We start from the raw sequence: 57,671 nt of genomic DNA on the forward strand, positions 1-57,671 counted from the left end.
TTCAGGGTGATGCCGGAGGCGTGGGCCTGCTGGTCGAGCAGGATCGCGAAGTCCTCGGTCACCCGGCCGCTGCTCACGGTGGCCTGGACGGCGGCGGCCGTGGCGGCGCAGACCGGCATCGGCACGTCGAGATCGTGCGCGGCCTCGAAGCCGAGGTCGAAGTCCTTGCGCAGCAGGATCGGCGTGAACGTCGGGGTGTAGTCGAGGTTGACGAAGGCCGGCGTCTTGTAGCGCGTGAACACCGAGCCCATGACGGAGTTGTTGAGGAACTCCAGGAACGCCGCCCGCGGCATCCCGCCCTTCTCGGCCAGCACGGTGATCTCGGCCAGGCACTGGGTGACGACGCCGAGCATCAGGTTGTGGGCGATCTTGGCCAGGCGCGCGACGTCGCCCTCGCCGACGTACGTCGCTCCCTTGCCGAGGTGGTCGAGCAGGGGGGCCACGCGCTGGTAGGTCTCCTCGGGACCGGAGACGACCAGGCTCAGGCCGCCGGCCGTGACCACCTTGCCGTTGCCGCTGACGGGCGAGGCGAGGAAGGCCACGCCGCGCTCGGCGCAGGCCGCGCGCATCGCCGCGGAGGAGGCCACGTCGACGGTGGAGGTGTCGACGACGACGCCGGGCACGTGGTCGGGGTCGGCCAGCAGGCCGCCCTCGCCGACCAGCACCTGCTCGAGGTCGGCGGGCGTGGAGACCATGGTGAACACGACGTCGAGGCCGCGCAGGTCGGCGATGGTGTCGGCGACGTGGCAGCCCACGTCGGTGAGCGCCTCGGCCTTGGCCCGCGTGCGGTTCCACACCGTGACGTCCTCGCCGGCACGGGCCAGGCGGCTCGCCATGGCGGCGCCCATCCGGCCGGCGCCGATCCAGCCGATCTTGAGGGAGCCGGTCTCGGGTGCGGTGGTGGTGTCCATGTCAGCCTGCCTTCGTGGTGTGCGGTGCGGGTACGTCGTGCGGTGCGGCCGGTCCTGCGTTGAGTCGTGCGGCCAGCCAGTCGGCGGTGCGGGGCCGGTGCCACGGCGCGACGTTCGCGCAGCCGTGGTTGCCCTCCTCGAGCATCAGGAGCTCGACCGGTCCGGAGACGGCGTCGCGCAGCCGGACGGCGTTCTCCCAGGGGATCAGCCGGTCCTGGCGCCCGAAGACGATCAGGAGCGGGGCGACGATGTCGGCGGCGACGTCGGCCAGCCCCAGGGTGGTGGCGATCCGGCGCGCCTGATCGTCGTCCGACGCGCCGGACCGCAGCTGGAAGGTGGCGCGGGTGAGCTCGGGCAGCCCGTCCCAGTACTCACCGAAGTTGAAGGGGCCGGCGAGGGCCACGCAGGCGCGGACGCGCTCGCCGAGGGCGGCGGCGACGCGGGGCGCGTAGTAGCCACCGAGGCTGACGCCCCAGACGCCGAGCCGCGCGCGGTCGAGCGAGGTCTCACCGCCGACGAAGTCCCAGACCGCCTCGGCCACGGGCGACCAGTCGCCGCGGATCGGGAGGTCGTACTCCGCCTCGCCCTGACCGGGGCCGTCGAGGCTGAGCGTCGCCAGGCCGCGGGCGAGGAAGGTGTCCTCGGTGGAGCGCAGCTCCTCCTTGGCGGAGTCGAGGCCCGAGCACATCAGCACGACCGGGTGCGGGCCCTCGCCGTGCGGCAGGCGGAGGACGCCGACGAGGTGGGTGCCCTCGAAGGGCAGCTCGACGCGGCGGCCGGGCGGGTCGAGGTGGGGCAGGGCGGCGTCCAGGCAGGCGACGGCCCGCTCGTGGGCGGCGCGCATCTGCGCGACGTCCTGGACGAAGACGAACTTGGCGAAGTGGTGGTAGACCGCCGCCTGCGCCAGGTGCTCGCCGGCCGAGCGGTCGCGGCCCTCGGCCAGGGCGTCGCGCCCGAGCGCCTCGTGCTCGGCGCCCATCGCGACCCACGCGGAGCACCAGTCCGACCAGCTCTCGACGCCGGAGGTGACCCGCTCGAAGTCGGCGACGGTGACGCCGTTGACGGTGAACCGCGGACCCCAGTGCGCCACGGCGGAGCTCACGAGGGCGTCCATGGTCACTCCTTCGTCGGTGGGAGTCCGAGTAATGCAATCGAGTGCAGCCTTCAGGATGCAGGGACCGCTGTCAAGCCGCGGAGGGTCGCGTCCTGCCCGCTCGGACAGGCGGTCTACGATTGCTGCAATCGACTGCATGATCGACTACCGTGCTCATGTCCGCCATCGTTGAGGAGACCCCGTGCAGACCATCGTCGCCGGATCGTTCACCCCGTCGGTGCTGCTCGACGTGGCCGCCTCCACGGGCCGGCTGGAGGCCCACGGCCTGGCCGTCACCGAGGTGCCCGTGACGTCCTCCCCCGGTCAGTTCCGCTCGCTGCTCGACGGCGAGCTCGACATCGCGCTGACCAGTCCCGACAACGTCCTGGCCTACCGCTTCAGCCCCCACAACCCGCTCGGTGAGCTCGCCGACGTCCGCATCGTCGGGGCCGTCGACCGCGGCATGGGCCTGGGCCTCTACGCCCGGCCCGGGATGAGCGCGGAGGACCTGCGCGGCGCGTCGGTCGGCGTCGACGTGCCGACCTCCGGCTTCGCGCTCGCGATGTACGCGCTCGCCGAGTCGGTCGGCGTCGGGCGCGACGAGTACGAGCTGGTCGCCCTCGGCTCCACGCCGCGGCGCCTCGAGGCGCTGCTGGCCGGCACGTGCGCGGCCACCATGCTCAACGCCGGCAACGAGCTCGTCGGCGAGGCCGCCGGCTGCGAGCTGCTGGCCACCGCCAGCGACGTGTGCGCGCCCTACCTCGGGACCGTCGTGGCGATCGCCGGAGACACACACCTGACCAGCGCGCGGGCGCTCACCGCTGCGCTGACCGAGACGTCGGCGCAGCTCCTCGACGGCGGGCTCACCGAGGTCGCCGCCGAGGCTGCGGCCCGACGGCTCGACCTCGACGACACCCTCGCGCTGCGCTACGTCGAGCGGATGCGCAGCCCCAGCGACGGCCTGGTCCGCGACGGCGAGGTCGACCCGCAGGCGCTGGCGACGCTGGTGCGGCTGCGCACGACGTACCTGCCGGAGGTCGTCGACGGCGTGGACGTCCTCGAGGCGGCCCTGCTGCCGGAGTCGGGTCTTGTGCAGCGCTAGCGACCGGGCGTGACCGCCCCGGGCGGGACGACGCGTCCGATCCGGCTGCTCCAGGTCACGGCGTTCGTCAGCACGCTGGACCGCTTCGCCATGCCGCCGATGCTGGTGGCGATCGCGCACGACCTCGACGTCCCGCTGGGCGTGGTCGTCCAGGCGGCCGGCGCCTACTTCCTCGTCTACGGGCTCAGCCAGCCCGTCTGGGGCATGGTCTCCGACCGGCTCGGGCGGGTGCGCACCATGCGCCTGACCCTGCTGCTCGCCGGCCTGTGCGCCATCGGGTCGGCGCTGTCCCCCACCCTGCTCGTGCTGGCGCTCGCGCGCGGGCTGGCGGGCGGGTTCTTCGGGGCGGCGTACCCCTCGAGCCTGATCTACATCGGGGACACCGTGCCCGCGGCGGTCCGTCAGCGCGACATCGCGCGGCTCATGGTCGGCGTGGCCGTCGGCACGGCCCTGGCCTCCGTCGGCTCCGGCGTCCTGGCCCACCTGGTCTCGTGGCGCCTCGCCTTCGTCGTGACCGGCGGCTCCGCGGTGCTGCTCGCCTGGGCGCTGCGTCGTCTGCCGGAGCCCGACCTCGTCCCCCGGACGGGCTCGCTGCTCGCGCCGCTACGACGCATCGGGCGCTCCCAAGTCACCCTGCTGGTGCTGCTCTTCGCGTTCACCGAGGGCGTCGTCCTGCTCGGCGTCCTCACGCTGATGCCGCCCGCCGCCGAGCACACCGGCGCCACCGCGGCCGTGGCCGGCGCCGCCACCGGGGTCTACGGCATCTCGGTGGTCGTGTGCGCGCAGGTCGTCGGGCGGCTCTCGCAGCGCTGGCACCCCACGCGGCTGATCGCCCTGGGCGGCGCAGCCGCGGTGCTCACCTCGGCGCTGCTGGCCGTCTCGCAGGAGCCGGCCATGACCGTCGCCGGCGCCTGCGTGCTCGGGCTGGCCTGGACCGCCATGCACTCCTCGCTCCAGACCTGGGCCACGGAGGTGCTGCCCGGCGAGCGGGCCACGGTCGTGTCGTTCTTCGCCGGGTCGCTGTTCGTCGGCAGCGCGATCGCGGCGGTGCTCGTCGCCGGCCTGGCCGACGCGGGCCGCTACTCGGTGATCTTCGGCGCCGGCGCGGTCCTCGCCGTGCCGCTCGCGCTGGGGGCGGCGTACGCGCGCAGCCGCTGGCACCGTCCGACGGAGAGCGCCTGATGGCCGCGGGTCCCCACGGGACGCCCACCCTGCGCGACGTGGCCGAGGGCGCGGGTGTCCACGCGGCGACCGCCTCGCGAGCGCTCAACCCCGCCACCCGGGGGCTGGTCAACGCCGAGACCGCGCGGCGCGTGATGAAGGTGGCCGAGACCCTGGGCTACCGGCCCAACCCGATGGCGCGCGGGCTCAAGACCGCCAAGTCGGGCACCATCGGGCTGGTCATCCCCGACCTCACGAACCCGTTCTTCCCGCCCGTGGTGCGCGGCATCGAGGAGGTGCTCGAGCCCGCGGGCTACAGCGGCCTGATCGTCAACACCGACAACGACCTGCTCCGCGAGCGGACCCAGGTGGACCTGCTGCGCTCGCGGCAGGTGGAGGGCCTCATCGTGGCCACGGCCCTCGTCGACCACCCGCTGCTCGAGCAGCTGCACCGCGAGCGGGTGCCGATGGTGATGGTCAACCGACGCCCGCACGGCTTCGACGTACCGTCCACCGTGCCCGACGACGCCGCCGGCGTCGCGCTGGCGGTCGAGCACCTGGCGGGCCTCGGGCACACCCGGATCGCGCACCTCGCCGGCCCGACGACCACCTCGACCGGTGGGGTGCGGGCCCGCGCCTTCCGCAACGCCGTGCGCGACCTGGGGCTGGACGACGACCCGCGGCTCACAGTGGTCTGCCACCGGTGGAGCGAGGACGCCGGCGCGGAGGGGCTGCGCACGCTCCTCGACGGCGACGCGGAGTTCACCGCGGTCGTCGCGGCCAACGACCTGATCGCGCTGGGCTGCTACGACGTGCTGTCCGAGCGCGACATCTCGTGCCCCGACGACCTGTCGGTGGTGGGCTTCAACGGGATGCCCTTCCTCGACAAGCTCGGCCCGCCGCTGACGACGATCGCCATCCCCCACCAGCAGATCGGCGCCGAGGCCGCCCGCCTCCTCCTCGACGCCATCGCCGACCCGACCCGCTCCGCCCGCTCCGTCCTGCTCCCCGTGACCCTGGTCGTGCGCGAGTCGACCGCGCCGCCCCGGCGGTGTGCAGGGGCGGTCAGGTGACCTTCAGGACGAGGGGCTTGGTGGTCGCGGCCGCGACGGTCGCGGAGCCGGCGTAGGTGACCACGAGGCGGTGGGTGCCCTTGGCCAGCCGCGGCAGGACGACGGTGACGACGCCGTTGCGCAGCGTGCCTCGGCCGAGGACCTTGGCCCCCTCCTTGACGACCACGGCGCCGGTCGGCACCAAGCCCACGGCGACCGCGGTGACCTTGACCGACCCGCGGGCCTTGGCCTTGATCTTCGCCGAGGCGAGCTTGCCGGTCAGGGTGACCGGGGCTTTGGTGACGGTGAGCCGCCGCGACGGCGAGGCGGAGCCGGTGAGGCGCTCCGAGCCGACGTACGTCGCCGTCAGGGTGTGCGAGCCCACGGCCAGCGTCGCCGCGAGCGGGAGGCGGGCCGTGCCGCCCACCAGGTCGGCCGTCGCGAGCAGCGTGGCGCCGTCGTAGAGCTCGACCCGGCCGGTAGCGGGGCTCGGCCCGGCGACGGTGACGACGGCGGTGCTCGCGCGGCCGTAGGCCCGGGTCGCCGGAGTGAGGGTCAGGGCGGTGGTCGTGGCCTGCGCGACGACGGTGAACGTCGCCTGGACGGTGCGCGCCTCGGTCAGCTCCACCCGGCAGGGCTCGGTGCCGGAGCAGCCGGACCCGGACCAGCCGGTGAAGACCGAGCCGGCGTCGGGCGTCGCCGTGAGCGTCACGACGGCGTCGGAGGGCAGTGTCTGCACGCACGTCGTGCCGCAGCTGAGGCCGGCGGGGTCGCCGGTGACGGTGCCGGAGCCGCTGCCGGCGCGGGTCACCGTGAGCGCGTGCCGCGGCAGCGGGTCGAACGTCGCCGTGACCTCGCGGTCGCCGTCCATCGCGAGCTCGCAGGTCGTGCCGGTGACGTCGGCGCAGTCGCCGCCCCAGCCGGCGAATGCCGAGCCGGCGTCGGGGACGGCAGTGAGCGTCACCGTGGCGCCCTGGGCGAGGTCGCCGGCGCAGTCGCTGCCGCAGTCGATCCCGTCGGGCTCGGAGCGGACCACGCCGGAGCCGGCGCCGAGGCGCTCGACGCCGAGGTGTCGCGGCATCAGGTCGAAGGTCGCCGTCGTCGCGCGGGCGTCGTCCATCGTCAGCGTGCATGAGGTCGACGTGCCGGTGCAGGCGCCGTCCCAGCCGACGAACGTCGACCCGTCGCCCGCTGACGCGGTGAGGGTCACCAGGTCGCCGGCGCCGACCAGGGCCGAGCAGGTCTCCCCGCAGGCGATGCCACCCACGTCGGAGGTGACCGTGCCGGTGCCGGAGCCGGCCCGGGCGACGTCGAGCGCGTAGGGGTCGTGGCGGTAGACCGCCGTGAGCGTCTCGTCGCCGTCCACGGTGAAGGAGCAGCTCCTGCCCTGACCGGCGCAGGCGCCCTCCCAGCGGACGAAGTGGTGGTACGGCAGGGGGTTGGCTGCGATCCCGGCCACGGTCCCGTGCTCGAGGGACGCCGTGCAGGTCGCCTGCGAGCAGCGCAGCGGGGTGAGCGTGGAGGTGGTGGACCCGCCGCCGTCGTTGACGACGGTGACGTCGCGCCGTACGCCGCGGAAGCGGGCCGTGACGGTGGTGGCCGCGTTCATGGTCAGCGTGCAGACCGCGCCCTGACCGCTGCAGGCGCCCGCCCAGCTGTCGAAGGCGGTGTCGGGGCCGGGGGTGGCGACGACGGTCGCCTTCTCGCCCTGCCGGAAGGTGAACGGGCAGCTGCCCGACGCGCACGTCGCCCCGGTGGCCGGGACGGTGACGGAGCCCGTCGCTGTCCCGGTGCCGGCGCGCTGCACGACCGTGGTGAGGGTGCGCTGGATCGGCTCGAAGACGGCGACCGCCTGGTGGTCGCGCTCGAACATGCTCAGGTGGCAGTCCCCGGCGGCGACCTGGCCGGTGCACGTGGCCCAGCGGACGAACTGCATCCCGGTGTCGGCGCGGGGCGTGAGCGTGACGTTGTCGTCCGCGCGGTAGGGGAAGGACGCCACGCAGGTTCCGGCGCAGTCGAAGGCCGGCGTCGTCCCGAACCGCACGTAGCCGGAGCCGCTGCCGCCCTCCGTCGAGCCGGTCAGCGTGATCCGGTGGTAGGTGAACGACGCCTGGACGACCGTCGGCGCGAAGCCGACCAGCACCTCGCAGCGACCGGTCATGTCGGCGTCGGGGTTGGTGCACGACCCGGCGCTCCACTTGGTGAACGTGGAGGTGGCGGCGGGCGTGGCGGTGAGCGTGACCGTCGTACCGATCTCGAAGCTGGCCTCGCAGTCGAGGCAGTCGGTGATCCCGGCCGGGCTGCTCGCGACGGTGCCGTCGCCGGTGTCGTAGGCGTCCGAGCCGGCGTGGACGAGTCCGGTCTGGAGGCGGAACGTCGCCCGGGCCGTCGTGTCCTGGTCGAGCCGCACGCGGCACCGGTCGCCGGAGACGTCCAGGCAGGCGTCGCCGTCCCAGCCGTCGAACTCGGTGTGCGCGCCGGAGTGCGCCGTGAGCCAGACGAGGGTGCCGGAGCGCAGGGCCGCGGTGCAGGAGTCGCCGACGGCGCAGTCGATGCCGCCGACGTCGGAGGTCACCGAGCCGTGGCCGTCGCCGCGGGGCTCGACGGTGAGCGTGGGCCTGGGCAGGGCCGTGAACGTGGCCGTCACCTCGAGGGGGACGCCCGAGTCGTCCACGTCGCGCGTGGCGCCGAGCTGGCAGCTGTCCGGACCGGTGCAGTCGCCGGACCAGCCCGCGAAGGTGGAGTCCTCGTCGGGGGTGGCGCTCAGGCTGAGGTCCTCGTCGATCCCGACCTCGGTCTCGCAGACCGCGCCCGCGCAGGTCAGGCCGACAGGCGTCGACGCGACCGTGCCGCCGCCCGTCCCGGCCGAGGTGACCGTGACGGGCCGGGTGTGGCGGGTGAAGACCGCGCGCGCTGCGACGGCGTCGCCGGGCGTCAGCGTGCAGGCGGTGGCGGTGCCGGAGCAGGCGCCCTCCCAGTGGTCGAAGCGGACGCTGGCGTTGAAGGCGGCGTGCGCGTCGAGCCTGACGGACTCGCCCGGCGACAGGTCGCGGCTGCAGTCGCCGGAGCCCTCGGCCCCGCAGGAGATGCCGCCGCTGACGCCGTCGAAGACGCTCCCGCGGTCGGCGCCGGTGCCGGCCACCGTGACCGCCACCGAGGGGGTCGTGGTGAAGGAGGCGGCCACGGAGCGCTCGCCGCCGGCGACGACCGTGCACGGGCCGGTGCCGGCGTTGGCGCACGGCGCGGACCAGCCGGCGAAGGTGGAGCCGGCCTCCGGGGTGGCCGTGAGGACCACCGACGCGCCGGCCGGGTACGTCGCCGCACAGACCGCGCCGCAGTCGATCCCGGACGGGGCGCTGGTCACGACGCCGGCGCCGCCGCCGGTCGTCGCGACGCGGACGGTGTTGAGCTCGAAGTGCGCGGTGGCGGACGCGGCCTCGGAGAGCTGCACGGTGCAGACCGTCGCGGTGGTCTCGCAGGCGCCGGTCCAGCGCACGAACCGGGAGTCGGCCGCTCGCGGGACCGCCGTCAGCGCGACGCTGGTGAACCGGTCGTAGTCGGTGGCGCACACGTCGCCGCAGTCGAGGTCGGTCCCGTCGACGCCGGTGACGTCGCCGGTGACCACGCCGCCACCGGTGCCGGCGGTCGCCACCTCGAGGTGGCGGACGTTGCGGGTGAACTCCGCCGTGACGTGGCGGGCCTGGTCCATGGTGACGCGGCACTGGTCGGTGCCGGCGCAGGCGCCGCTCCACCCGGTGAACCGCGCGTTGCCGGCCGGGTCGGCCTGGACCAGCACGGACACGCCGTGCGGGAGGTCGGCCGCGCAGACGTCGCCGCAGTCGAGGGTGATGTCCTCGGGGAACGGCCCGACCTGCACGAGCTCGCTGGAGACCGTGCCACCACCCGTGCCGGTGCGGGCCAGGGTGAGCCGGTGGCGCTTCAGCATGAAGATCGGCGACACGGCCTGCGAGCGGTCCAGCGTGAGCGTGCAGGTGGCGCCGCTGCCGGCGCACGCGCCGGTCCAGCCGTCGAGGACCGAGGTGGACGCGTCCGGGGTCGCGGTGAGCGCGACCCGCGTGCCGTCGTAGACGTCGGTCTGGCAGAAGTCGGCGCAGTCCAGGCCCGGCAGGTCGGTGGTGACCCCGCCGGCGCCGGAGCCCTCGGAGCCGGGGACGGTCAGCCGGTGGCGAGGCACCAGCGTGAAGGTGGCCCGCACGGCGCGCGCCTCGTCGAGGGAGACGGTGCAGTCACCGGTGCCGGAGCAGGCGCCCGACCAGCCGGTGAAGGTGCTGTCGTGCGACGGCGTGCCGCTGAGGCCCGCGGCGTGCAGCGTCACGGTCGAGAACTGCTCGAGCGCGAACCAGCGGTCGACGCAGCCGTCGGCGCAGGCGATGCCCGGGGTGTCGCTGGTGACCAGGCCGCCGCCGGTGCCGTCCTTGGCGACGTCGAGGCGCCGGGAGCTCTTCGTGAAGCTGGCGATCACGGTGTGCGAGCCGTCCATGGTGATCGTGCAGGTCTCGGACGACTCGGTGCAGGGGTAGGTCCACCACTGGCCGGTCGAGCCGACGGCGGCGTGGCGGGTCAGGACGACCTCGGTGCCGTCGGGGTGCCGGCCCGAGCAGTCGGTGGTCGCGCAGGGCTTCCCGTCCACCGTGCCGGTGACGGTCCCGGCGCCGGCGCCGCGGGTGCCGACGGTCAGTACGTTGCGCCGGTAGCCGGCGTAGACGTGGACGGCCCGGTCGGTCAGCGTGACGGTGCAGAGGCCCAGGCCGGTGCAGGTGCCGCGGCCGTCGCGCCAGCCGCGGAAGACCGAGGAGGCGTCGGGGGTCTGGCGCAGCGTCACCGCGGTGCCGGTGTCGACGTCGGTGCAGCCGGGCCCGCAGGGGAAGCCGGCCGGGGAGGTCGTGATCTCGCCGCCGCCGTCGCCGTCGGTCGACCAGGTGAGGCGACGGAGCTGGTGGAAGGTCGCGGTGACGCTGTGCCGCTGGTCCATGGTGACCGCGCAGGTGAGTTCGAGGCCCGCGCAGGTGCCGCCGCGCCAGCCGGCGAAGCGCTGGTTCGCGCCCGGTACGGCGGTCAGGGTCACCGACGCGCCGGTGTCGTACGTCGCGACGCAGGTCGTCGCGGCGGTGCCGCAGTCGACCCGCCCGTCACCGCTAGTGACCCGGCCGGAGCCGGTGCCGTCGGTCGCCACGGTCAGGCGTCGGCTGGCCACGGGCGTGATGCTGAGGAACGGCGTGTAGCCCGAGGTGTTGACCGCGAGGCGGGGCGTGGTGCCGGCCGACGTACGGCCGGGCACGACGTAGCTGGAGCCGCCACCGCCGCCGCCGTAGGTGCCCAGGAAGGAGCCACCCTGTCCGCCGCCGAACCAGCCGCCGCCGCCGCCGCCGCCGAACTGGTCACCCTCGGAGACCGAGCCGCCGTTGCGGTAGAGCGCGCTGGCGCCGGTGCCGGTCGGGGCCCAGCCGAGGTAGGTGCCGCCGCCCGCTCCCGAGGCGCCGCCGGCGCCGCCACCGTGCAGGCCGCCGGCGCCGCCGCCGTTGCTGCCGGTCGAGCAGCCGCCGAAGATCGGGTAGCAGTGCCGCGTCGCGCCGCCAGGGCTGCCGGCGTCGCCGCCAGGGCCGCCGTTGCCGCCGGGGGACCTGGACCCGCCGCCACCACCGCCGCCGGCGACGGCCAGCACGGCGTCGCCGTTGACCGCCGTGCCGGAGCTGCCGCAGCTGGCGTTGTCGGTGGACAGCCAGGTCGCGCCGCCGCCCCCGCCGCCGTAGTCGATCGCGTTGAACTGGCCGTAGCCCTTGTGGGAGTCGCCGCCGGCGCCGCCGCGGTGCCGGGCGCCGCCGCCGACCTGCTCGCGGCCGGTCCCGCCGGCCGCGCCGGGCACGACCACGTAGAGGTACTCCCCCGGTTGGACGTCCAGGCGCGCGGTGACGTCGCCGCCTCGGCCACCGGAGTTGCCGGTGCCGCCTCCGGCGAACCCGGCGCCGCCGACGAGCTGGACGTCGATCTGGCCGACCTGGTCCGGGACGACGTAGACCTGGCAGGTGTCCGCGGGGCCGAACTCGGTGGCAGCGGGGGCTGCGGCGGTGGCCGCGGCTGCCGGTGCCGTCACCGGTGCGGCCTGGGCGGGGGCAGCCGTCACGGAGAGGACCGACCCGGCGAGCGCGACGACGGCGAGCGTCGCCAGGCGACGACCCCCGCGCCGGTAGAGCGTGCGTCGTCCCATGACCGTGCCCCCATGTCTGCGACCCGGACGGGCCGAGGAACGGTAACGCCGCGACCGGGCTCCCCGTGGGGTTTCGGCGGAATCGCCCCGTCGGTCAGGTGACCCAGCGGCCGCGGTGGAGGACCCGCTGGACGTCCGGTGCCCAGGTCGGCACCCACCTCTGCGATTCCGAACGCGAAGTCGCCGACCGGTACCGGCGTTCCCGCTCAGCAGCCTCAGAGGCCTCGAGCGAACCAGCGAGCTCGTCGAGGGACTTCTGCCGGCTCAGTGCAGCCGAGCGAGGTCGCGCCGGACGTAGCGCAGGTGGGCCCACTCCTCCTCCAGGATCACCCGGACGCAGTCGCCGACGCTGGGGTGCCAGTCACCGCCGCCCCACGGGTTGTCGCGCTCCTCCGCGAGCAGCTCCGGCGTCGCCGTGGCCAGGAAGTCCGTCACCAGCTGCTGTCGCTCGGCGCGCACGGCGAGGACCTCCTCGTAGGCCGGCGGCTTGACGCGGAAGATCGACATGTCGAAGCCCATCTCGCCGGCACCGGTGAAGATCTGGCCGACCTCGTGGAACGGCTGCGGCACCCGCAGGACGGCGCCGCGGAGCCAGGCGTCCGTCGCCAGGATGAGGTGGCGCAGGGTCTGAGCCAGGGACCACTCGTCCTCGACGTGGGCGTCCACCAGCGCGGACGGCGTGCTCGCCACCGTCTCCTGCCACGCGGCCTGCACCGCGACCCACCCCTCGCGCAAGCCCTCGGGCGTCTGCGCCTTCTGCAGCTCGCGGCCCGGGAACCGCCGGTTGAGCTCGGCGTCCACGAGTGGCACCACGTCCACCCCATTGACGAAGAGGCTGCCGAAGAACAGGTCATGACTGTCGATGTCGAGCCCGCCCACGTCCACGCTGCGCATCGTCACGCCGCTGACGTCGGAGAACCTCAGGGTGGCGCCCTTGAAGCTGGTCCTGACGAAGGTCGCGCCTTCGAACTCGTCGGTGCCTGAGTACGTCGTCATCGCTCCATCATCACCGGAGGCGGGGACACACCTACGCAGAAAGCAGAGCGCGGAACCGCTCTGCGTCGTCGGTGCGGGGCAGGTTGTTGAACATGACGTACGGCGACGGCCGGCCGTCGACCAGGTCCCGGAGCCGGCGCAGCTCGTCGTCGGTGTGGACGTGCCGCGAGCCCGTGGTGCCGTGCAGCCGGTAGTAGGTCCGGTCCGGCGTGACCGTCTCGGTCTGCATGGGGTCGACCACGTGGACCAGGTCCAGCTCGGCGCAGAGCTCGGTGAGCAGCTGCGTGGGCCATGCACCACGGGGCTCCCACAGGAGCCGCCCGGCCGGCCGCTCCACCTCCGAGACGAAGGTACGCAGCCGCCCGATGTTCTCAGCCGTCGGGCGAAAGCTCTTCGGGCACTGCAGCAGCACCGCGGTCGCCCGGAGGAGGCGAGCGCACTCGAGGGTCCGCCGCCAGCCCGCCAGCACCGGAGGCGTCGTGCGGAACGCCCCGACCTGTCCACGGTCGGCCTCCGGGAGAGGTCGCTTCATGCGCCGGTACGTGGGGCTGTTGGACTCGTGGGTGACGACCTGCCACGCCTTGATGGTGAACTCGAAGTCGGCCGGCACCTGCGCACGCCAGCGCGCCAGCACCGCGTCGGCGGGCGGCTCGTAGAACGTGTGCTGCACCTCGACCAGCGGGAAGCGCCGCACGTACGACGCCTGCGAGACCGTCCAGCCGCACAGCCCTACGCGAACATCCACGTGTTCAGCCATGACGCCGAGTCTCGCTGACGGAAGGGACGCGGAGAAGTCGCCCATCGGGCGTGCGGGTCACGTGACCCAGCGGCCGCGGTGGAGGACGCGCTGGACGTCGAGGTGCTCGTCGAGGACGACGAGGTCGGCGCGGTGGCCGGGGACGAGGGAGCCGACTCCCTCGAGGCCGAGCATCTCGGCGGGGGTCGACGTCGCGGCGCGGACGGCGTCGACGAGCGGCAGGCCGGTGACCTGCACGGCGTACCGGACGGCTGCGGCGAGGGTGAGCGTCGAGCCGGCGATCGCGCCGCCCTCGGCCAGCCGGGCCACGCCGTCGCGGACGGTGACCGTCATCCGGCCGAGGCGGTAGTCGCCGTCGGCCGCCGCGGCGGCGGCCATCGCGTCGGTCACCAGCACGATCCGCTCGGGCTTCGCCTCCGCGGCGAGCCGCAGCGCGGCGGGATGGACGTGGACGCCGTCGGCGATCAGCTCGACGCAGGCGTCCGGCCGCTCCAGCAGCGCCGCGATCGGACCGGGTTCGCGGTGGTGGAGCGGCCGCATCGCGTTGAAGAGGTGGGTGCCGACCCGGGCGCCGGCGTCGAGCGCCGCCCGCGCCTGGTCGTACGTCGCCTCGGTGTGGCCGATCGCCGCCACGACTCCGGCCGCCGCCAGCCGGCGCACCGCGTCCAGGCCGCCGGGCAGCTCGGGGGCGAGCGTGACCATCCGGACCTGGCCGCGCCCGGCCTCGAGCAGCGCCTCCAGCAGCGCCGGGTCGGGCTCGGTGAGCAGGGCCGGGTCGTGGGCGCCGGCGCGCTTCGGGCTCAGCCACGGGCCCTCGAGGTGGATGCCGGCCACCACGCCGTCCGCGGCGGCCACGGCCAGCTCGGCCACGGACGCCAGCAGCCGCTCGGGCGTCGCCGTGACGAGGCTGGCCACCATCGTGGTCGTGCCGTGGGCGAGGTGCGCGCGCGTGACGGCCGCGGCGGCATCCGCCGTCCCGGTGTCGAAGGAGGCGCCCCCGCCGCCGTGCACGTGCACGTCCACGAAGCCCGGGACGAGCGTCGCGCCGGGCTGGTCGACCTCGGCCGGCCGACCGGGCGCGCCCTCGCCGACGGCGACGACGCGGTCGCCCTCGACGAAGACCCACCCCGGCGCGAGGACCCGGGTGGGGGTGACCACCCGGGCCGCCGCGATGAGCATGCTCAGACGCTAGCGTCCGCGGCCACGACGGACTCCTCGCCCTCGGCCTCGCGGCCGGGGGTGCGCAGGTTCCACCTGCGGATCACGAAGCGGAACAGGAAGTAGTACACGACGGCGTACCCGAGTCCGATGGGGATCAGCAGCAGTGGGTCGGTGGCGATGTTGAAGTTCAGCACGTAGTCGAACAGGCCCGCCGAGAACCCGAAGCCGTCCTTGATGCCGAGCGCGTTGACCAACGCCAGCGAGGTGCCGGTCAGCAGCGCGTGGATCACGTAGAGCGGCCAGGCCACGAACATGAACGCGAACTCGAGCGGCTCGGTGATGCCCGTCAGGAACGCCGTGAGGGCAGCCGACAGCATGATGCCGCCGACGACCTTCTTGTTCTCGGGCCGCGCCTCGTGCCAGATCGCGATGGCAGCGGCCGGAAGGGCGAACATCATGATCGGGAAGAAGCCGGTCATGAAGGCGCCGGCTGTGGGGTCACCCGCGAGGAAGCGCGGGATGTCGCCGTGGAAGACCTCGCCGCCGGACTCGTAGGTGCCGAAGACGAACCACGGCGGGTTGTTCAAGACGTGGTGCAGGCCGAGCGGGATCAGGAGCCGGTTGAGGGTGCCGTAGACGAACCCGCCCAGGACGTCGTTGTCGGTCACCCACTCCCCGAGGTTGGTGATCCCGGAGTCGAAGGCCTGGTAGACCAGGCTCATCAGGACGGAGATCACGATCGCGGCGACCGCGGTGATGATCGGCACGAAGCGGCGACCGCCGAAGAACGCGAGGTAGTCCGGGAGCTTGATGCGGTGGTAGCGCTGCCACAAGAACGCCGTCACCAGCCCCATGACGATGCCGCCCAGCACCCCGTAGTTGATGAGTGCCTGCTCCTCACCCTCGGGCGCGGCACCCAGCACGATGGGCGACATCGCGTCGCCGACGCCCTTGAAGACCATGTACCCGACCACCGCGGCGAGCGCCGTGGAGCCGTCCGCCTTGCGAGCCATGCCGATGGCCACGCCGACAGCGAAGAGCAGCGGCAGGTTGGCAAAGATGGCGTTGCCGGCTGCGCCGACCACCGTGGAGACGTTGTCCCAGCCCAGGCCGTCGGCCCCGAGCAGGTCCGGCTGGCCCAGCCGCAGCAGCAGCGCCGCCGCCGGCAGGGCCGCGATCGGGAGCATCAGGCTGCGCCCGAACTTCTGGAGCGGCCCCAGGTTGAGGCGCCTCTTCTCTGCTGCGCCCGCGGACGCGTCTGCTGTGCTCATCGATTCTTCCTCTCGGAGGTGGTGCGGCGGTGGTCCAGGTCGTCACGCCCCAGGGACATGTGGAGCTGGTAGCGGTCGCCCCGGTAGCGCGAGACGACGTGCTCGAGGGGTCGCCCGGCGCTGGACGACACCCGGCGGAAGACCAGGAGCGGGGTGTTGACGGGGGCGTCGAGGCGGCGCGCGGTGGCGGCGTCGGCCGTCTCGCCCCACAGGGTCTGCTCGGCGGCGTCGATGGGCGCGTCGAAGACGTCGGCGAACAGCTCGTAGAGCGAGCCGCCGAGGTCGTGACGGTCGAGTCCGGGCAGCAGCGCGCGGGGGTACCAGCCGTGCTCGAGCGCGATCGGCTCGCCGTCGGCGAGCCGGACCCGGTCGACGCGCCAGGCGGTGCCGTCGCCGTCCAGACCCAGCGCCCTGGCCACCTCGCTCGGCGGCTCGTCGAGCTCCACCGACAGCAGCCGCGTGGACGGCTCAAGCCCACGGCGGCGCATGTCCTGGCTGAACGACGCCAGGTGCAGCCGGCTCTCGAGGCGCGGCGTCGCCACGAACGTGCCCTTGCCGTGGACGCGGTGCAGCAGCCCGTCGGAGACGAGCACGTCGATCGCCTTGCGCACGGTCGCCCGGGAGACGCCGTACGTCGCCATCAGCTCGCGCTCGGAGGGGATCGCGGCCTCGGGGCCGAGCTCCTTGACCGCCAGCTCCGCGAGCGCGTCGCTGAGCTGGGCGTGCTTGGTGAGGGGCCCCCCGGTGCGGGTGCGGGCGGAGCGGTTGGTGGGCACTGCGACCTCTCGACGGCGTTCCGTGTCACTGGTACGGTCTGGTCCGTACCAGTTGGGAGTGTGGGCCCGGTGCCCGGCGACTGTCAAGGACCACGGAGGACCAGATGAGCACCCAGATGGCGCGTGAGATCGCCGAGCAGCCCGACGCCGTACGGCGCACGCTCGCCGCCCTGCGTCCCCGGCGCGACGCGGTCCGGTCGCTCGTGGCGGGGCGTCGCGTGCTGTTCGCGGCCCGCGGCTCCTCCGACAACGCCGCGATCTACGGGCGCTACCTGCTGGAGACGCGGGCCGGCGTGGCGGGCGGGCTGGTCTCGCCGAGCGTCGCGACCCACTACCGCTCGCGCCTCGACCTGTCCGACGCGGTCGTGGTGAGCGTGTCGCAGTCGGGCGCGACCGAGGAGATCGTGGCGACGCAGGCGTGGGCGCGCGAGTGCGGCGCCGCCACCCTGGCCGTCGCCAACGTGGCCGACTCACCCCTGGTGGACGCCGCCGACCTCGCGCTGGTGACGCAGGCCGGGCCGGAGGTCGCGGTGCCGGCCACCAAGACCTACCTGACCCAGATGGTCGCCATGGCCGTGCTCGCCGGCGCCCTGCTGGACGACCCCGAGGAGCTCGACGCCGAGCTCGACCGGGTGCCGGGCGAGATCGAGCGGCTGCTCGAGGTCGACGTCGCCGCGGCGGTCGAGGTCCTGCAGGGCGCCGACTACGCGGTCGTGTCGGGCCGCGGCCTGATGATGGGCACCGCCCTGGAGACCGCCCTCAAGCTCGAGGAGACCTGCCTGCGCCCGGTGCGCGGCTACTCCTACGCCGACCTGCGCCACGGGCCGATCTCGGTGGTCACCGAGGGCATGGCCGCGCTCCTCGTGGCGGCGCCCGACGGCCCGCTGCTGGAGCCCCTGACCGACCTCGCCACCGACCTCGCCGGGCGCGGCGCGCGGGTCGTCGGCCTCGGCGGGGACGCGGCGTTCGCGCGGGCGTGCGCCGTCCACGTGCCGGGCCCGGACCTCACCGAGGCGGTCGCCCCGCTCGGCGCGATCGTCCCCGGCCAGCGGATCGTCGAGGGGCTCACCCTCGCCCTCGGCCTGGACCCCGACAACCCTCGGGGCCTGGCCAAGGTCACCTCCACCGACCCACACTCGTGACCACACGACCGAGGACCCCACCGAAGGAGCACAGATGAGCACCAAGGCCGAGCAGATCCTCGCCGGGCTGGGCGGCGCCGACAACATCGTCGAGATCGAGCCCTGCATCACCCGGCTGCGCACGGAGGTCAAGGACGGCGGCCTCGTCGACGAGAAGGCGCTGCGTGCCGCCGGCGCCCACGGCGTCATGAAGTCGGGCACGGTCGTGCAGGTCGTCGTCGGCCCCGAGGCCGACAACCTCGCCGACGACATCGAGGACCTGATGTGACCGAGGTCCTCGCGCCGCTGCCGGGGCGGGTCGTGGCGATGAGCGACGTGCCGGACCCCGTCTTCTCCTCGGAGATGGTCGGCCCGGGGGTCGCCATCGAGCCCGACCCCGGCGAGGTCACCGTCGTCTCCCCCGTGGCCGGCAAGGTGCTCAAGGTGCACCCGCACGCGTTCATCGTCCTGGCGCCCGACGGCGTGGGCGTCCTGGTGCACCTCGGCATCGACACGGTGAAGCTCGACGGCCGTGGCTTCGAGGTGCTCGTCACCCAGGGCAGCACCGTCGAGGCCGGAACCCCGATGGTGCGGTGGGACCCCGCGACGCTCGAGGAGGGGATGTCGCCCCTGGTGCCGGTGGTGGCGATGGACCGGCCCAAGGGCTCGGTGCCCGACCCCGCCGGCGACGCCCGCGCCGCCGCGGGCGACCTGCTCTTCACCGTGGCCCCGTGAGCCCCGCCGCGCTGCTGCTCGACCTGGACGGCACGCTCGTGGACTCCGAGCCCCTCCACCGAGCCGCCTACGAGGCCTACTTCGCCAGCCGTGGCTGGGACGTCCCCGACCTCAGCGTCTTCACCGGCCGCCGGGCCGCCGACGTCTTCGCCTCCACGCCCGGCCCGTGGGGCGACGAGGACCCGCAGGCCGTGTCGCAGGCGGTCGTCTCCCAGATCCCCGCGGACCTCGACCCCGAGGAGGTCGCCGGCGCGCGCGACCTCGTCCTCGCGGCGGTCGCCGCGGGCACCCGGGTCGCGATCGTCACCTCGGCCGCGGCCGACTGGGTGACCCGGTCGCTGGGCCCCCTGGGCGTCCTGGACCACCTCGACGTCGTCGTCACGTCCGCCGACGTGGAGGACGGCAAGCCGCACCCCGCCGGCTACCTGCTCGCCGCCGAGCGGCTCGGGATCGCCCCCGCCGACTGCCTGGCCGCGGAGGACTCGCCCGCCGGCGTACGCGCGGCGGTGGTTGCGGGCGTCGGCGAGGTCGTCGGCGTCACCACCACCCACGACGGCGCGCTGCTGCTCGACGCCGGCGCGACGTCGGTCAGCCCGGACCTGCGGGAGCTGGCGGCGCGGCTGCGCCGGTGACGTTTCACCAAGGTATGCAGGGAAGATGACACTTCCCTCGGGTTGTACACCGAGGGAAGTGACGCTTCACCTGCATACCTTGGGGAAACCGCCCACGGTCAGGCCGCGGCAGCCACCTTCGCGCGACGCGCCTGCTGGGTGAGGCGGGCCTGGGCGGCGCGGCGGACCTTGGGGCCCTTGGTGGTCATCGCGAACAGGACCTTGAGCTGGCTGGGCAGGTTCTTGGCGGTGGTGGTCGCCAGGAAGTCGTTGGGCAGCGAGAGCCGCACGACCTTGTGCCAGGCGCTCGCGACCTGCTGCGGCAGCGGGGCCATGTGGTAGCTCAGGCCGTAGCGCTGGAAGACGTCCTGCACCTGCGGGGCGATCTCGGCGTAGCGGTTGCTCGGCAGGTCGGGGAACAGGTGGTGCTCGATCTGGTGCGACAGGTTGCCGGTCATGAAGTGCATGGCCTTGCTGCCGGAGATGTTGGCCGAGCCGAGCATCTGGCGCAGGTACCACTCGCCGCGGGTCTCGCCCTCGATCGAGGTGCGCTCGAAGGTCTCGACGCCCTCGGGGAAGTGGCCGCACATGATGACCGAGTGCGTCCACAGGTTGCGGACCAGGTTGGCCGTGAAGTTGGCGGCCAGGGTCGGCACGAACGAGCCGGTCGGCAGCGACATCAGCGGGTGCACGACGTAGTCCTTGCGGACCTGGTTGCGGATCTTCTTCAGGGTCTGCTTGGCGCGGGCCTTGAACTCCGGGGCCTGGCGGCGCTTCTCACTGGAGAGGTTCTTGCCGAGCTCGAGGTCGTAGGCCGCGATGCCGTACTCGAAGAAGCAGGCGTTGATGAAGTTCCACAGCGGCTGGGCGAGGTAGAGCGGGTACCAGCGCTGGTCCTCGTCGACGCGCATGATGCCGTAGCCGAGGTCGTTGTCCTTGCCGACGACGTTCGTGTAGGTGTGGTGCAGCTCGTTGTGCGAGTGCTTCCACTGGTCCGACGGCGAGGCGTTGTCCCACTCCCAGGTGGTGGAGTGGATCTTCGGGTCACGCATCCAGTCCCACTGGCCGTGCATGACGTTGTGGCCGATCTCCATGTTCTCGATGATCTTGGCGACGCTGAGGCCGGCGGTGCCGACGACCCAGGCCGGCGGGAAGGCGCTGGCGAGCAGGACCGCGCGGCTGGCGAGCTCGAGCTTGCGCTGCGCATCGATGACCTTGCGGATGTACGCCGAGTCGCGCTCGCCGCGGCTGTCGAGGATCGACTGGCGGATGGCGTCGAGCTCGACGCCGAGGCGCTCGATCTCCTCGTCGCTGAGGTGCGCGATGGGGTTCGTGGTCTCGGTCTTCTTCTGAAGGACGGTCATGTCGATCTCCTCTGGTGGTCGATCGGGGGTGTCAGTGGTCGATGTCGCAGGGGCCGGCGGCCGCGTTGATGCAGGTCTGGATGATCACGCCGTCGCCCGGGGCGGCCACGGTGAGCTCGCCGTTGCGCAGGTCGCGCACGGCGCCCGAGCGCAGCGGCAGCACGCAGCCGAAGCAGACGCCCATGCGGCAGCCGCTGGGCATCAGGACGCCGCCGGACTCGCCGACGTCGAGGATCGGGGTGGAGCCGTCGCCGTCGACGACGATGCCGCTGCGCCCGAAGGTCACGGTGCCGCCCTCGCCGTCGCTCGCGACGACCGCCGTGCGGAAGCGCTCGAGGTGCAGCGGCAGGTCGCGGGCGGTGTGGTGCTCCTCGAGCGCGTCGAGCAGGCCGACCGGCCCGCAGGCGTACGTCGTGCGCTCGGCCAGGTCGGGGACGATGGTGTCGAGGTCGTGCACGTCGAGCATCCCGTGGACGTCGGTGTGCATCTCGACGAGCCGGACCCGGCCCTCGGCGGCGTAGGCGCGCAGCTCGCGGCCGAAGATGACCTCGGAGCGCGAGAGCGCGGAGTGCAGCAGCACGATGTCGGCCTGCAGCGGCTCGGCGCGCGAGAAGAGGTTGCGCAGCATGCCGATGACCGGGGTGACGCCGGAGCCGGCGGTCACGAGCAGCAGCTTCTCGGGCCGCGGGTCGGGCAGGACGAAGTCGCCCTCGGCCTGACCGAGCTGGATCATCTGGCCGGGGCGGGCGCGGCGGACCAGGTGGTTGGAGACCAGGCCGTCGGGGATCGCCTTGACGGTGATGCTGATGTGGCCGTCGGCGCGCGGGCCGTGGGTCAGCGAGTAGGTGCGCCACAGGCGGACGCCGTCGACGTCGACGCCGATACGGACGTACTGACCCGGCTTGTGCCCGGCCCAGTCCTTGCCCGGCTTGAGCACGATCGTGGCGGCGTCGGCGGTCTCGGGGACGACCGAGACGATCCGGGCGCGCAGGTCGGCGCCGGAGCGCAGCGGGGAGAAGATGTCGAGGACGTCGGCCGGGACGAGCGGGGTCACGGCCGCCTCGGCGACGCGCATGAGCCGGTCCCGGAGCGCGAGCGAGCGCACGGCGGGCTCGCCGTTCGCGGTGCGCATCAGGCCTACGGAGGTCATACCTCTACTGTGCCCGCCGCTCGAGGTAAAGTCATGACCGGAGGACGTGAAGACCTACGTCACATTTGTTCGCAGGAGACAATAAATGCCCCCTCGCCCCCGTCGGACCGCCGCTGCGGGCCTGCTGATCCCCGTCGAGGCCGTCGCGGAGATCCGCGCGCACCTGCCCGCGGTGGCCGACGACGTGGTCGCGGCGATCATCGAGGAGGTGCCCAGCTACGCCGACGCCTTCGGCGGCAGGATGGGCGGGACCATCCGCAACGCCGTGCAGCTGGCGCTGGGCGGCTTCCTGTCGCTGGCCGGCGGGACCCCGGGCGCGGACCCGCGCACCCCGGCCGCCCCCGCGGTCGACGGCGCCTACCAGCTCGGGCGCGGCGAGGCGCGCAGCGGCCGCACGACCGACGCCCTGCTGGCGGCCTACCGCATCGGCGCGCGGGTCTCGTGGCGCGAGATGTCGATGTACGCCGTGGACGCGGGGCTGTCGGCGGAGACGCTGGTGTCGTTCGCGGAGCTGGTGTTCGCCTACATCGACGAGCTGTCCGCCGCCAGCGTCGCGGGGCACAACGACGAGCTCGCGACCACCGGACGGGTGCGGCAGCGGCTGCTGGAGCGGATCGCCCACCACCTGCTGGTCGGCTCGCCCGCCGAGACCGTGTCCAGCGCCGCCGAGCGCGCCGGGTGGGAGCAGCCGGAGACGCTGACCGCCGTGATCGTGCCGGAGTCGCAGGTGCGCCCGGTGCTGGCGGAGATCTCGCCGCAGACCCTGCAGACCGAGGTGCCCGACCTGGACGAGGTCGCGCTGCTGCTGGTGCCGGACGCCCACGGGCGGGCCCGGGCGGCACTGCTGCGGACGCTCGCGGACCGCGGCTGCGTCGCCGGACCGGCCCGGCCGTGGCTGGAGGTGCGCGCCTCCCTCGACCGCGCCCTGCGCGCGCGCACCGCCGGCCTGGACGGCGACACCGACCGGCACCTCGTGCAGCTGGTGCTGACCGCCGACGCCGCCGCGCTGGCCGACCTGCGCGCCGACGTACTGGCCCCGATGGCGCAGCTGCGCCCGGGCGTCGCCGACAAGCTCAGCGACACCCTGCGCGCCTGGCTGCTGCACCAGGGCCGACGCGACGACGTGGCGGAGGCGCTGTTCGTGCACCCCCAGACCGTGCGCTACCGCATGGGGCAGATCCGCGACCTCTACGGCGACCGGCTCGACGACCCGGACACGGTCCTGGCGCTCACGATCGCGCTCGGCGCCGGCTAGGGCGACCCGGCGACCACGGGCGGCCACCGCGTGGCTCGTACCGTGGGCGCATGTCGTCGTCCTGGGGTCCCCGCCGCGCCCGCCGCGCCCGTCTGCTCGTCGGCGTGGTCGCACCCACGCTCCTGCTGCTCGCCGCCTGCGGCTCCGACGACGACCCGCCGCTGGACACCACCCCGTCCACGGAATCGTCCTCGTCCGACGCGCCGTCGCCCTCGGCCCCGACGAGCGCCGCACCGTCGCCCGCCGGCGACGCCGGGACGTACGTCGCGCTCGGCGACTCGTTCGCATCCGCGCCGCTCGTGCCGGAGACCGACCCGGCCGACGGCTGCCAGCGCTCGACCGGCAACTACGCGCACCTGGTCGCGGCCGCGGCCGGCTACGAGCTCACCGACGTCACGTGCATCGCGGCCTCGACCACGTCCATGGTCGGCGTCCAGATCACCGGGGAGACGCAGAACCTGCCGCAGTTCGAGGCGCTGGACGCGGACGTCGACCTGGTGACCCTGACCGTCGGCGGCAACGACTTCGACCTGTTCTCCCAGCTGCTGCTGGCATGCCTGCCCACCGCCGGGGCCGAGGCCACGCCGTGCCGGCAGACGCTGGCGGCCAACGGCAAGGAGCGGCTGCTGCTCGACCAGGTCGACAAGATCCAGGACCGCATCGAGGCCACGACCCGCGGCATCTTCGACCGCGCCCCGAAGGCCCGCGTGATCGTCGCGAACTACCCCCAGCTGCTGCCCGCCCAGGGCTCCTGCCCCGACCTGGTCCCGCTCGCCGAGGGCGACTACGGGCTGGTCACCGAGCTCAACAAGGCCCTCTCCGACGCCGTCCGGCTCGGCGCCGAGGCCGGCGGCGCCGAGGTGGTCGACGTGTTCAAGGCGAGCAAGGGACACGACGTCTGCTCCGAGGACCCCTGGGTCAACGGCGTCCAGACCGACCCCGAGCGCGCGCTCGCGCTGCACCCGTTCGCCGAGGGCCAGCAGGGCGTCGCCGACCTGGTGCTGGCGAAGCTGCGCTGACGACTGGGTTTCGAGACAGGCGCTAGCGCGCCTTCCTCAACCCCCGGGGTTGAGGAGGTTGCGCAGCAACCGTCTCGAAACCCCTACAGCGCGCTGTGGACGACCCGGCCGGCGGCGACGGTGAGGGCGACGGGCATGGAGCGCAGCTGGCGGGCGGCGTCGGCGGCGTCCTCGCCGGGGGCGAGGGGGTCGCGGTCGAGGAGCACCAGGTCGGCGCGGGAGCCGACGCCGACGGTGGGCTGGCCGTCGACGGAGGCGGCCAGTGCCTCGTGGGCGGTCAACGCCTGCTCGGCGTGCCACGGGTCCTCGTCGTCGGCGCCCCGGTGGACGGCGGCCGCGATCGCGAGCCACGGGTCGAGCGGGGCGACGGGGGCGTCGGAGCCGAAGACCATCTCGATGCCGGCGTCGAGCATCCAGCGGAAGGCGAAGCAGCGCTCGCTGCGTCCGGGCCAGATCTGCTCGGTCAGCACCCGGTCGTCGATCAGGTGGGCCGGCTGGACGCTGGCGCGCACCGGCACCCCGGCCATGCGCCGTACGTCGTCGCGCGTGACGAGCTGCGCGTGCTCGATGGAGCCGCGGGCGCCGGTCTCGGCGTAGACCGACAGCGCGTGGGCCACCGCCGCGTCGCCGATCGCGTGGGTCGCGACCTCCAGGCCGCCGGCGTGCGCCCGCGCGAGCAGCGAGCGCAGCTCGGCGGCGCTCTGGTTGGCGGCGCCGACGCCGCCGTCGACGTAGGGCTCGCAGCACCACGCCGTGCGGGTGTTGAGCGAGCCGTCGCTGATGATCTTGAGCGGCCCCATGGTCAGCCGGTCGTCGCCGGCCACGAGCGGGTCGCCCGTGCGCAGGCCGGCGGCGAGCACCTCGTCGAGCCGCTCGGCGTACATCGCGACGCGCACGCGCAGCACGTCGCAGCCCTCGGCCCAGCGCTCCACCCAGTCCTGGGGACCGCCGCCGAACTCGTAGTCCACCAGCCCCACGACGCCCTTGGCGGCGGCGCGGTTGAGGGAGTTGAGGTAGCCGGCCGGCGAGATCCCGTCGTTGCCGACCAGGCCGGGGAGACCGGCGTACGCCGCGAACCACTCGTTCTCGTAGACGTTGTCGTCGCGCACCTCCAGCCCGAGGGCGCGCTGCGCCGACGTGCTGAGCCAGGCGTGGTGGGCGTCGCCGGCGATCAGGACCACGGGGGTCTCGCCCGCGACCGCGTCGAGCTCGGCCACGGTGGGCTGGCGCTCCCAGACCGCGGGCCGGTGCCCGAAGCCCACGAGCGGGCGACCCGGGTGCTCGGCCAGCCAGAAGCGGGCCAGGTCGAGGGCGTGCTCCGCGGAGTCGGCGGCGCTCAGGTCGAGGCGGGTGGAGGTGAGCGACCACTGCCCCAGGTGGGTGTGCTGGTCCCACAGGCCGGGCACCAGCCAGCGCCCGCCGGCGTCGATCTCCTCGACGCCCGCGGGCCGCGTCAGGCGGGGTCCCACCCGGGTCACCCGGCCGTCCTCGACCAGCACGTCCACCGGCTCGTCGGGCAGCCCCACGACGGGGGTCACGGGCACCAGACGGGCGTCGCGGACGATCACGGGCGCAACGCTAGTGACACCTCACGGGTGGGCCCCGACCGCCTCCCCCGCGGTGGCCGGGCCGTGCGGGTCGTCACCCGTCATCGGCCTCGGCCGCAGGAGGGAGCCGCCCACGACCGCCGCCAGCAGCGCGAAGGCGGCACCCACCGCGAACGCCGCCTGGTAGCCGCCGTTGAGGGCCGCGACCTGCGAGGACCCGCCGTCGAGCAGGTGGTCGGAGCGGGCCGTGGAGATGCTCACCAGGACCGCCAGCCCGAGCGCGCCACCCATCATGAAGCTGGTGTTGACGACCCCGGACGCGAGCCCGGCCTCGTGAGGCTCCACGTCGCCCATGGCGGCGAGCAGCACCGGGTTGAAGGCGATCCCCGCCCCGACGCCGAGCAGCAGCATCGAGGGCAGGACGTCGGTCAGGAACCGCCCGTCGACCGGCGCGCGGGAGAAGAGCGCGAGGCTGACGGCCGCGAGGGTGAGGCCGACCCCCAGCGGCGGCCGGATGCCGAAGCGCATCACCAGCCGGTCGCTGACCCGCAGCGAGCAGTAGGCCATGACCACGCTGGTCGGGACGAACGCGAGCCCGACCTCCAGGGCGTCGTAGGCCAGGACCTGCTGGAGGTAGAGGGCGGCGAGGAAGAACCACGCGAACATCGCGGCCGCCCACAGCACCCCGACGACCTGCGAGACGGTGACGTTGCGCAGGCCGAAGAGCCGCAGGGGCACGAGCGGGTTGGCCGCGGTGGCCTCGCGGGCCACGAACGCCGCCAGCAGCAGCACGCCGAGGCCGAGCAGGAGCAGGGTGCGGGCGCTGGTCCAGGCGGCGTCGTTGCCGCCGACGATCGCGTAGACGGTCGTCATCAGGGCGACCGTGACCAGCCCGGCGCCCACGACGTCCAGGCGGGAGGCCCGCGGGACCGGCTCGTCGGCCGGCAGCACCCTCCTCGCGGCGAGCCAGACGGCCACTCCGATGGGCACGTTGACGAGGAAGACCCAGTGCCAGGAGAACAGCCCGGTGAGCACGCCGCCCATCAGGACGCCCACGGCGCCGCCGCCGGACATGACGAACCCGAAGAAGCCCATGGCCTTGGCGCGCTCCGCCGGCTCGGAGAACAGGCCCATGATCAGCGCGAGCGCCACGGCCGACACCGCGGCGCCGCCCAGGCCCTGGACCGCGCGGCCGACCACGAGCAGCTCCGAGGACGGCGCCAACCCGCAGGCGACCGACGCGACGGTGAACGACACCACCCCGCCCTGGAAGACCCGCTTGTCGCCGAGCAGGTCGCCGAGGCGGCCCGAGAGCAGCAGGAAGCCGCCGAAGGTCAGCAGGTAGGCGTTGACGACCCACGCGAGCGCCGACGGGGAGAACCCGAGGTCCGTCTGGATCGACGGCAGCGCGACGTTCACGATGCTGGAGTCCAGGACGATCATCAGGTCGCCCAGGCACAGCACGTAGAGCGCCAGCCAGCGGCTGCGGGTGGAGAGCTCGGTCATCGGGGGTTCCTCGGGTGGCAGGGACGGTCTCACGCTGTCCACGAACGCGGGTCCGTGGATACGACAGACCCAGCACACCGGACCGAGTCATCGGTGCGCCCGACCGCGGTTGCGCGATCCGGGCCGTGCGCCAACTACGGTGACGCCCATGGGCGGTCGGGCACTCGGGGCGGTAGCGGTGCTGCTCGCCGCGCTCGGGGTCGCCGGTGGGTACGCCGCCGTCACGATGTCGCAGGACGAGCCGGCCCCCATCAGCGCTGCCGCGCCGGTGCCGGGCCGGTCGCCGTCGTACCCCTCGGACCCGGTGGTCCGGGTGCTGCCCGACCCGGGCGCACCGGCCCTGCCGACCGGGCTGGAGCTGGAGCCGCGACGCCTCGGCACCGACCGGTTCGGGGTGTGGGTGTCGGTGCCGCGCGGGTGGGTCCGCAACGACAGCGACCTCACGGAGTCGAAGTGGGCCCCGGCCCAGGCGCCGCTCAACACCTACTTCCTGCGGGTCAAGTCGATCACCGGGCAGCGCCTGACGACCGGCCAGGCGCTCGCGCAGCGGCGCGACTCGCTCGAGCAGGTCGTCTCGGAGTTCGAGCTCGAGGTGGAGAACGACGACACCCTCGTGGCGACGTACGTGAACGACGGCTACCGCCGGCTGACGATGGAGCGCTTCGTCGAGCTCGACGGTGACGGCATCGCCGACGTCACGGTCGTCGTCATCGGCCGCCTCTCGGACCGCGACGGACTCCTGGACCTGCTCGAGGGCGTCAGCGCCAGCGCGGCGCGCCAGCGGACCTGACGGGCTCGCCCGTCGCTCGAGGGGCGTTGCCACACCGAACGAGCGCGGGATTCCTGGTGCGAATTCGACGCGGAGTGTCCTGGGCTCCTTCGTGGACTACTCCGCTCCAGGCGGGTTGCGTCGGTCAGGTCCACATCGCGGAGTACGGCAGGGCCCAGAGGCGGTCTCCGAACGGCAGCGGCTTTGTGCCGGTGTACAGGACGACCCCCATGGCGAATCTGCTCTGCAACTTGTCGCGGAGGAAAGTCAGGCCCTTGAAGTCGCTCTTCGAGACAGACCCGGCTGCCTTCATCTCCACGCCGGCGACCCGCCGGGCGTCGCTCTCGACGACGATGTCGACCTCGCGGCCGTCGCGATCACGGAAGTGGAACAGTCGCGCGGGCGTGTCGGCCCAGACGAGCTGGCGCCGCAGCTCGCCGGCCACGAACGACTCCATCAGTCCGCCTGCGGCGTCGGAGACCGCGCCGGGCGCCATCGCGGCGGGTGTGACGTGGTTGAGCCTGGCGGCGAGGCCGGTGTCGAGCAGCGCGACCTTCGACCGCCCGGCGACCCGCTTGGTGAGGTTGTCACCCCAGGCGGGCAGCACGTGGATGAGGTAGAGGGTCTCGAGCAGGTCGAGGTAGCCGGTGAGGCTGGTCTCGGGGATGCCGACGTCCTTGGCGACCCGGGACTTGACCAACTCCCCGGAGGTGTTCGCGGCGAGGAGGCGCAGCAGGTAAGGGAGCCGGTCGAGGTGGGCCAGCCGACTGAGGTCTTGAACGTCTCGGACCATGATGCGGTTGATGTAGTTGTCCACCCACGCGCCGCGGCGCCGTGGGGTACGCGTCAGCGGTTCGGGGTAGCTGCCGACGCAGACGGCGTCGAGGTACTGCTCGCGGGTCCAGGTGCCGGTCCGGGTGCGTAGCGCCTTCTCGTCGCCGGCGAGGAGGCGGTCGATGAAGTCCTCGCGGTGGCCGGCCAGCTCGCCCCGGCTGAACCCGTACAGGACGACGGTCTCGGCGCGTCCGGCCAGGCTTTCCTCAGCGCCGGGGACCCGCAGCAGGTCGGCGGAGCCGGTGACCAGGAACCGGCCGGGGCGGCGGTCCTCTTCCACGGCGTCCTTCATGGCGCGTACCAGCTCAGGCACCCGCTGGACCTCATCGATCACCAGGAGTCCGTCGGTTTGGCGGACGAACGCGTCGGGGTCGGCTCGCGCGGCGTTGTAGGCAGTGGTGGCGTCCAGGCTCACCACTGTCGCGTTGCGGTCGGCGACCACTTCGCGGACCAAGGTGCTCTTGCCGACTTGGCGGGCCCCCTGGATGACGGTGATGGGGGTGTCCGCGAGGGTCTCCTCGACCAGGTCCTGGGCGTGGCGTGTCCGGAATGGTGAAGGTCTCATAGTGGCCGCCATAGCCGCCACAATACGCTCTTGACCTGCGGGGTTGGCCCTTTAGTCGCGGATTCGCGGTCTTCGACTCGCGGATTCGCGGTACTCCGGTCGCGGATTTGCGGTATCCGCATCGCGCATTTGCGGTGCTGCCCTGGTCTCGTGGCACACAGTGGAGTCATCGCGCGGCTGGTCAGTCAGCGGCTCCCCGGTCGACCGGGTATCCCTGCACTCACAGCCCGTGCGTGTCCACGCTGTCGAGCACCCGGTTGGCGGTGGCGCGGTCGGCGCTGCGGACCTGCACCCACAGGAGCCGGTTGGCGGCGACCTGGACGACGCGCTCGACGGTGACGCCGCCGGGGCAGCCCGTGTGGACGACCGTGGTCGAGTCGTCGCCGCTCGCCTCGGAGACCGGGTCGTCGCTGGCGTCGCACTCGGGGTGCTGCGGCAGCTGCGAGGGCAGCGCGTCGCCCGGGAGGAGACCGAGGAAGACGCCCTCGGACCGGGAGCCGGCGTCGGTCCACGTCGACGAGGTGCCGACCGAGAGCGCCGGGTAGGTGCGCTCCGTGGCGTTGGGCGGCACCCAGCCGTCCGCGGCCACGGCCCGGTCCCAGTCGCCCGGCACCTGCGCGGTCAGGGAGCCCGTGTCGTCCATGACCTCGACCTCGGCGTCGCGCTGGACCAGCGCCAGTCCCACTCCCCCGAGGGCGCCGAGCACCAGCGCGGCGGCGGCGACCAGCACCGCGGTCCGCCGCCGGCGACCCGGCGGCGCCGCCGCCGGCCGGGTGCTGCCGACCCCCGGCGGGGGCGTCGGCCGGGGACCGGGCTGGGTCAGCTCGGGGTCGAGCGGCAGCCACGGCTCGGCGAGCTGTCCGGGGTCGCCGGCCTCGTCGCCGTAGGCCGCCGTCAGCGCCTCGGCGAAGTCCGTGACCGAGTCGTAGCGGTCCTCGCGGTCCAGCGACAGCGCGCGCGCCACGACGGCCTCGACCTCCGCCGGCACCGGGCGCCCCTCGGTGGCGAGCGGCGGCGGCGGGCCGGGCCTGGCCGCGGCGGTGAGGTCCGCGTGCCGGTACGGCGGTCGGGCGGCGAGCAGCAGGTAGGTGAGGACGCCGAGGGAGTACTGGTCGGCGCGCGCGTCGAGCGCCTCGGCCTGCGCCTGCTCGGGCGCGACGAAGGACGGGGTGCCGGCGACCATGGTGAGGCGCGAGGACACGTCCAGCGCCTTGCCCAGGCCGAGGTCGCCCACCATGGCGCGGATGTCGCGGTCGGCGGTGCGGAACAGCACGTTGGCCGGCTTCACGTCGCGGTGCAGGATGTCGCGGTCGTGCAGCGCCTGGAGCCCGCGCGCCACCTGGCGCACGACCTCGACCGCCTGCCGCGTGGTCAGCCCGTCGACCTCGAGCCGGTCGGCCAGCGTGCCCTGGTCGGCGTAGGTCATCACCAGGTAGGGGCGCCCGTCGTCCAGCTCGCCGGCGTCGTAGACCGTCACGACGTGCGGCGACTCCACCCGCCGCAGGTAGCGGCCTTCCTCGAGGAAGCGCTGGCGCACCTGGTGGTCCTCGGTCCAGTTGTCCGCGAGCACCTTGACCGCCACCGGGGAGTCGAGCTGCTCGTCGTAGGCCAGCCACACCGTCGCGAAGCCGCCGGCACCGATCCGCCGGGTGACGGCGTAGCGACCGATGCGGCTGGGTATGGACACGGCTGCATTATGTTCCAACGCAAAGGGGCAGGATGACAGGCATGACCGGCGAGGGGCTCACGCCCGACGAGACCGACGAGCTGGCGCGGCGTGCCCGCGACGGCGACCGAGACGCGCTCGAGGCACTGCTCGCGGCCGTCCGGCCCCGCGCCCTGAACGTCTGTCGCGGGGTGCTGCCCTACACCCCGGACGCCGAGGACGCCTGCCAGGAGGCGCTGCTCAAGATCGCGACGAAGATCCACACCTGGGGCGGCCGCGGCCGCTTCACCACGTGGATGCACGTCGTCGCGGTCAACTCCGCCCGCTCGACGTACCGCCGCATGCGCAGCCAGGCCGTCGCGGCCGAGACGCCGCCGCACCAGGAGGACGCCGACCCGCGCACCACCAGCGTCATCGCCGGCACCCGCCTGGACCTGCTGGAGGCCATGGAGATCATCGAGCGCGACCACCCGCAGTTCGTCGAGCCGCTACTGCTGCGCGACGTCTACGGCCTCTCCTACGAGGAGATCGCCCAGCAGGTCGGCGCGCCGCTGGGCACCGTCAAGGCCCAGATCCACCACGGCCGCAAGCTGGCCCGTCCCCTGCTGAGAGGCACCCCGTGACCCCTCGCCTCACCGCCGTGGCCTGCACGCTCGCGCTGGCCTCGGGCGTGCTCGCCGCCTGCAGCGACGACGACCCCGCGCCGTCCGGGGACGGGTCCGTCGAGTCCCGGTGGTGGGGTCCGGGGAAGGGCGCGAGCACCGCCGGCGACCCGTCCGACCCCGAGGGCGCCGCCGCCGCGGCCAGCGAGCCGCGCGAGGACTCCGTCTACCCCGAGGCCGGCGACCCCAGCGTGGACGCGCTGCACTACGACCTCACGCTCGACTGGGACCCCGACACCGACACCCTCACCGGCGAGGAGGTCCTGCGGTTCCGCTCCACGGCGACCGCCGGCCGCTTCCAGCTGGACTTCAGCGAGCCGATGACGGTCGAGACCGCGACCCTCGACGGCGAGGACGTGGAGTTCGAGGAGTCGGGGAAGGACCTGGTGGTGACCGCCGACGTCGCCGAGGACCAGGAGTACGAGCTCGTCCTCACCTACGCCGGCAAGCCCGGCCCGGTGCCGGTCCCCACCAAGCGCGGTGACTTCAGCGGCACCGGCTTCACCGTCACCGACACCCATGAGACCTGGACCATGCAGGAGCCGTTCGGCGCGTTCACCTGGTACGCCGTCAACGACCAGCCGGCCGACAAGGCCCTCTACGACTTCACCCTGTCGGTGCCCTCGCCGTGGGTGGGCGTCGCCAACGGCGAGCTCGAGTCGCGCACCGACGAGGACGGCACCACCACGACCCACTGGTCCCTGGCGGAGCCGGCGGCCTCCTACCTGACGACCCTGGCCTTCGGCGACTTCGAGATGACCGAGGACGAGTCGCAGTCCGGCACCCCGATCACCTACTGGGTCAACCGCTCCGCCGAGCCGGGGATCCTCGAGAGCCTCAAGACGACGCCCGCGGCCATGGCGTGGCTCGAGGACAAGCTCGGGCCCTACCCGTTCGACACCTTCGGCACCCTCGTCGTCGACTCCGAGAGCGGCATGGAGACCCAGACGATGGTCACGCTCGGCAACACCGAGTACACGACCTCGGAGGCCGTGATCGTCCACGAGCTCGCGCACCAGTGGTACGGCGACACGGTCACCCCGAACGACTGGCGCGACGTGTGGATGAACGAGGGCATGGCGATGTACCTCCAGGGCATGTGGGAGGCCGAGGACTCCGGACGCTCGATCGACGAGCAGATGGAGGAGTGGTCGTTCACCGAGTCCTACGAGCGCGAGTTCGCCGGGCCGCCGGCGGCGTACGACCGCGAGGCGTTCGGGTCCGGCAACATCTACTACGGCCCCGCGCTGATGTGGCACGAGCTGCGGCAGAAGATCGGCGACGAGAAGTTCTTCGCGATGATCCGCGCCTGGCCCGAGGAGCGCACCAACACCAGCACCGGCCGCGACGACTACTTCGCCTGGCTCGAGGAGCAGACCGGCGAGGAGCTCTCGTCGTTCCTCGACGACTGGCTGCTCGGCAAGAAGACCCCACCCCGCGACTGACCCCCGCCGCGCCGATCTGCCCTCAGCGGATCCGGTTGCGGTCCGCCGGAGCGTGGCGCAGGGTCGGGGCATGCGGATCCTGGTGCTCGGCGGCACGGTCTTCCTGTCCGAGGCGACCGCGGCGGAGGCCGTCGCGCGCGGCCACGAGGTCGTGTGCGCGGCCCGGGGCGAGTCCGGGCCGGCGCCCGACGGCGCCCGGCTCGTCACCTGGGACCGGCGCGAGGAGCCGCCCGCCGAGCTGACCGGCACGTCGTACGACGCCGTGGTGGACGTCGCCCGGCACCCGTCCCGGGTGCGGCGAGCCGTCGCCGCGTTCCCCGACGCCCACTGGGTGTTCGTGTCCACCATCAACGTCTACGAGGACGAGTCGACCCCCGGCGGGCGCCCCGGCACGCTGGCGCTGCGCGCACCGCTGCACGAGGACGCCGACCTGGCGGTCGACCCGGAGGCCTACGGTCCGATGAAGGTGGCCTGCGAGCAGGCCGTCCGCGAGGGCGCCCGCACGGCCATGGTCGTGCGACCCGGCCTGATCTCCGGGCCGGGTGACCCCACGGGGCGGTTCACCTACTGGCCGGCGCGCCTGGCCGACGGCGGCGAGGTGCTGGCGCCCGGAGCACCGCACGACAGCGTCCAGGTCGTCGACGTGCGCGACCTGGCGACCTGGATCGTCGACGCGGTCGAGGCCGGCACCACCGGCGACTACGACGGCATCGGACCCGTCGTGGCGCTCGCCGACCTCCTGGCGGAGGTCGCCTCGGGGGTCGGGAGCAGCCCGGTGTGGACGTGGGTCGACCAGGACTTCCTCACCGCCCGGGGCGTCGAGCCGTGGGCGGGACCCGACAGCGTGCCGCTCTGGCTGCCGCGCCCGGCGTACGACGGTCTCCTCGCGCACGACGTGACGCCGTCGCTCGCGGCGGGCCTGCGCCCTCGCCCCGTCGCGGAGACCGCCGCGGCCACGCTGGCGTGGCTGCGGGAGACCCCCGACGCCGTGGTCGCCGGCATCACCCGCGAGCGCGAGGCGGAGCTGCTGGCCGCCTGGCGCGAGGCCCACCGGTCCTGACGGTCCGTCAGTCGAAGAGCTCCAGGCCCTTGACGACCGTCTCGTAGACGGCCCAGGCGAGCGGCGCGCCGACGACGAACCACGCGACCGGCAGCAGCAGCGAGGTCGGGGCGGGGGCGTCGTTCCCGGCGGCGGCGCTCGCGGACTCCTGGTCCTCGGGGGACGTCGCGGCGTTCGCACCCTCGGGCTCGTGGAAGCGCTCGGCGACCGGACGCACCAGCAGGTTGGCGACGAAGCCGACCGCCAGGACGCCGACCATGGTGAGCAGCGCCGGGCGGTAGTCGGCCGCGACCAGCGAGCCGGGCTCGCCCTGGGTGTCGAGGATGCCGTTGACGATCAGGGGGCCGGCCACGCCGGCGGCCGACCACGCGGTCAAGAGCCGGCCGTGGATGGCGCCGACCTGGTAGGGCCCGAAGAGGTCGCGCAGGTAGGCCGGCACGGTGGCGAACCCGCCGCCGTAGAAGCTGATGATGAAGCCGGCGACGACGACGAAGACCAGCGTGCTGCCGTCGCCGACGGTGGCGAGGAGCAGGTAGAGCGCGATGCCCGCGCCGAGGTAGAGCAGGTAGATCGGCTTGCGGCCGATCACGTCGGAGGTGGTCGACCACCCGAAGCGGCCCGCCATGTTGAACAGCGAGAGCACGCCGACGAAGCCGGTGGCCGCCGCCGCGGTGACGGTGGAGCTGTCGCCCTCGCGGAAGAAGTCCTGGATCATCGGGGCGGCCTGCTCGAGGATGCCGATGCCGGCGGTGACGTTGCAGAACAGCACCACCCACAGCAGCCAGAACTGCGGGGTCTTGATGGCGTTGGCCGCCGAGACGCTGGCGGTCGTGACGAGCGCCTTCTCCTTGACCTGGGAGGGGTCGAAGCCCTCCGGCTTCCAGCCCGGCGGCGGCACCCGCACCAGCCAGGCGCCGAAGAGCATGACGACGACGTAGACCACGGCGAGGGTGACGAAGAGCTTGGCGACCGAGCTGGGGTCCGCGATCGCGGCCGGGGAGTCGAAGCCCCCGTTGTAGAAGTCGAGGAGCTGCGTGGACAGCGGGCTGGCGATCATCGCGCCGCCGCCGAAGCCCATGATCGCCATGCCCGTCGCCAGGCCGGGGCGGTCGGGGAACCACTTGATCAGCGTGGACACCGGCCCGATGTAGCCCAGCCCGAGGCCGATGCCGCCGATCACGCCGTACCCGAGGTAGAGCAGCCACAGCTGGCCGGTCGCGATGCCGAGCGCGCCCACGAGGAAGCCGGTGGACCAGAAGATCGCCGACGCGACCATCGCGCGGCGCGGGCCGCCGGTGTCGACCCAGGTGCCGAAGACCGCGGCGCTGAGGCCGAGCATCACGATCGCGATCGAGAACACCGCTCCGACCGCGGTCAGCGAGACGCCGAAGCCCTCGACGAGCGAGGCCTTGTAGACGCTGGTCGCGTAGACCTGGCCGATGCACAGGTGGACGGCCAGGGCCGCCGGCGGGATGAGCCAGCGGTTGAAGCCGGTGCCGGCGACCGTGCGTTCGCGGTCGAGCAGGGTGAGCGCCATGAGTTCCCCCGAGGTGGGTCCGAGTGGTCGTGGGACACCGTGGCGCCCCGTCTGCGGTACCCCGGTCCTTCGGCTTTCAACCATCGAGGGGCGCGAAACTGGAACGCGTTACCGTTCGGCCATGAAGACCTACGTCGTCAGCGGCGCAGCCAGCGGCATCGGGGCGGCGGTCACCGCCCTGCTGCGCGAGCAGGGGCACCGCGTGGTCACGGTGGACCTGCACGACGCCGACGTGACGGCCGACCTGTCCACCGTCGAGGGCCGGGACGCCGCGGTCGCGGGGGTCCGCGCGGCCACCGACGTGGTGCACGGCGTCGTGCCGTGCGCGGGGATCGCCGGGCTCACCGGCGTCGACCCGGCGCTGCTGGTGTCGGTCAACTACTTCGGCGCCCTCGCGCTGGTCCGCGGGCTGCAGGACCTGCTCGCGGCGGCCGAGGGCGCGGCGGTCGTGCTCCTGGCCTCCAACTCGATCACCGGCATGCCGGGATGGAACGCCGAGGTCGCGACCCTCTGCCTGCGCGAGGACGAGCCGGCGGCCCGCGCGGCCGCGGCCCGCGTCGACGCCGTGATGGTCTACCCGTCCTCGAAGGCGGCGCTGGCGTGGTGGGCGCGCCGCGAGGGTGTGACGGCCGGGTGGGCCGGCGCCGGCATCCGGGTCAACTCCGTGGCCCCCGGGCTCATCGAGACGCCGATGACCGACGCCCTGCGCGCCGACCCGACGTTCGGGCCGTTCGCCGACACCTACCCCACGGCGCTGGGCCGGCCGGGCCGCCCGGAGGAGGTGGCGTCGGTGATCGCGTTCCTGCTCTCGGCCGCCGCCGCGCTGGTCGTGGGCGCGGTGCTCTTCGTGGACGGCGGGACCGACGCGATCCTGCACCCGATCGCCCCCGAGGGCTGGGAGGTCGGGCCGATCGAGGTCTGAGCCGCCCGGCTCAGGGCGCGGCGGGCAGCTGGTCCAGGCACCCGAACACCGCGGTGTTGAGCGCCTTCTTGATGTCCGGGTGGTCCGCGAGGTCGGGGTCCAGGAAGGTCCACTCCTCGTCGAAGAACCCCGCCTCCACCAAGGCGGGCACCCCGACCGAGTCGACGACGTCCTCGGCCACGCACTGGGAGCCCTCGGGCCCGGCCACGTTGACGAAGCCCTCGGCCAGCCCCGCCTCGGCACGCTCCTCGTCGGACTCGGTGAGCGGCTCCCCGCCCGGGCCGGTCCCACTGGGATCCTCCTGCGCCGACGCCGAGGGGGCGTCGTCGCCGCGCGTGACGACGTACGCCACCGCCAGGCCGGCGACCACCAGCAGCGCCGCCGCCACCGCGGCCACCAGCACCCGACGCCGGCGACGCGGCTCGGCGCGGTCGGGTGCCGCCGACGCGCCTGCGGGCGGCGCCGGCGGTGGTGGCGCCGGGGTGACGGACTGGTCCGGGAGCCGCAGCACGGCGAGCAGGTCCTCGCGCAGCGCGTCCGCGCTCGGGTAGCGGTCCTCCGGCCGCTTGGCCATCGCCCGGCGGAGCACCCGGTTGGTCTCGCGCGCGAGCAGGGTGGTCTCGGGCAGCTGCGGCACCGGCTCCTCCAGGTGGGCGGTGACCACCTGGTAGTCCGACGTGCCGCGGTAGGGCGCGTCGCCGCTGAGCGCCGACCACAGCAGGCAGCCCAGCGAGTAGACGTCGCTGGCCACGCCCGGCTCGCTGCCGAGGTGCAGCTCGGGCGCCATGTACGTCGGCGTCCCGAGCGTGCCGCCGGAGGTGGTCAGCTGCGCCTGGCCGTCCACGCGCCGCGCGATGCCGAAGTCGGCGAGGTAGGCGCGCATGCCGGAGTCGCCCTGCGCGACCAGCACGTTGGCCGGCTTGATGTCGCGGTGCACCAGCCCGCGCGCGTGCGCCGCGGCCAGCCCGCCCGCGACCTGCGCGATGACGTCGAGCGCGAGCCGGGGCGGCGGTGCGCCGTGGCGGGCGAGCAGCTGCCCGAGGTCACCGCCGTCGACGAGCTGGGTGGCGATGTAGAGCCGGCCGTCGGCCTCGCCGTGGGCGTAGACGTGCACGACGTGCGGGGAGTCCAGCGACGCCTGCGCCTGGGCCTCGCGGGTGAAGCGCGCCCGGAACGTCTCGTCCTGCGCCAGGTGCGGCGCGATCACCTTCAGCGCGACGCGGCGGTCCAGCACCGGGTCGAGCGCCGCGAACACCACACCCATGCCGCCCACGCCGAGCTGCCGCTCCACCCGGAACGGCCCCACCATCTCCCCGGGCTCGGGGTAACCCGCGACGCTCACGGGGACGTCCTACCCCGGCGGGTGCGGGTTCACGCCCCCTGGCCCGGCGCGCGCGGCGCGCGCGGTCCACCGGCGCGCCGGGCTGCGCGGCGCTCACAGCCGCAGCGACGCCCCGAACCGTCCGCCGCACGCGATGGACGACAGCGGCCTGCGCTCACGAGGAGCGAGCTCGCTGAGCAGGCCCCGGCCGACCGCGATGCCGGTCGTCACGGACCAGTGGGCGGGGACCCCGGCCAGCTCCGCCATCCCGTCGTGGTCGAACGCCGCGAACTGGTGGCACGACAGCCCCAGCGCCCCCGCCTGCACGCACAGCTGGGCGACCGCCTGGCCGAGGTCGTAGGCGGCGTAGTCGGAGTAGGTCAGCGCGTCCGCCTCCGGGCCGGTCCCCACCTGGTGCAGGGCGAACACCAGCGCGGACGCCGCGGGCGCCCAGCGACGTACGCTCGGCGCGAGCAGCGGCACGAACGACCGGTGCGCCGCGTCGTCGCGCCGCCCGACCAGGAACGCCCAGGGCTGGGAGTTGCCGGCCGACGGCGCCCAGCGCGCGGCCTCGAGCAGGCTGGCCAGCTCGCTGGTGGCGAGCACGTGTCGCTCGTCGTAGCTGCGGACGCTCCGGCGCTCGCGTAGCACGGGCAGGATCTCCGGCTCGACCATGCAGGACCAGCCCGCGCGGGTCACCGGCTATTCCCCGCCTGTCCGCTGGGCGACCCCGAGCCGGCGTCCCGCCGGGAGCTTCTGGGGGTTTCCTGTCGCTTCTGGGCCGTTGTTCTGGCCCAGAAGCGACAGGGTTTCAGCAGATGCTGAAAAACCTGCCCACCGCCCCGTCAGAACAGCAGGGCGGAGGCGGGGTCCTCGAGGATGCCGGCGACGTCGGCGAGGAAGCGCGAGCCCTTCTCGCCGTCGATGTGGCGGTGGTCGAAGGAGAGGGCGAGGGTCGTGACCTGGCGGGGCACGATCTCGTCGACGCCGTCGGTGGTGACCACCCAGGGCTGCTTCTTGATCGCGCCGAAGCAGAGGATCGCGGACTCGCCGGGGTTGATGATGGGGGTGCCCGCGTCGACGCCAAAGACGCCAACGTTGGTGATCGTGAACGTCCCGCCGCTCATCTGCGCCGGCTGCGTCTTGCCCTCGCGCGCGGTGGCGGTGAGCTGGTTGAGCTCGCCGGCCAGCTCGAGCAGCGTGAGGTCCTGGGCGTCCTTGACGTTGGGGACGACCAGCCCGCGCGGGGTCGCGGCGGCGATGCCGAGGTTGACGTAGTGCTTGAGCACGACCTCCTGGGCGGCCTCGTCCCAGAACGAGTTGATCTCGGGCGTACGCCGCACGGCCAGCATCACCGCGCGCGCCAGCACGAGCAGCGGGGAGACCCGCACGTCGCGGAACTCGCGGCGCTGCTTGAGCCGGTCGACGAGCTCCATCGTGCGGGTGACGTCGACGGTGACCCACTCGGTCACGTGGGGCGCCGAGAAGGCCGAGCCGACCATCGCCGAGGCCATCATCTTGCGGACGCCCTTGATGGGCTCCCGGGTCTCGTGGAGCGACTTCGTCGCTCCATTGGGAGTTCTCGCTGCGCTCGAACTCCCGCTCTGCGGGGCCGGCGTGGGGGCGGAGCCGTTGGCGGCGGCCTCGACGTCGGCGCGGGTGACGGTGCCGTGGGGGCCCGTCGCGCGAAGCGACGCGAGGTCGACGCCGAGGTCCTTGGCGAGCTTGCGGACCGGCGGCTTGGCCAGCACCCGCACCTCGTCGGAGGTCAGGGCCTTCGAGGGCACGAACTCGGAGACCGGCTCGGGCTCCACCGGAGCGGCCGAGACCGCGGGCACGGCGGGCTCGTCGGCGGGCACGACGTCCTGGGACTGCGCGCCGCCGGGAGCGAAGGCGCCCTGCACCTGCATCTGGGTGTTGGCGGCCGCCTCGGACGCGGGCGTCACCGAGCCCTTGCGCGCGCGGCGCTGCGGGCCCCGCTCGGCCTTGTTGCGGCCGACCAGGCTCTCGCCCTCCACGCGGCCGCTGGCGGCCGGGTTGGACAGGTCGATCTCCATCGGCGGCGCCGCGGCCGGGGCCTTCTCGCCGATGGCGATGATCGGGGTGCCGACCGAGACGGTCTCGCCCTCGGGCACCAGCAGGTCGGTGACCTCGCCGGCGTAGGGCGACGGCAGCTCGACCAGGGACTTGGCGGTCTCGATCTCCACGACGATGTCGTTGATGGCGACCACGTCGCCGACCTTGACCTTCCACGTCACGATCTCGGCCTCGATGAGGCCCTCCCCGACATCGGGGAGGAGGTACTCCGGCATCTCAGAACTCCCAGCTGCGGTCGACGGCGTCCAGCACCCGGTCGAGGTCGGGGAGGAAGTCCTCCTCGATGCGCGAGGGCGGGTAGGGCGTGTCGAAGCCGCCGACGCGCAGGACAGGCGCCTCCAGGGAGTAGAAGCACTCCTCCGTGATCCGCGCGGACAGCTCGGCGCCCAGGCCGAGGTTGACGTGGGCCTCGTGGGTGACGACGGCGCGGCCCGTACGGCGCACGGAGTCGAGCACCGGACCCATGTCGAGCGGCGAGAGGGTGCGCAGGTCGATGACCTCGATGGACCGGCCCTCGGTGGCGGCCGCCTCGGCGACCTTCATGGCGGTCTTGACCGTCGGCCCGTAGGCCAGCAGCGTCAGGTCGGTGCCGGCGCGCACGATGCGGGAGGTGAACAGCGGCTCCGGGGTCGCGGACTCGTCGAGCTCGGCCTTGTCGGCGTGGTACTGCCGCTTGGGCTCGAGGAAGATCACCGGGTCGTCGCAGGCGATGGCCTGCTGCATCATCCAGTAGCCGTCGACGGGGTTGGAGCAGGCGACGACCTTGAGGCCGGGGGTGTGCGCGAACTGCGCCTCCGGCGACTCGCTGTGGTGCTCGACCGCGCCGATGCCACCGCCGAACGGGATCCGGATGACCATCGGCATCTTCACGCGGCCCTGGCTGCGGAAGTGGATCTTGGCGACCTGGCACACGATCTGGTCGTAGGCGGGGTAGACGAACCCGTCGAACTGGATCTCCACGACCGGGCGGTAGCCGCGCATCGCCATGCCGACCGCGGTGCCGACGATGCCGGACTCGGCGAGCGGCGAGTCGATGACGCGGTCCTCGCCGAAGTCCTTCTGCAGGCCGTCGGTGATGCGGAAGACGCCGCCGAGCTTGCCGACGTCCTCGCCCATGAGCAGGACCTTGGGGTCGTCCTCCATCGCCTTGCGCAGCCCCATGTTGAGGCCCTTGGCGAGAGTGATCTTCTGCGTGGCCATCAGTGGTTGCTCCCCTCGAACGTCTCGAGGTAGGCCGCGTAGCCCTCGCGCTGCGCGCGCAGCTCGTCGGTCTCCTCGGCATAGACGTGGTCGAACATGCTCAGCGCCTGCGGGTCGGGCATCGACTTGCAGCCCTCGCGCAGGGTGTGGCCCAGCTCGTCGGCCTCGGCCTGGATGCTGGCGAGGAACTCGTCGTCGGCCAGGCCGTTGCGGCGCAGGTAGACCTCGACGCGCGCGATCGGGTCCTTGAGCTTCCAGCTCTCGACGTCGTTGGACAGCCGGTAGCGCGTCGGGTCGTCGGTGGTCGTGTGGGCGCCCATCCGGTAGGTGTAGGCCTCGACCAGCGTGGGGCCCTGGCCGTCGCGGGCGCGCTGCAGCGCGGCCTTCGTGACGGCGTACGTCGCCAGGACGTCGTTGCCGTCGACGCGCACGCCGGGGAAGCCGAAGCCAAGCGCGCGCTGGTAGAGCGGGATCCGGCTCTGGCGCTCGATCGGCTCCGAGATCGCCCACTGGTTGTTCTGGCAGAAGAACACGACCGGGGCGTTGTAGGAGGCGGCGAAGATGAACGCCTCGTTGACGTCGCCCTGCGAGGACGCGCCGTCGCCGAAGTGGGCGACGACGGCCGTGTCGCGCTCGGGGTCACCGGTGCCGACGTCGCCGTCGCGCTGCACGCCCATGGCGTAGCCGGTGGCGTGCAGGGTCTGCGCGCCGATCACGATCGTGTAGAGCGCGAAGTTGTTGGCCGCCGGGTCCCAGCCGCCCTGGTCGACCCCGCGGAAGAGGCCGAGCAGACGCAGCGGGTCGACGCCGCGGCACCAGGCGACGCCGTGCTCGCGGTAGGTCGGGAACACGTAGTCCTGCGGGCGCAGGGCGCGGCCGGCGCCGATCTGCGCGGCCTCCTGGCCGAGCAGCTGGGCCCAGATGCCGAGCTCGCCGTGGCGCTGCAGGGCGGTGGCCTCGGTGTCGATGCGCCGGGTGAGCACCATGTCGCGGTAGAAGCCGCGCAGCTCCTCGGCGGAGAAGTCCTGGTCGAACTCCGGGTGGTGGACGCGCTCGCCCTCGGGGGTCAGGAGCTGGATGAGCTCGGGGCCGCCGTCCTGCTGCGAGGGCCCGAAGACCTCCACCAGGTCGGGGCCGAAACCGGGGCTGTCACTCTGCGTGCCACCGGTGGGGTGCTGCGTCACGTGGACTCCTTCGAGGTCGCCGGCCGTTCGGGGTCTCCGCGGGGCCGAGGGCTGTCGTCCGGACGTCGGACGCGGGGGTGGTACGCCCTGTGACCCGGAACACAATCGTGCCTGGACAACCTACCGTCGGCATCGTCGGCGTCGCCAATCCGTCGGGGTCATCACTAGTGTTCCCGACATGGCCACCCCCGTCGTCACCGCCCGCACCACGATCGACGCCCCGCCCTCGGCGGTCTTCGCGATCCTGGCCGACCCCCAGCAGCACCCGCGCATCGACGGCTCGGGCACGGTCCGCGGCACGGTCTCGGGTCCCGACCGGCTCACCCTGGGCTCGGAGTTCGGGATGAAGATGCAGAACGGCGCGCCGTACAAGATCACCAACAAGGTCGTCGAGCACGAGCCCGACCGGCTCATCGCCTGGCGCCACAAGGGCCTGCACCGCTGGCGCTACCAGCTCGAGCCGACCGACGACGGCGGCACGCAGGTGACCGAGACGTGGGACATCAGCCGCTACCCCGGGCTGGTCGCGCGCGGCTTCCACCTGGTGTTCGGCAAGCGGACCCAGCAGGCCATCGAGGAGACCCTCGTCAACCTCAAGGCCGCGGCCGAGCAGGACGTGTCGCCGGGCAAGGCCCGACCCACCTCCTGACGCGCGGGCTCAGTGGACCTCGCCGAGGTCCTCGTGGGCCTCGTGGGAGAGCGGCTCGACCTGGAACGTCGCGTGCCGGACGTCGAAGTGCTCGCCGACGCACTCGCAGAGCTGGTCGAGGATCCGGCCCACCCCGCGATCGCCCAGCGCCTCGTCGGTGACCGTCACGTGCGCCGACAGGCTGGGCATCCCGCTGGTGATCGTCCACGCGTGCAGGTCGTGCACGTCGACGACGCCGTCCACCTCGACCAGGTGGCGGCGCACGTCCTCGAGGTCGAGGCCGGCGGGCGCGATCTCGAGCAGGACGACCGCGGAGTCCTTGAGCAGCACCAGCGAGCGCGGCACGATCATCACCGCGATCACCAGCGAGGCCACCGCGTCCGCGCGCTCCCAACCGGTCACCAGGATCACGACACCGGCGAGGACCACCAGCAGCGAGCCGACCAGGTCGGCCAGGACCTCGTTGGCGGCGCCGCGCAGGTTCAGCGAGCCCGTGTCCGAGCGGTTGAGGATGGCCATGGAGACGGCGTTGGCGACCAGCCCGACCACGGCGAAGGCGACCATCGGCCCGGCCTCGACCGGTGACGGGTCGGCCAGCCGGCTCAGGCCGACGTAGGCCACGTAGGCGCAGACGCCCAGCAGGACCAGGGCGTTGAGCATCGCCGCCAGGATCTCGGCGCGGTGGTAGCCGAACGTCGAGCGCGGCCCCGCCGGACGGGACGCGACGTACGACGCCCCGAGCGCCAGCACCACGGCGCCGGCGTCGGTGGCCATGTGGCCGGCGTCCGCGAGGAGCGCGAGCGAGCCGGTGACGTAGGCGCCCACGAGCTCGACCGCCAGCACGCCGGCGGTGACGACGAGCACCCAGCGCAGGCGGGTGCGGTCCGCCGCGCGTCCGGCCGCGTGCCCGTGCCCATGCCCGTGTCCCATGCCGCCATTCTCTCCCCTCGAGGGGACGGTCAGCCGCGGCCGTGCGGGGTCAGCCAGACGGCGGGGTCGGGGCCCTTCGGCACGATGCCGGAGGGGTTGATGTCGGAGTGGACGACGTAGTAGTGCGCCTTGATCTGCTCGAAGTCGGTGTTGTCGCCGAAGCCGGGGGTCTGGAAGAGGTCGCGGGCGTAGCCCCACAGGTGCGGCAGCTCGGTGAGCTTCTGGCGGTTGCACTTGAAGTGACCGTGGTAGACCGCGTCGAAGCGGGCCAGGGTCGTGAACAGCCGGACGTCGGCCTCGGTGATCGCGTCGCCCATGAGGTAGCGGCGGTCGGCCAGGCGGTCCTCCAGCCAGTCCATGGCGGTCCAGAGCCGGTCATAGGCCGCGTCGTAGCTCTCCTGGGAGCCCGCGAAGCCGCAGCGGTAGACGCCGTTGTTGACCTCGGTGAAGATCCGCTTCATCACCGCGTCCATCTCCTCGCGGAGGTCCTCGGGCCACAGGTCCGGGGCGCCCTCGCGATGGTGCTCGCGCCACTCGAAGAAGAAGTCGTGGGTGATCCACGGGAAGTCGTTGGTGACCAGCTCGCCGGTGGGGACGTCGACGACGGCCGGCACGGTGATGCCGCGCTCGTAGCCGGGGAAGCGCGTGAAGTAGGCCTCCTGGAGCCGCTCGATGCCGAGCACCGGGTCGCGACCGTCCGGGTCCAGGTCGAAGGTCCAGCTGCGCTCGTCGTGGGTGGGCCCGGGCGTGCCCAGCGAGATCACGTCCTCCAGGCCGAGCAGCTGGCGCACGATGATGGCGCGGTTGGCCCAGGGACAGGCCTTGGCCGCGACCAGCCGGTAGCGACCCGGCTCCACCGGCCACAGCTCACCCTCGACCGGGCCGTGCTCGGGCCGCCGGGAGCCGAGGGTGATCCGGTCCGGGACGTAGTTCATGTCCCGGCTGAACTCCTCGCCGGGCTTGACGTACTTCGCGTCGCTCATGCCCCCAGGCTAGGTGAACGCTCAACCACCGGGGCCCCATGGCCCCGGCGGATCAGCGCCCGCCCTCGATCAGGCACACGAGACATAGCTGCGCGTGACCGTCTTGGGCCTGCCCTTCCTCATCGTGAGGACCGCCGTCACGGTGGTGTCCGCGACCGGCGAGAGCCCGCGCAGCACCACGTCGTCGCCGCGGTGGGGCGCACGGACCACCTTGGCGCGCCTGCCGTTGACGAAGAACGCCGCCGAGCGCACGCGCCCGGCCTTGCCGACGAAGGCACCCGCCACCGAGCGCGCGCCGCAGGACAGGGCACCGTCCAGGGAGAGCAACGACCTGCCGGAGCCGGCCGTGGCGGCGACCGCGTCACCCGCGGCCGTGAAGGTGAGGGACATGCTGCCGGCGCCGGCCGCGGAAGTGGGGTCGCCGGCGACCTGGGGGCTCTCCACCTCGAGCTCGAAGGTCCCCAGCACCTGGTAGGTCCCGGCGGCCAGGAAGAAGCGTCGCGTCTGGTCGTACTTGAGGCCGACGGACATCGCGAAGGCGCCCTGCTGTGAGGCGGCGGAGCTGAGCTGGAGCTCCGCCTCCGTGCTGCGGGAGACGCTGCCGCGCAGCGTCAGCCACCCCGGCCGCGCGAGGGTGAAGATGGTCTGGGTGCCCACCAGGGTCGAGGCCGAGCTGTCGCAGGACGTGGCGAGGCCCTGGGCGGCGACCATGCTCGCGGAGAGGGAGGCGCTCAGGGTGAGGCTCCTCAAGGAACCACCCGCCTCGAGGGCCTGGACGCGCCCGGACGCCTTGGCGGCCAGGGCGGTGTCGTCGGCGGCGTCACCGGAGTCCTCGGCGGTCGCGGTCGAGGAGAAGCTGCCGCTCCTGGCGGCACCCGCGGCGAAGGCGGTCTCGTAGCTGTCGGAGGTGTCGGTCGTGAGCGTGCACGCCGCGCCTCCGGTGGTGCCGAAGCTCGTCTGCACGACGAACTGGCCCTGGAGGGGGATCGCCTGCGCGGACGGGGCGAAGCCCAGCAGGACGGTCGCGCCCAGGGCGAGGGAGGCCAGGACGGCGAGGGGCCGGCCCCGGTGCGGGAGGTGCGTCACGGAGGTCTCCTGGGGCTGGTGGCGGGCGGGGGTCGTCACGAGCACGCCAGGTAGCTGCGCGTGACCGTGACCGGCTTGCCCGCCTTGCGCGCGAGGACCGCGCGGACGGAGACGGGCTGGGTGTCGCTGAGGTGGGTGAGGGTGACGACCCGGCCGGCCTTGGGCTTGCGCACCGTGGCGACGCGCCTGCCGTTGACGTAGATCGTGGCGGTCTTGACCTTGCGGGCCTGGGCGGTGAACGTCGCCGCCAGGGTGTCGGCCGCGCACGAGCGCTGCGAGCCGAGTGCGAGGAACGACGCGCCCGCGCCGACCGGGTTGCCGGTGGCGACGCCGGCGGTCCGGAACTCGCCGTGCACCTTGAGGCTCACCGACTCGTCGGTGGGGTCGTCCGGGCCGTCGGGGGTCTCCACCGGTGCCGCCACCTGGACGCTGATCTGGTACTGGCCGGCCTCCGGCAGGAAGAACCGGTAGCTGTCGCTCGACCTGACCCTCAGGGCGTAGGTCTGGAACACCCCGGTCGGGCCTGCGACCGCGAGGACCCCGTAGCCGCCCTGGCCCTTGGTGGCCACGAGGGTCAGCCAGCCGGGCCTCGAGACGTCGAACGCGGTCTGGGTGGCGGCCGTGGCCTGCACCGAGACCTTGCACGAGGAGTTGAACCCCTGGGCCGAGATGAAGCGCGCCCGCAGCGCGGAGGTGACGTCGAGGTCCCTCAGGGACCCCGCGACCGCCGTCGTGCGCGCGGACGTCTTGGCGCTCGCGGTCAACGACGTGACGTCGGCGGCGTCGTTGCTGTCGGCGACCGTGGCGGTCCCGGAGAGGGAGGCGGTCTTGCCGCCGCTGTCACTGGTGAAGGGCACGGCCGCGTCGTCGCCGGGCGAGGGGACGCTGCAGGTCGCGGCACTGCCGGACAGCTTCGCGAACTCGATGCCGGCGGTGATCTGGCCGGTGGCGACCGGCGCCGCGGCAGCCGGACCGGCGGTCCCGACCAGGCCGGCGAGGAGCAGGCCTCCCGAGAGCGTCAGGACGAGGGCGCGGTGACGTCGTCGCGCGGGTGCAGGCATGGGGGCTCCCTTGTCGGTCGGCCGGAGGCCGACTGCTGAGAACCCGAGAGTAAGGAGAACCCCCGCCGATGTCTCCCCGGTCTAGTCCCTCACGCTGCGCCAGGGCGCAACGAGGCGACGAAGTCGAGCTTGTCCAGCACGGGAGCGGGGATGACGAACGGGTAGAGGTCGTCCTTGCCCATGCTGCGGTTGATCTGGTTCAGCGCCGTCGACAGCGGCACCCAGACGCCGGTGACCACGTCCCGGAACGACGAGAACGCCCCGATGGGGCTGACCGTGACGAGGCCGAACTCCCGGGCGGTCTCGATGGTGTCGGCGATGTGCAGGTAGTGCGCCCAGGTCTCGGCGAAGTCCTCGAAGGGGTGCATGGTGGCGTACGTCGAGATGAACGACTCCTCCCAGCCCTCCGGCGGCCCCTCGTCGTAGTGGCGCGAGATCTCGGCCTGGTAGTCCTTGGACTCGTCGCCGAACAGCTCGGTGCAGCGGCGCATGGTGTCCTCGCCGCGGACCAGCTGCCACTCGTAGTAGTGGCCGACCTCGTGGCGGAAGTGGCCGAGCATGGTGCGGTAGGGCTCCGCGAGCTGGGCGCGCACCTTCTCGCGGTGAGCGGCGTCGCTCTCGGCCAGGTCGATGGTGATCAGCCCGTCCTCGTGGCCGATGACGACGTTCTCGTCGACGCTGGAGAGCAGGTCGAACGCCAGGCCGTCGACGGGGTCGACGTCCTTGCCGACGACGGGAAGGCCGAGGGTGTCGAGCTCGAAGACCAGGTAGCGCTTGGACCGCTCGGCCAGCGGGTAGTTCTCCAGGCCGACGGGGTCGTCGTCGGAGGGGCGGGTGCGGGTCAGGTCGCAGCTGAAGCACTGCCCGCCCTCCAGCGGCGCCAGCCAGGTGCAGCCGGAGAGGTTGAGGTTGGCGCACACGTGCCAGACCAGCCCCGCCGCGTCGACGTAGCGGCCCTGGTCGTCGACGGGCACGATCGCGCGCTCGGCGCGCGAGAAGCCGAGCGCCGTCCCGCAGGAGACGCACACGGAGTTCTCGAAGAACAACGGGCTGTCGCACACCCGGCAGCGGAAGGCCTTCATGCCGCAAGCCTGTCACGGCGGGTGGCCCGCGGGCTCACCCGATCAGTCGAGCGGCGCGACGTCGACGGCCACCTGGAGCGTGGACTTGCGGGCCTCGGTGAAGATGACGCCCTTGACCGGCGTCACGTCGCCGTAGTCGCGACCCCAGGCCACGGTGACGTAGCGGTCGTTGACGCGCTGGTCGTTGGTCGGGTCGAACGCCAGCCAGTCGTCGCCGCCGAGCCAGACCGCGACCCAGGCGTGGGAGGCGTCCGCGCCGACGACGCGCTCCCTGCCGGGGGCGGGCTCCGTGGCGAGGTAGCCGCTGACGTAGCGGGCCGCCAGACCGTGGCTGCGCAGGCAGGCGATCGTCAGGTGGGCGTGGTCCTGGCAGACCCCGGCCCGCTTGTCGAGGATGTCGGCGACGGTCGAGGTGACCGTGGTCGCGGTGGCGTCGTAGTCGATGTCGTGGTGGATGCGGTGCATCAGGTCGGTCACCGCCTCGCCGACCGGCCGTCCCGGCGGGAACGACCCGGCGGCGTACGCCTGCGCGGCGGGCACCTGCTCGACCTGGGCGGAGGCCAGCGCGAAGTCCGTGGCCGACCAGGCGCCCGGACGGTCGGGCTGGCGCAGCGGGCGCAGCCGCTCCCAGGGCTGCACCAGCGCGTCGTCGGGCACGTCGGCGACGCCGACCGTGACCTCGCTGGTCGCCTCCACGACCAGCTCCTCGTGGGCGCGCGTCACCTGGAAGTACGTCGCCAGGTTGCCGTAGTAGTCGACGTCGTGGCTCACGTCGCCGGCCTCGGGGGTGACCGTCACGCCGTACGAGGCGACCTGCTGCCAGGGCAGCTCGCGCGGCACCAGGTGGGCCACGCCCAGGCTGTCGGTGACCCGGTCGTCGTAGGTGTAGGTGGTGCTGTGGCGCACGCGGTACCTCATGCGGGGCCACCCTCCAGGGACTCGACGAGCGCCAGCGAGCCCAGGGGCCGCGGCGCGGGGCCGGTGGCGAGGTGCACCTCGGCGACGGCCTCGGCCAGCCGCGCGAGCTGGCCGGCGCACACGTCGAGGAAGACCTGCAGGTTGGGCCGCGCCACACCGCCGATGGCGACCAGCGTGGCGATGTCGACCTCGGTCAGCGAGGCCAGCAGGTCGGCGACGAGGCGCTCGGGGCGGGTGGAGCCGGTCGAGGCCGGCAGGGCCGCGAGGTGGGTCGCGACCTCGGTCATGCCGAAGACCATCGAGCGCGGGTTCTCGGCATCGGTGAGCAGGAGCTCGAGCACGCCTCCGGGGCGGACGTAGCCGCGGTAGCGGCGCCGGTGCGTCACGGAGCTCTCGGCGGCGACCAGCACCGCGTTGAGCACGTCGCGGTCGACGTCGATGCCGCGGCGCACGGTGGCGGTCTCCTCCAGCAGGTGGCACAGCTGGACGGCCCGCTCGACGTGGCGGCCCACGCCGATCATGTGCCACCCGGCGTCGCGGATCATCCCGGCGGTCACGCCCTGCAGCGACAGGATCCCGGTGAGCATGCGGCCCGCGGACTCGCCGATCTGGTGGCTGTGGCCCGAGCCCCGCAGCATCGCGGTGGCCCGGTCGATGGTGCCGAAGGAGCGCCAGGCGTCCGGCGAGAGCTGGTCGCGCACGCCGGCGGAGGCGTCGCGCAGCCCGGCGAGCGCGTGGGCGGCCGACCCCGCGCGCGTCTCGTCGAGCAGCAGCGAGCGGAACTCGTCGTCGCGGTCCGCGTGTACCTCGCCCCCGAGGCGCCGCAGCACCTGCATCATCACCTCGAGGCTGGCGCTGCCGCTGGCGCGAGGCTGCGAGCCGAAGTCCTCGGCGAGGGTGTGCGAGGCCAGCACCAGCCGCAGCATGTCCTCCGCGCGCTCGGCGTAGCGGCCGAACCAGAACAGGTCCTCCAGGATGCGGGGGACGGTGCCGGTCGTGGAGCGGGCCGCGGTCATCGGCAGCACGTCCGCCAGACCCTGGTCCGGGTCGGCCGCGGCCGCCTTGAGCACCCAGACGTCCTTGCTGGAGGTGGCCAGGTCGCCGTCGTAGACGTTGGCCAGGCCGCCGACCAGGGGCCGGTAGGCCGAGCCGTAGCGCAGCGTGAACGTGCGCAGCGAGACGCGGCGCGCCTCCGCGTCACCGGCGTGGGCCCCGGTGGCGCGCCAGGTCGGCGCCTGCGACAGCGGCAGCCGCTCCTGGCCGACGTAGCGGTGCGGCTCGTCGAGCAGTCGCTCGCGCACGGCGGCCGGGTCCAGGCCGGCCAGCCCGGCGGGCGGCCCGTCGATGCTGCGCACGAGCAGCCGCTCGCCGCTCCCGGTGCGGTCGAGCACCCGGTCGAGCACGTGGTCCAGCGACGCCGGGTCGCCGCACCACCAGGTGCGCACCGAGGCCAGCCGCAGCGGCTCGCCGAGCAGCGCCTCGCAGGCGGCCGGCAGGTAGGGCAGCAGGGCGGGGTTCTCCAGGACGCCGGAGCCCAGCCCGTTGACGACGCGCACCCGGCCGCGACGCACGGCCTCGACCAGGCCGGCCACGCCGAGCTGGGAGTCGCCGCGCAGCTCCAGCGGGTCGCTCCAGGACGCGTCGACGCGCCGCAGGATCACGTCGACGCGCTCGAGCCGCCCGCCCTGGCGTCCGTGGGGGGCGCGCAGCTGCACCCAGCCGTCGCGCACGACGAGGTCGCTTCCCCGCACCAGCGGGAAGCCGAGCGCCGAGGCGAGGAAGGCCTGGTCGTAGGCGGTCTCGGAGTGCGTGCCCGGCGAGAGGACCACGACGCGGGGGTCGGCGGTCTCGTTCTGGGCGGACTGGATGAGCGCCGAGCGCAGCGCCCACAGGTAGGGCTCCATGCGGTGCAGGCCGGCCTCGCGATAGAGCTCGGGCAGCACCCGGCTGATCACCCGACGGTTCTCCATCGCGTAGCCGATGCCCGACGGCGCCTGCGCCCGGTCGGCCAGGACCCGCCACTCCCCCGCGGCGTCGCGGCCCAGGTCGGCGGCGGCGAGGACGAGGGGCCGGGGGTCGATGGCCGACGGGCGCGCCACGACGCGAGCGAAGCCGGAGTGCCCGAGCACGGCGGCCGGCGGGACCACCCCGTCGGCGAGCAGCCGCTGTGCGCCGTACAGGTCGACGAGGACGGCGTTGAGCAGCTCCGCACGCTGGGCGAGCCCCACCTCGAGCGGCGCCCAGGACGCCGCGTCGATCACGAGCGGCACGGGGTCCAGCCGCCACGGGCCCGAGGGGCGGCCCGGCGCGGAGTAGGTGACGCCGTCGTCGGCGAGGAAGCGGATGATGTCGTCGTCGACCCGGCGCAGGTCGCGCTCCCCCAACCCGAGCGCGGTCTCCGCGAGGCCCTTCCACGCCGGGCGCAGCGTGCCGTCGGGGGCCACGACCTCGTCGTAGCGCGCGGCCGGGTCGCCGAGCGCGGGCTGGGTGAGCCGGTCGGCGTAGTCGCGGAGCACGGTCACGGGAGCCTCGTGCGCAGGATCATCAGGGGCAGGGTCATCAGGGGCAGGGTCATCGGGGGACGCGGCGCAGGTCGAGGGTGTGCGGGTACTCCGGGCTCGCGGCCCGGCGCCCGGCCTCGCGCAGGGCGGCGACGTCGATCCGCCCGGCCGTGTGGCCGCGCGGCTCGAACCGACTGGCGCGGCGCGCCTCGGCCTCGTTCGCGTTGACCGGCGGGTGGTCGTAGGAGCGGCCGCCCGGGTGGACCACGTGGTACGTCGCGCCGCCGAGGCTCACGGCGGCCTCGGTGTCCACGACGTCGAAGTGCAGCGGCGCCTGCACCGGGATGGACGGGTGCAGCGCCGACCAGGGCTGCCAGGCGCGGAAGCGGACGCCGGCGTAGTGGTCGCCGCGCTCGGTCTCGGTCAGCGGCACGGGCACACCCTGGCACGTGACGAGATGCCGACGCGGGTCGATCCCCCGCACCGACACCTGCACGCGCTCGACCGAGGAGTCGACGTAGCGGGCGGTGCCGCCGGCCGTGGCCTCCTCGCCCAGGACGTGCCAGGGCTCGATGGCGTTGCGCAGCTCCAGCTCGATCGGTCCGATGCGAGTCACCCCGATGCGGGGGAAGCGGAACTCCGTGAACGGGTCGAGCCAGGACTCCTCGAAGGGGATCCCGGCGGCGCGCAGGTCGCGCGCCACCTCGGCGATGTCGTCGGCCGCGCCCTGCGGGAGCAGGAAGTCCTCGTGCAGCCGGGTGCCCCAGCGGACCAGGGGCGCGGTCAGCGGGCGCTCCCAGAACTTCGCGACCAGCGAGCGCACCAGCAGCGACTGCAGCAGCGCCATCTGCTCGTGGGGCGGCATCTCGAAGCCGCGCAGCTCGAGCAGCCCGAGCCGGCCGCGCGAGGAGTCGGGGCTGTAGAGCTTGTCGATGCAGAACTCCGCCCGGTGGGTGTTGCCGGTGAGGTCGGTGAGCAGGTGCCGCAGGGCGCGGTCGACGAGCCACGGCCGTGGCTCGCCCTCGCCGTCGGCCTGCTCCCTCACGAGGTGGGCGACCTCCTGGAAGGCGATCTCCATCTCGTACGTCGCCTCGGGGCGGCCCTCGTCGAAGCGCGGCGCCTGGCTGGTGGGGCCGATGAACCGCCCGGAGAACAGGTACGACAGGGCCGGGTGGCGCTGCCAGTAGGTGATCAGGCTGACCAGCAGGTCGGGTCGCCGCAGCAGCGGCGAGTCGACCGGCTCCCGCCCGCCCAGCGTCAGGTGGTTGCCGCCGCCGGTGCCCGTGTGGAGCCCGTCGAGGTCGAACTTCTCGGTGGTCAGCCGCGCCTGGCGGGCCTCGGTGTAGAGGGTCGTCAGCAGGTCGCGCTGCTCGGCCCAGGTGGTCGTGGGCTGGACGTTGACCTCGATGACACCGGGGTCGGGCGTCACGACGAGCTGGGTCAGCCTCATGTCCGGCGGCGGGCCGTAGCCCTCCAGCACGATCGGGCAGCCGACCCTGCGGGTCGCGACCTCCACGAGGCGCAGCAGGTCGGCGTAGTCCTCGAGCCGCTCGGTGGGCGGCAGGAACACGTGGACCAGGCCGTCGCGCGCCTCGAACGCGAGCGCGGTCGTCGGCACGCCCTCGGGGTCCACGACGGTGACCGTGGGGACCTTCGGGTCCAGGGGCGGGCCGGCCTCGAGGTAGGACGGCTCGCCGGCGTACGCCGCGTCCTTCCAGGCGATCGCGTCCAGCGGCAGCCGCAGGCCGACCGCGCTGTCGCCGGTCGTGAGGACCAGGCGGCCGCGACGGAAGCGCCAGGCGGGGCTGGTCCACTCCTCGCCGGTGACCAGCGGCAGCACCCAGCCGGTGGGCGTGTCCACGGCGGCGTCGAGCCCCGCCAGCGCGCCGCGGTCGGTCGCCCGCTCGGTGTCCTCGGTGGGCTCGCCCTGGGGCCGGCCGACCTCGGCGGCCAGCGCGGCGAGCGGGTCCTCGAAGGCCGGGAGCAGGTGCTCGCCCGGCAGGCCGAGGACCTGGGTCACCCGCCGCGCGAGCGCCTCGGCGTGGGCGCGGGCCTCGGGGTCGGCGGCCTGCTCGTCCCAGGGGTCGGCGAAGACGGAGGCGTCGCGCCAGAGGGGGACGCCGTCGGTGCGCCACTGCAGGGCGATGTTCCAGCGCGGGAGCGGCTCGCCGGGGTACCACTTGCCCTGGCCGCGGTGCACGACCCCGCCGGCGGCGTACGTCTCCTGGAGGCGGGCGGCGAGCGTGGCGGCGAGCGCGCGCTTCTCGGGCCCGTCGGCGTCCTCGCTCCACTGCGGCGTGGTGGCGTCGTCGAGGCTGACGAACGTCGGCTCGCCGCCCATGGTGAGCCGGACGTCGCCGTCGCGCAGGCGGGCGTCGACGGCCTCGCCCAGGGCGTCGATGCGCGCCCACTGCTCGTCGGTGTAGGGCTTGGTGACGCGCGGGTCCTCGTGGATGCGCCGGACCTCGTTGTGGAAGCCGAACGTCACCTCCACCGGGTCGGTGGCGCCCTCGATGGGGGCGGCGCTGCTGGGGTGCGGCGTGGCGCTGAGCGGGATGTGGCCCTCGCCGGCGAAGAGGCTGGAGGTGGGGTCCATGCCGACCCAGCCGGCGCCGGGCAGGTAGACCTCGGCCCAGGCGTGCAGGTCGGTGAAGTCGGCGGTCGGACCATTGGGGCCGTCGAGGGCCTCCTGGTCGGCGGTGAGCTGGACGAGGTAGCCGGACACGAACCGCGCGGCCAAGCCGTGCTGGCGCAGCAGGCTGACCAGCAGCCAGGCGCTGTCGCGGCACGAGCCGATGCGGCGCGCGAGGGTCTCGTCGGGGCTCTGGACGCCGGCCTCCATGCGCACCGAGTAGGCGACGTCGCGGTGGACCGCCGCGTTGAGGTCGGCGAGGAAGGTGACGGTGGGGGTGGCCTCGGGCTGGGGCAGCGCCCGGCGGAAGGCGTCGGCCTGCTCGGCGTCCTCGACCGGGCGGAGGTACGGCGCCAGGTCGGCGGCCACGCTCGCCTCGTAGGCGAACGGGAAGTGCTCGGCGTACTCCTCGATGAAGAAGTCGAAGGGGTTGATCACCATCAGGTCGGCCACCAGGCCGACGGTGATGTCGAGGGTGCTGACCTTCTCGGGGAACACCAGCCGCGCCAGCCAGTTGCCGAACGGGTCCTGCTGCCAGTTGACGAAGTGGTTGCTCGGCTTCACGTCCAGCGAGTACGCCTCGATCGGCGTGCGGCAGTGCGGCGCGGGGCGCAGCCGCACCACGTGGGGCGCGACGTGCACCGGCTCCGCGAACTCGTACGTCGTGCGGTGCTCGAGCGCGACCTTGATCGACATGGGCACCAGCCTGCCCGTCCGGTGTTGCGGGGGCGTAACCCGCTCGACCGTCGGACCGCAGCGACCTGTTTGCAAATGAGTCTTTGCGGTTCTACGCTCGCCCGATGGACCTCAGCTCGATCACACCGACGCCCGAGCAGCTCAAGGCGCTGACGCACCCGGTGCGGGTGCGGATGCTGGGGATGCTGCGCATCGACGGGCCCGCGACGGCGACCAGCCTGGCATCGCGGCTCGGGCTCAACAGCGGCGCGACGTCCTACCACCTGCGCCAGCTCGCGCAGCACGGGTTCATCACCGACGACGCCGAGCGCGGCAACGGGCGCGAGCGGTGGTGGAAGGCCGCGCACCAGTCGACGACGACGGGGCGCGAGCACGAGTACGACGCGGAGCGCGAGGAGACCCTCGACACCTACCTCCAGTCCGTGGCGGTCGTGCTGACCGAGACGCTGCAGCGCGCGGTGGAGGAGCGGCCGCTGCTGCCCGAGGAGTGGCGCGCGGCGTCGGAGTTCAGCGACTACGTCATCCGGCTGACCCCGGCCCGCGCCCGCCGGCTCCTGGAGACGCTGAGCGAGACGCTGCAGTCCACCGACGAGGACGACGAGGCCGAGGGCACCGCGACCGAGTTCGTCGTGCAGCTGACGGCGTTCCCCTACCCCGGACGGGTCGGCGGCGAGGGGTCGTGAGGCGCCCGCTCTACGGCTGGCTGGCCGCCGACGCGCTGTCGGTGACCGGCACCCGCGTGTCGATGATCGCCGTCCCGCTCTTCGTGCTGGAGACCACCGGCTCGCCCACGCGCACCGGTCTCGTGGCGCTCGCCGAGGCGCTGCCGATGGTGCTGGCCAAGGTGCTCGGCGGCCCGGTCATCGACCGCCTCGGGCCGCGACGCGTCGCGATCACGTGCGACGTCGGCTCGGTGGCGGCGGTGGGCGCGATCCCGCTCCTGTACGACGCCGGGCTGATGGCGTTCCCGCTGCTGCTCGTCCTGGTGGCGGTCGCAGGCACCCTGCGCGGCCCCGGCGACGCGGCCAAGCACGCGATGGTCCCGACGCTGGTGAGCGAGGCCGGGGTGGCGATGGAGCGGGCCACCGGCCTGTCGTCGACGGTCGAGCGCACCGCGTCGATGCTCGGCGCCGGTCTCGGCGGGCTGCTGGTCGCCGCGCTCGGCGCCGCCAACGCGCTGCTCGTCGACGCCGTGAGCTTCGGGCTGTCCGCGCTGGTGCTGGCCTGGGCGACCCGGGGCCTGGGGGCGGCCGCGACCGTGGAGGCCGAGGACGCCGACCCGGCGCCGTACGTCGAGCAGCTGCGCGCCGGCTGGCGCTTCCTGCGCGGCGACCGGGTGCTGCTCGGGATCACGGTGATGGTCGCGCTCACGAACCTGCTCGACGCCGCGTGGGCGTCGGTGCTGATGCCGGTGTGGGCGGTCGACACCGGCAACGGCGCGAAGGCGCTGGGGCTGCTGTTCGCCGTGTTCAGCGGCGCGTCGGCGCTCGGCGCGCTGGTCGCCGCGGTCTGGGCGGCGCGGCTGCCGCGCTACGCGACGTACCTCGTCGCCTTCCTGGTCTGCGGGGCGCCGCGGTTCGTGGTGATGGCGCTCGACTCGCCGCTCGCGGTCGTGGTCACCGTGGCGGTGGCCGCGGGGTTCGCGTCCGGCTTCCTCAACCCGATCCTCGGCACCGTGATCTTCGAGCGGATCCCCGCGCCGCTGGTCGGTCGGGTCTCGTCGCTGACGACCGCGATGTGCTTCGCGCTGCTGCCGTTCGGGGGGCTGCTCGGCGGCGTGCTGATCGCCGTCGGCGGGCTGCCGTTCGCCATGGCCGCCTGCGGCGTCGCCTACTTCGCGGTCACCATGCTGCCCGCCCTCGACCCGCGCTGGCGCGAGATGGACGAGCGGCCGGCGCCGGTCGCGGCCCGCTCCTAGCTCACCTGCGCCAGGCGCGCGCGACCTCGAGCAGCCGGTCGTTGGCCTCGGGCTCGCCGATGGAGACGCGGGCGCCCTCGCCGGCGAAGGGGCGCACGACGATCCCGGCGTCGTCGCAGGCGGCGGCGAACTCCGCGGTGCGCTCGCCGAGGGCGAACCACACGAAGTTGCCCTGCGCCTCGGGCACGTCCCAGCCGGCCTCGGCCAGGCCGGCCACGACCCGCGCGCGCTCGGCGGCGAGCGCGTCGACGCGCTCGAGCAGCGCGGGCTCGGCGTCGAGGGAGGCGATCGCGGCAGCCTGCGCGACGTGGGAGACGCCGAACGGCAGCGAGACCGCCCGCAGCGCGCCGGCCAGCGGCGCGGCCGCGACGGCGTACCCGACCCGGAAGCCGGCCAGGCCGTAGGCCTTGGAGAAGGTGCGGAAGAGCACGACGTTGGGGTGCGCGCGGTAGGTCGCCAGGCCGTCGACCGCGTCGTCCATGCGCACGAACTCCACGTAGGCCTCGTCGACGACGACCACGACGTGCGAGGGCACCTTCGCCAGGAAGGCGTCGAGCTCGGACTGGGTGACCGAGGGACCGGTCGGGTTGTTGGGGGTGCAGACCACGACCACCTTGGTCCGGTCGGTGACCGCGGCGGCCATCGCGTCGAGGTCGTGGCGCCCCTCGGCGGTCACCGGGACCTGCACGGAGGTCGCGCCGGCGGTGGTGACCGCGATCGGGTAGGCCTCGAAGGAGCGCCACGCGTAGACGACCTCGTCGCCGGGGTCGCAGAACGCCGACAGGAGCTGGTAGACGAGCGCGACCGAGCCGGTGGCGGCGGCCAGGTCGGAGACCGGCACGTCGAGGCGCGCCGCGAGGGCGTCGTACAGGGCGCTGCTGCCCATGTCGGGGTAGCGGTTCATGACCGCCGCCGCCTCCGCGGCCGCCTCGACGACGCCGGGCAGCGGCGGGTAGGGGTTCTCGTTGGAGGAGAGCTTGTACGTCGTCAGGCCGGGCCGCGGGGTGGGCGGCTTGCCGGGGACGTAGGCCGGGATCCGGACGACGTGGGCGCGTGGGGTGGGGCTCGTCATGTGCCCAGGTTAGGAGCACGGCCGGCGTCGCGCCGCAGCCGCCACGGCCGGACCACCAGCGCCAGCA

At 73.6% G+C, this 57,671-nt stretch carries 47 protein-coding genes (2 of these 47 running past the window's edge); 17 read left to right on the forward strand and 30 right to left on the reverse strand.

What is annotated here, in order from left to right; translation table 11 throughout:
* Positions 1-911, reverse strand: the 5' portion of a protein-coding gene (locus E4622_RS11795) for an NAD(P)-dependent oxidoreductase (protein ID WP_134740367.1). It extends 40 nt beyond the left edge of the window; only the first 911 of its 951 coding nucleotides appear in the window; it begins with the start codon at positions 909-911; the stop codon falls past the left edge of the window.
* Between the two features lies 1 nt (position 912).
* The gene (locus E4622_RS11800; protein WP_134740368.1) at positions 913-2,025 is read right to left on the reverse strand and encodes an alpha/beta hydrolase; all 1,113 of its coding nucleotides are present in this window, start codon (positions 2,023-2,025) and stop codon (positions 913-915) included.
* A 181-nt stretch (positions 2,026-2,206) separates the two neighbouring features.
* On the opposite strand from E4622_RS11800, the gene E4622_RS11805 reads away from it, so the two are divergent.
* Genes E4622_RS11805 through E4622_RS11815 form a run of 3 tightly spaced genes read left to right on the forward strand, consistent with a single transcriptional unit; the run spans position 2,207 to position 5,340 of the window.
* Entirely contained in the window at positions 2,207-3,106 is a 900-nt protein-coding gene (locus tag E4622_RS11805) for an ABC transporter substrate-binding protein (protein ID WP_134740369.1), read from the forward strand.
* Positions 3,107-3,115: 9 nt separating this feature from the next.
* The gene (locus tag E4622_RS11810) at positions 3,116-4,288 is read left to right on the forward strand and encodes an MFS transporter (protein WP_245155992.1); all 1,173 of its coding nucleotides are present in this window, start codon (positions 3,116-3,118) and stop codon (positions 4,286-4,288) included.
* Positions 4,288-5,340 (forward strand): LacI family DNA-binding transcriptional regulator, encoded by a 1,053-nt coding sequence (locus E4622_RS11815; RefSeq protein WP_134740370.1) that lies wholly within the window; start codon positions 4,288-4,290, stop codon positions 5,338-5,340. Before E4622_RS11810 ends, E4622_RS11815 begins: the two co-directional genes overlap by 1 nt.
* Here E4622_RS11815 and E4622_RS22785 read toward each other — a convergent pair.
* The 6 genes from E4622_RS22785 to E4622_RS11860 all read right to left on the reverse strand — a co-directional run bounded on the left by E4622_RS22785 (position 5,333) and on the right by E4622_RS11860 (position 16,506).
* Complete coding sequence (locus E4622_RS22785; RefSeq protein WP_167736056.1) at positions 5,333-11,545, reverse strand: Ig-like domain repeat protein; 6,213 nt, start codon at positions 11,543-11,545, stop codon at positions 5,333-5,335. The genes E4622_RS11815 and E4622_RS22785 overlap by 8 nt on opposite strands.
* 264 nt (positions 11,546-11,809) lie before the next feature.
* Positions 11,810-12,541, reverse strand: a complete 732-nt coding sequence (locus tag E4622_RS11840; protein ID WP_134740371.1) for a DinB family protein — start codon at positions 12,539-12,541, stop codon at positions 11,810-11,812.
* A gap of 31 nt (positions 12,542-12,572) precedes the next feature.
* Positions 12,573-13,286, reverse strand: a complete 714-nt coding sequence (locus E4622_RS11845; protein ID WP_209021886.1) for a DUF72 domain-containing protein — start codon at positions 13,284-13,286, stop codon at positions 12,573-12,575.
* A gap of 69 nt (positions 13,287-13,355) precedes the next feature.
* Positions 13,356-14,477: an N-acetylglucosamine-6-phosphate deacetylase gene (nagA, locus tag E4622_RS11850; protein WP_134740373.1), complete on the reverse strand. Its 1,122-nt coding sequence runs from the start codon at positions 14,475-14,477 to the stop codon at positions 13,356-13,358.
* A gap of 2 nt (positions 14,478-14,479) precedes the next feature.
* The gene (locus E4622_RS11855) at positions 14,480-15,730 is read right to left on the reverse strand and encodes a PTS transporter subunit EIIC (protein WP_134740374.1); all 1,251 of its coding nucleotides are present in this window, start codon (positions 15,728-15,730) and stop codon (positions 14,480-14,482) included.
* Positions 15,727-16,506: a GntR family transcriptional regulator gene (locus E4622_RS11860; protein ID WP_134740375.1), complete on the reverse strand. Its 780-nt coding sequence runs from the start codon at positions 16,504-16,506 to the stop codon at positions 15,727-15,729. Before E4622_RS11860 ends, E4622_RS11855 begins: the two co-directional genes overlap by 4 nt.
* A 104-nt stretch (positions 16,507-16,610) precedes the next feature.
* Between E4622_RS11860 and E4622_RS11865 the strand changes: the two genes are divergently transcribed.
* From E4622_RS11865 to E4622_RS11880, 4 genes are read left to right on the forward strand one after another with little or no spacing between them, the layout of a single operon-like run.
* The gene (locus E4622_RS11865) at positions 16,611-17,648 is read left to right on the forward strand and encodes an SIS domain-containing protein (RefSeq protein WP_134740376.1); all 1,038 of its coding nucleotides are present in this window, start codon (positions 16,611-16,613) and stop codon (positions 17,646-17,648) included.
* A gap of 34 nt (positions 17,649-17,682) precedes the next feature.
* Positions 17,683-17,916 (forward strand): PTS glucose/sucrose transporter subunit IIB, encoded by a 234-nt coding sequence (locus E4622_RS11870; RefSeq protein ID WP_134740377.1) that lies wholly within the window; start codon positions 17,683-17,685, stop codon positions 17,914-17,916.
* Positions 17,913-18,362, forward strand: a complete 450-nt coding sequence (locus tag E4622_RS11875; protein WP_134740378.1) for a PTS glucose transporter subunit IIA — start codon at positions 17,913-17,915, stop codon at positions 18,360-18,362. The genes E4622_RS11870 and E4622_RS11875 overlap by 4 nt, the downstream gene beginning before the upstream one ends.
* Positions 18,359-18,994, forward strand: coding sequence for an HAD family phosphatase (locus E4622_RS11880; RefSeq protein WP_134740379.1), 636 nt, complete (start codon positions 18,359-18,361; stop codon positions 18,992-18,994). Before E4622_RS11875 ends, E4622_RS11880 begins: the two co-directional genes overlap by 4 nt.
* Before the next feature lie 98 nt (positions 18,995-19,092).
* On the opposite strand, the gene E4622_RS11885 is transcribed toward E4622_RS11880, so the two are convergent.
* Together E4622_RS11885 and E4622_RS11890 are read right to left on the reverse strand one after the other, a co-directional pair.
* A complete protein-coding gene (locus E4622_RS11885) occupies positions 19,093-20,337 on the reverse strand; it encodes an acyl-CoA desaturase (RefSeq protein WP_134740380.1) in 1,245 nt (414 codons plus the stop codon).
* Positions 20,338-20,368: 31 nt separating this feature from the next.
* Positions 20,369-21,487, reverse strand: coding sequence for a ferredoxin reductase (locus E4622_RS11890; RefSeq protein ID WP_134740381.1), 1,119 nt, complete (start codon positions 21,485-21,487; stop codon positions 20,369-20,371).
* Positions 21,488-21,572: 85 nt separating this feature from the next.
* Here E4622_RS11890 and E4622_RS11895 point away from each other — a divergent pair, with 85 nt between their 5' ends.
* Positions 21,573-22,742, forward strand: a complete 1,170-nt coding sequence (locus E4622_RS11895; RefSeq protein WP_134740382.1) for a helix-turn-helix domain-containing protein — start codon at positions 21,573-21,575, stop codon at positions 22,740-22,742.
* A 50-nt stretch (positions 22,743-22,792) separates the two neighbouring features.
* Positions 22,793-23,761, forward strand: a complete 969-nt coding sequence (locus E4622_RS11900; protein ID WP_134740383.1) for an SGNH/GDSL hydrolase family protein — start codon at positions 22,793-22,795, stop codon at positions 23,759-23,761.
* Between the two features lie 83 nt (positions 23,762-23,844).
* On the opposite strand, the gene E4622_RS11905 is transcribed toward E4622_RS11900, so the two are convergent.
* Together E4622_RS11905 and E4622_RS11910 are read right to left on the reverse strand one after the other, a co-directional pair.
* Positions 23,845-25,329 (reverse strand): amidohydrolase family protein, encoded by a 1,485-nt coding sequence (locus tag E4622_RS11905; RefSeq protein ID WP_209021887.1) that lies wholly within the window; start codon positions 25,327-25,329, stop codon positions 23,845-23,847.
* A 21-nt stretch (positions 25,330-25,350) separates the two neighbouring features.
* A complete protein-coding gene (locus E4622_RS11910) occupies positions 25,351-26,814 on the reverse strand; it encodes a DHA2 family efflux MFS transporter permease subunit (RefSeq protein WP_134740384.1) in 1,464 nt (487 codons plus the stop codon).
* Between the two features lie 148 nt (positions 26,815-26,962).
* Here E4622_RS11910 and E4622_RS11915 point away from each other — a divergent pair, with 148 nt between their 5' ends.
* Complete coding sequence (locus tag E4622_RS11915; protein ID WP_134740385.1) at positions 26,963-27,604, forward strand: hypothetical protein; 642 nt, start codon at positions 26,963-26,965, stop codon at positions 27,602-27,604.
* Between the two features lie 124 nt (positions 27,605-27,728).
* On the opposite strand, the gene E4622_RS11920 is transcribed toward E4622_RS11915, so the two are convergent.
* Together E4622_RS11920 and E4622_RS11925 are read right to left on the reverse strand one after the other, a co-directional pair.
* Positions 27,729-28,982: an ATP-binding protein gene (locus tag E4622_RS11920; protein ID WP_134740386.1), complete on the reverse strand. Its 1,254-nt coding sequence runs from the start codon at positions 28,980-28,982 to the stop codon at positions 27,729-27,731.
* A gap of 220 nt (positions 28,983-29,202) precedes the next feature.
* Positions 29,203-30,669, reverse strand: a complete 1,467-nt coding sequence (locus tag E4622_RS11925; protein WP_134740387.1) for a serine/threonine-protein kinase — start codon at positions 30,667-30,669, stop codon at positions 29,203-29,205.
* 41 nt (positions 30,670-30,710) lie between these two features.
* Between E4622_RS11925 and E4622_RS11930 the strand changes: the two genes are divergently transcribed.
* From E4622_RS11930 to E4622_RS11940, 3 genes are all read left to right on the forward strand, one after another.
* A complete protein-coding gene (locus tag E4622_RS11930; protein ID WP_134740388.1) occupies positions 30,711-31,271 on the forward strand; it encodes an RNA polymerase sigma factor in 561 nt (186 codons plus the stop codon).
* Entirely contained in the window at positions 31,268-32,755 is a 1,488-nt protein-coding gene (locus tag E4622_RS11935; RefSeq protein ID WP_134740389.1) for a M1 family metallopeptidase, read from the forward strand. Before E4622_RS11930 ends, E4622_RS11935 begins: the two co-directional genes overlap by 4 nt.
* Before the next feature lie 70 nt (positions 32,756-32,825).
* Positions 32,826-33,815, forward strand: coding sequence for an NAD-dependent epimerase/dehydratase family protein (locus E4622_RS11940; protein ID WP_134740390.1), 990 nt, complete (start codon positions 32,826-32,828; stop codon positions 33,813-33,815).
* A gap of 7 nt (positions 33,816-33,822) precedes the next feature.
* On the opposite strand, the gene E4622_RS11945 is transcribed toward E4622_RS11940, so the two are convergent.
* Complete coding sequence (locus tag E4622_RS11945) at positions 33,823-35,352, reverse strand: OFA family MFS transporter (RefSeq protein WP_134740391.1); 1,530 nt, start codon at positions 35,350-35,352, stop codon at positions 33,823-33,825.
* Between the two features lie 121 nt (positions 35,353-35,473).
* On the opposite strand from E4622_RS11945, the gene E4622_RS11950 reads away from it, so the two are divergent.
* The gene (locus E4622_RS11950) at positions 35,474-36,274 is read left to right on the forward strand and encodes an SDR family oxidoreductase (RefSeq protein WP_134740392.1); all 801 of its coding nucleotides are present in this window, start codon (positions 35,474-35,476) and stop codon (positions 36,272-36,274) included.
* A 10-nt stretch (positions 36,275-36,284) separates the two neighbouring features.
* Here E4622_RS11950 and E4622_RS11955 read toward each other — a convergent pair whose 3' ends face one another.
* From E4622_RS11955 to pdhA, 5 genes are all read right to left on the reverse strand, one after another.
* The gene (locus tag E4622_RS11955) at positions 36,285-37,616 is read right to left on the reverse strand and encodes a serine/threonine-protein kinase (protein WP_134740393.1); all 1,332 of its coding nucleotides are present in this window, start codon (positions 37,614-37,616) and stop codon (positions 36,285-36,287) included.
* A gap of 93 nt (positions 37,617-37,709) precedes the next feature.
* Positions 37,710-38,294 (reverse strand): nitroreductase family protein, encoded by a 585-nt coding sequence (locus E4622_RS11960; protein WP_245155993.1) that lies wholly within the window; start codon positions 38,292-38,294, stop codon positions 37,710-37,712.
* A gap of 146 nt (positions 38,295-38,440) precedes the next feature.
* Positions 38,441-39,907 carry a dihydrolipoamide acetyltransferase family protein gene (locus tag E4622_RS11965; protein WP_134740394.1) on the reverse strand — a complete coding sequence of 489 codons (1,467 nt, stop codon included), beginning with the start codon at positions 39,905-39,907 and terminating at the stop codon, positions 38,441-38,443.
* 1 nt (position 39,908) lies between these two features.
* Positions 39,909-40,892, reverse strand: coding sequence for an alpha-ketoacid dehydrogenase subunit beta (locus E4622_RS11970; RefSeq protein ID WP_134740395.1), 984 nt, complete (start codon positions 40,890-40,892; stop codon positions 39,909-39,911).
* A complete protein-coding gene (gene pdhA, locus E4622_RS11975) occupies positions 40,892-42,019 on the reverse strand; it encodes a pyruvate dehydrogenase (acetyl-transferring) E1 component subunit alpha (protein WP_245156021.1) in 1,128 nt (375 codons plus the stop codon). The genes E4622_RS11970 and pdhA overlap by 1 nt, the downstream gene beginning before the upstream one ends.
* A gap of 235 nt (positions 42,020-42,254) precedes the next feature.
* Between pdhA and E4622_RS11980 the strand changes: the two genes are divergently transcribed.
* Positions 42,255-42,725, forward strand: a complete 471-nt coding sequence (locus tag E4622_RS11980) for an SRPBCC family protein (protein WP_134740397.1) — start codon at positions 42,255-42,257, stop codon at positions 42,723-42,725.
* A 9-nt stretch (positions 42,726-42,734) separates the two neighbouring features.
* On the opposite strand, the gene E4622_RS11985 is transcribed toward E4622_RS11980, so the two are convergent.
* The 8 genes from E4622_RS11985 to E4622_RS12020 all read right to left on the reverse strand — a co-directional run bounded on the left by E4622_RS11985 (position 42,735) and on the right by E4622_RS12020 (position 54,614).
* Positions 42,735-43,655, reverse strand: a complete 921-nt coding sequence (locus E4622_RS11985) for a cation diffusion facilitator family transporter (RefSeq protein WP_134740398.1) — start codon at positions 43,653-43,655, stop codon at positions 42,735-42,737.
* 29 nt (positions 43,656-43,684) lie between these two features.
* Entirely contained in the window at positions 43,685-44,638 is a 954-nt protein-coding gene (locus tag E4622_RS11990) for a glutathione S-transferase C-terminal domain-containing protein (protein ID WP_134740399.1), read from the reverse strand.
* A 69-nt stretch (positions 44,639-44,707) separates the two neighbouring features.
* Positions 44,708-45,724 carry a hypothetical protein gene (locus E4622_RS11995; protein ID WP_134740400.1) on the reverse strand — a complete coding sequence of 339 codons (1,017 nt, stop codon included), beginning with the start codon at positions 45,722-45,724 and terminating at the stop codon, positions 44,708-44,710.
* A gap of 35 nt (positions 45,725-45,759) precedes the next feature.
* Positions 45,760-46,785, reverse strand: a complete 1,026-nt coding sequence (locus E4622_RS12000) for a hypothetical protein (protein ID WP_134740401.1) — start codon at positions 46,783-46,785, stop codon at positions 45,760-45,762.
* Between the two features lie 89 nt (positions 46,786-46,874).
* Positions 46,875-47,867, reverse strand: coding sequence for a putative zinc-binding metallopeptidase (locus tag E4622_RS12005; protein WP_134740402.1), 993 nt, complete (start codon positions 47,865-47,867; stop codon positions 46,875-46,877).
* A 42-nt stretch (positions 47,868-47,909) separates the two neighbouring features.
* Positions 47,910-48,785, reverse strand: coding sequence for a transglutaminase family protein (locus E4622_RS12010; protein ID WP_134740403.1), 876 nt, complete (start codon positions 48,783-48,785; stop codon positions 47,910-47,912).
* Entirely contained in the window at positions 48,782-51,307 is a 2,526-nt protein-coding gene (locus E4622_RS12015; RefSeq protein WP_134740404.1) for a circularly permuted type 2 ATP-grasp protein, read from the reverse strand. Before E4622_RS12015 ends, E4622_RS12010 begins: the two co-directional genes overlap by 4 nt.
* A gap of 49 nt (positions 51,308-51,356) precedes the next feature.
* The gene (locus tag E4622_RS12020; RefSeq protein ID WP_134740405.1) at positions 51,357-54,614 is read right to left on the reverse strand and encodes a transglutaminase family protein; all 3,258 of its coding nucleotides are present in this window, start codon (positions 54,612-54,614) and stop codon (positions 51,357-51,359) included.
* 104 nt (positions 54,615-54,718) lie between these two features.
* Between E4622_RS12020 and E4622_RS12025 the strand changes: the two genes are divergently transcribed.
* Positions 54,719-55,297, forward strand: coding sequence for a helix-turn-helix domain-containing protein (locus E4622_RS12025; protein WP_134740406.1), 579 nt, complete (start codon positions 54,719-54,721; stop codon positions 55,295-55,297).
* A complete protein-coding gene (locus tag E4622_RS12030; RefSeq protein ID WP_209021888.1) occupies positions 55,294-56,532 on the forward strand; it encodes an MFS transporter in 1,239 nt (412 codons plus the stop codon). Before E4622_RS12025 ends, E4622_RS12030 begins: the two co-directional genes overlap by 4 nt.
* Position 56,533: 1 nt before the next feature.
* Here E4622_RS12030 and hisC read toward each other — a convergent pair whose 3' ends face one another.
* Together hisC and E4622_RS12040 are read right to left on the reverse strand one after the other, a co-directional pair.
* Complete coding sequence (gene hisC, locus E4622_RS12035; protein WP_134740407.1) at positions 56,534-57,604, reverse strand: histidinol-phosphate transaminase; 1,071 nt, start codon at positions 57,602-57,604, stop codon at positions 56,534-56,536.
* On the reverse strand, positions 57,601-57,671 hold the 3' portion of the coding sequence (locus E4622_RS12040) for a VanZ family protein (RefSeq protein WP_134740408.1). The gene runs 508 nt beyond the window's last position; only the last 71 of its 579 coding nucleotides appear in the window; its start codon lies beyond the right edge, outside the window; its stop codon occupies positions 57,601-57,603. Before E4622_RS12040 ends, hisC begins: the two co-directional genes overlap by 4 nt.

Source organism: Nocardioides sp. 503 (assembly GCF_004522095.1).
Taxonomy (GTDB): Bacteria; Actinomycetota; Actinomycetes; order Propionibacteriales; family Nocardioidaceae; genus Nocardioides.

Bases quoted from the DNA above. Each gene is read 5' to 3' on its own strand.
- E4622_RS11800 (WP_134740368.1), bottom strand. From the start codon at position 2,025: ATGGACGCCCTCGTGAGCTCCGCCGTGGCGCACTGGGGTCCGCGGTTC.
- E4622_RS11815 (WP_134740370.1), top strand. From the start codon at position 4,288: ATGGCCGCGGGTCCCCACGGGACGCCCACCCTGCGCGACGTGGCCGAG.
- E4622_RS22785 (WP_167736056.1), bottom strand. From the start codon at position 11,545: ATGGGACGACGCACGCTCTACCGGCGCGGGGGTCGTCGCCTGGCGACG.
- E4622_RS11840 (WP_134740371.1), bottom strand. From the start codon at position 12,541: ATGACGACGTACTCAGGCACCGACGAGTTCGAAGGCGCGACCTTCGTC.
- nagA (WP_134740373.1), bottom strand. From the start codon at position 14,477: ATGCTCATCGCGGCGGCCCGGGTGGTCACCCCCACCCGGGTCCTCGCG.
- E4622_RS11855 (WP_134740374.1), bottom strand. From the start codon at position 15,730: ATGAGCACAGCAGACGCGTCCGCGGGCGCAGCAGAGAAGAGGCGCCTC.
- E4622_RS11865 (WP_134740376.1), top strand. From the start codon at position 16,611: ATGAGCACCCAGATGGCGCGTGAGATCGCCGAGCAGCCCGACGCCGTA.
- E4622_RS11870 (WP_134740377.1), top strand. From the start codon at position 17,683: ATGAGCACCAAGGCCGAGCAGATCCTCGCCGGGCTGGGCGGCGCCGAC.
- E4622_RS11885 (WP_134740380.1), bottom strand. From the start codon at position 20,337: ATGACCGTCCTTCAGAAGAAGACCGAGACCACGAACCCCATCGCGCAC.
- E4622_RS11890 (WP_134740381.1), bottom strand. From the start codon at position 21,487: ATGACCTCCGTAGGCCTGATGCGCACCGCGAACGGCGAGCCCGCCGTG.
- E4622_RS11895 (WP_134740382.1), top strand. From the start codon at position 21,573: ATGCCCCCTCGCCCCCGTCGGACCGCCGCTGCGGGCCTGCTGATCCCC.
- E4622_RS11900 (WP_134740383.1), top strand. From the start codon at position 22,793: ATGTCGTCGTCCTGGGGTCCCCGCCGCGCCCGCCGCGCCCGTCTGCTC.
- E4622_RS11910 (WP_134740384.1), bottom strand. From the start codon at position 26,814: ATGACCGAGCTCTCCACCCGCAGCCGCTGGCTGGCGCTCTACGTGCTG.
- E4622_RS11915 (WP_134740385.1), top strand. From the start codon at position 26,963: ATGGGCGGTCGGGCACTCGGGGCGGTAGCGGTGCTGCTCGCCGCGCTC.
- E4622_RS11920 (WP_134740386.1), bottom strand. From the start codon at position 28,982: ATGAGACCTTCACCATTCCGGACACGCCACGCCCAGGACCTGGTCGAG.
- E4622_RS11930 (WP_134740388.1), top strand. From the start codon at position 30,711: ATGACCGGCGAGGGGCTCACGCCCGACGAGACCGACGAGCTGGCGCGG.
- E4622_RS11940 (WP_134740390.1), top strand. From the start codon at position 32,826: ATGCGGATCCTGGTGCTCGGCGGCACGGTCTTCCTGTCCGAGGCGACC.
- E4622_RS11945 (WP_134740391.1), bottom strand. From the start codon at position 35,352: ATGGCGCTCACCCTGCTCGACCGCGAACGCACGGTCGCCGGCACCGGC.
- E4622_RS11950 (WP_134740392.1), top strand. From the start codon at position 35,474: ATGAAGACCTACGTCGTCAGCGGCGCAGCCAGCGGCATCGGGGCGGCG.
- E4622_RS11965 (WP_134740394.1), bottom strand. From the start codon at position 39,907: ATGCCGGAGTACCTCCTCCCCGATGTCGGGGAGGGCCTCATCGAGGCC.
- E4622_RS11970 (WP_134740395.1), bottom strand. From the start codon at position 40,892: ATGGCCACGCAGAAGATCACTCTCGCCAAGGGCCTCAACATGGGGCTG.
- E4622_RS11980 (WP_134740397.1), top strand. From the start codon at position 42,255: ATGGCCACCCCCGTCGTCACCGCCCGCACCACGATCGACGCCCCGCCC.
- E4622_RS11985 (WP_134740398.1), bottom strand. From the start codon at position 43,655: ATGGGACACGGGCATGGGCACGGGCACGCGGCCGGACGCGCGGCGGAC.
- E4622_RS11990 (WP_134740399.1), bottom strand. From the start codon at position 44,638: ATGAGCGACGCGAAGTACGTCAAGCCCGGCGAGGAGTTCAGCCGGGAC.
- E4622_RS12000 (WP_134740401.1), bottom strand. From the start codon at position 46,785: ATGCCTGCACCCGCGCGACGACGTCACCGCGCCCTCGTCCTGACGCTC.
- E4622_RS12005 (WP_134740402.1), bottom strand. From the start codon at position 47,867: ATGAAGGCCTTCCGCTGCCGGGTGTGCGACAGCCCGTTGTTCTTCGAG.
- E4622_RS12010 (WP_134740403.1), bottom strand. From the start codon at position 48,785: ATGAGGTACCGCGTGCGCCACAGCACCACCTACACCTACGACGACCGG.
- E4622_RS12020 (WP_134740405.1), bottom strand. From the start codon at position 54,614: ATGTCGATCAAGGTCGCGCTCGAGCACCGCACGACGTACGAGTTCGCG.
- E4622_RS12025 (WP_134740406.1), top strand. From the start codon at position 54,719: ATGGACCTCAGCTCGATCACACCGACGCCCGAGCAGCTCAAGGCGCTG.
- hisC (WP_134740407.1), bottom strand. From the start codon at position 57,604: ATGACGAGCCCCACCCCACGCGCCCACGTCGTCCGGATCCCGGCCTAC.